Origin of the sequence: Marinihelvus fidelis (genome assembly GCF_008725655.1) — a bacterium.
GTDB classification, from domain to species: Bacteria; Pseudomonadota; Gammaproteobacteria; order Xanthomonadales; family SZUA-36; genus Marinihelvus; species Marinihelvus fidelis.
In genome coordinates this window covers 110,422-166,192 of sequence record NZ_VYXP01000004.1, presented here as the reverse complement: position 1 = coordinate 166,192, position 55,771 = coordinate 110,422, and the positions used below count along the sequence as shown (strand labels likewise).

The 55,771-nt window shown below is 63.9% G+C and carries 58 protein-coding genes and 2 tRNA genes (2 of these 60 running past the window's edge); 23 read left to right on the top strand and 37 right to left on the bottom strand.

From position 1 onward, the window contains the following. The 5 genes from F3N42_RS07150 to F3N42_RS07130 all read right to left on the bottom strand — a co-directional run. Window positions 1–306, bottom strand: the beginning of a protein-coding gene (locus F3N42_RS07150) for a MotA/TolQ/ExbB proton channel family protein (RefSeq protein WP_150863733.1). 327 nt of this gene lie to the left of the window's left edge; only the first 306 of its 633 coding nucleotides appear in the window; the start codon lies at window positions 304–306; the stop codon falls past the left edge of the window. Window positions 307–366: 60 nt separating this feature from the next. Continuing rightward, a complete protein-coding gene (locus F3N42_RS07145) occupies window positions 367–2,673 on the bottom strand; it encodes a DNA internalization-related competence protein ComEC/Rec2 (RefSeq protein WP_150863732.1) in 2,307 nt (768 codons plus the stop codon). A gap of 14 nt (window positions 2,674–2,687) precedes the next feature. Beyond that, complete coding sequence (gene lolD / locus F3N42_RS07140) at window positions 2,688–3,392, bottom strand: lipoprotein-releasing ABC transporter ATP-binding protein LolD (protein WP_150863731.1); 705 nt, start codon at window positions 3,390–3,392, stop codon at window positions 2,688–2,690. Further along, window positions 3,385–4,632, bottom strand: a complete 1,248-nt coding sequence (locus F3N42_RS07135) for a lipoprotein-releasing ABC transporter permease subunit (RefSeq protein ID WP_150863730.1) — start codon at window positions 4,630–4,632, stop codon at window positions 3,385–3,387. Before F3N42_RS07135 ends, lolD begins: the two co-directional genes overlap by 8 nt. A gap of 66 nt (window positions 4,633–4,698) precedes the next feature. After that, the gene (locus F3N42_RS07130; protein ID WP_150863729.1) at window positions 4,699–5,640 is read right to left on the bottom strand and encodes an RluA family pseudouridine synthase; all 942 of its coding nucleotides are present in this window, start codon (window positions 5,638–5,640) and stop codon (window positions 4,699–4,701) included. A gap of 494 nt (window positions 5,641–6,134) precedes the next feature. Between F3N42_RS07130 and F3N42_RS07125 the strand changes: the two genes are divergently transcribed. Next, window positions 6,135–8,972 (top strand): Rne/Rng family ribonuclease, encoded by a 2,838-nt coding sequence (locus F3N42_RS07125; protein WP_224784787.1) that lies wholly within the window; start codon window positions 6,135–6,137, stop codon window positions 8,970–8,972. A gap of 46 nt (window positions 8,973–9,018) precedes the next feature. Here the strand turns inward: F3N42_RS07125 and F3N42_RS07120 are convergent, their stop codons facing one another. Together F3N42_RS07120 and F3N42_RS07115 are read right to left on the bottom strand one after the other, a co-directional pair. Next, window positions 9,019–9,657, bottom strand: coding sequence for a response regulator (locus F3N42_RS07120; protein WP_191621288.1), 639 nt, complete (start codon window positions 9,655–9,657; stop codon window positions 9,019–9,021). A 222-nt stretch (window positions 9,658–9,879) separates the two neighbouring features. Next, a complete protein-coding gene (locus F3N42_RS07115; protein WP_150863727.1) occupies window positions 9,880–11,880 on the bottom strand; it encodes a S9 family peptidase in 2,001 nt (666 codons plus the stop codon). A gap of 75 nt (window positions 11,881–11,955) precedes the next feature. Here F3N42_RS07115 and F3N42_RS07110 point away from each other — a divergent pair, with 75 nt between their 5' ends. The 7 genes from F3N42_RS07110 to F3N42_RS07080 all read left to right on the top strand — a co-directional run bounded on the left by F3N42_RS07110 (window position 11,956) and on the right by F3N42_RS07080 (window position 17,051). Continuing rightward, window positions 11,956–12,570, top strand: a complete 615-nt coding sequence (locus F3N42_RS07110) for a DUF502 domain-containing protein (protein ID WP_150863726.1) — start codon at window positions 11,956–11,958, stop codon at window positions 12,568–12,570. A 64-nt stretch (window positions 12,571–12,634) separates the two neighbouring features. Next, window positions 12,635–12,724: transfer RNA gene (locus tag F3N42_RS07105), tRNA-Ser, on the top strand. A 159-nt stretch (window positions 12,725–12,883) separates the two neighbouring features. Further along, complete coding sequence (locus F3N42_RS07100; protein ID WP_150863725.1) at window positions 12,884–13,555, top strand: Bax inhibitor-1/YccA family protein; 672 nt, start codon at window positions 12,884–12,886, stop codon at window positions 13,553–13,555. After that, window positions 13,545–14,405 (top strand): molybdate ABC transporter substrate-binding protein, encoded by an 861-nt coding sequence (modA, locus tag F3N42_RS07095; RefSeq protein WP_150863724.1) that lies wholly within the window; start codon window positions 13,545–13,547, stop codon window positions 14,403–14,405. The genes F3N42_RS07100 and modA overlap by 11 nt, the downstream gene beginning before the upstream one ends. Then, on the top strand, window positions 14,398–15,069 hold the full coding sequence (modB, locus tag F3N42_RS07090; RefSeq protein ID WP_150863723.1) for a molybdate ABC transporter permease subunit: 672 nt from the start codon (window positions 14,398–14,400) through the stop codon (window positions 15,067–15,069). The genes modA and modB overlap by 8 nt, the downstream gene beginning before the upstream one ends. Further along, window positions 15,066–16,130, top strand: a complete 1,065-nt coding sequence (gene modC, locus F3N42_RS07085; protein ID WP_150863722.1) for a molybdenum ABC transporter ATP-binding protein — start codon at window positions 15,066–15,068, stop codon at window positions 16,128–16,130. Before modB ends, modC begins: the two co-directional genes overlap by 4 nt. A gap of 15 nt (window positions 16,131–16,145) precedes the next feature. Further along, window positions 16,146–17,051 (top strand): aldo/keto reductase, encoded by a 906-nt coding sequence (locus F3N42_RS07080; RefSeq protein ID WP_150863721.1) that lies wholly within the window; start codon window positions 16,146–16,148, stop codon window positions 17,049–17,051. Between the two features lie 7 nt (window positions 17,052–17,058). On the opposite strand, the gene serS is transcribed toward F3N42_RS07080, so the two are convergent. From serS to F3N42_RS07060, 4 genes are read right to left on the bottom strand one after another with little or no spacing between them, the layout of a single operon-like run. Continuing rightward, window positions 17,059–18,339, bottom strand: coding sequence for a serine--tRNA ligase (gene serS, locus F3N42_RS07075; protein ID WP_150863720.1), 1,281 nt, complete (start codon window positions 18,337–18,339; stop codon window positions 17,059–17,061). Between the two features lie 40 nt (window positions 18,340–18,379). Next, window positions 18,380–18,778 carry a fluoride efflux transporter CrcB gene (crcB, locus tag F3N42_RS07070; RefSeq protein WP_150863719.1) on the bottom strand — a complete coding sequence of 133 codons (399 nt, stop codon included), beginning with the start codon at window positions 18,776–18,778 and terminating at the stop codon, window positions 18,380–18,382. Then, on the bottom strand, window positions 18,775–19,446 hold the full coding sequence (gene lolA / locus F3N42_RS07065; protein WP_150863718.1) for an outer membrane lipoprotein chaperone LolA: 672 nt from the start codon (window positions 19,444–19,446) through the stop codon (window positions 18,775–18,777). The genes crcB and lolA overlap by 4 nt, the downstream gene beginning before the upstream one ends. An 11-nt stretch (window positions 19,447–19,457) precedes the next feature. Continuing rightward, window positions 19,458–21,764 carry a DNA translocase FtsK gene (locus F3N42_RS07060; protein WP_224784786.1) on the bottom strand — a complete coding sequence of 769 codons (2,307 nt, stop codon included), beginning with the start codon at window positions 21,762–21,764 and terminating at the stop codon, window positions 19,458–19,460. A 153-nt stretch (window positions 21,765–21,917) separates the two neighbouring features. Between F3N42_RS07060 and trxB the strand changes: the two genes are divergently transcribed. Further along, window positions 21,918–22,865, top strand: a complete 948-nt coding sequence (gene trxB / locus F3N42_RS07055; protein WP_150863717.1) for a thioredoxin-disulfide reductase — start codon at window positions 21,918–21,920, stop codon at window positions 22,863–22,865. Between the two features lie 22 nt (window positions 22,866–22,887). After that, on the top strand, window positions 22,888–23,637 hold the full coding sequence (gene aat, locus F3N42_RS07050; protein ID WP_150863716.1) for a leucyl/phenylalanyl-tRNA--protein transferase: 750 nt from the start codon (window positions 22,888–22,890) through the stop codon (window positions 23,635–23,637). Here the strand turns inward: aat and F3N42_RS07045 are convergent. From F3N42_RS07045 to greB, 5 genes are all read right to left on the bottom strand, one after another. Next, window positions 23,607–24,665: an SRPBCC family protein gene (locus F3N42_RS07045; protein ID WP_191621287.1), complete on the bottom strand. Its 1,059-nt coding sequence runs from the start codon at window positions 24,663–24,665 to the stop codon at window positions 23,607–23,609. The genes aat and F3N42_RS07045 overlap by 31 nt on opposite strands. Before the next feature lie 33 nt (window positions 24,666–24,698). Then, the gene (locus F3N42_RS07040; protein ID WP_150863714.1) at window positions 24,699–25,388 is read right to left on the bottom strand and encodes a rhomboid family intramembrane serine protease; all 690 of its coding nucleotides are present in this window, start codon (window positions 25,386–25,388) and stop codon (window positions 24,699–24,701) included. After that, window positions 25,388–26,170, bottom strand: a complete 783-nt coding sequence (locus F3N42_RS07035; RefSeq protein WP_191621286.1) for a lysophospholipid acyltransferase family protein — start codon at window positions 26,168–26,170, stop codon at window positions 25,388–25,390. Before F3N42_RS07035 ends, F3N42_RS07040 begins: the two co-directional genes overlap by 1 nt. A gap of 2 nt (window positions 26,171–26,172) precedes the next feature. After that, complete coding sequence (locus F3N42_RS07030) at window positions 26,173–26,640, bottom strand: Hsp20 family protein (RefSeq protein ID WP_150863712.1); 468 nt, start codon at window positions 26,638–26,640, stop codon at window positions 26,173–26,175. Window positions 26,641–26,730: 90 nt separating this feature from the next. Further along, the gene (greB, locus tag F3N42_RS07025) at window positions 26,731–27,252 is read right to left on the bottom strand and encodes a transcription elongation factor GreB (protein ID WP_150863711.1); all 522 of its coding nucleotides are present in this window, start codon (window positions 27,250–27,252) and stop codon (window positions 26,731–26,733) included. An 80-nt stretch (window positions 27,253–27,332) separates the two neighbouring features. Between greB and F3N42_RS07020 the strand changes: the two genes are divergently transcribed. The 7 genes from F3N42_RS07020 (at window position 27,333) to F3N42_RS06990 (ending at window position 33,459) form a co-directional block, all read left to right on the top strand. Continuing rightward, window positions 27,333–27,923, top strand: coding sequence for an RNA polymerase sigma factor (locus F3N42_RS07020; RefSeq protein WP_150863710.1), 591 nt, complete (start codon window positions 27,333–27,335; stop codon window positions 27,921–27,923). Continuing rightward, window positions 27,920–28,462: a hypothetical protein gene (locus F3N42_RS07015; RefSeq protein ID WP_150863709.1), complete on the top strand. Its 543-nt coding sequence runs from the start codon at window positions 27,920–27,922 to the stop codon at window positions 28,460–28,462. Before F3N42_RS07020 ends, F3N42_RS07015 begins: the two co-directional genes overlap by 4 nt. Window positions 28,463–28,480: 18 nt before the next feature. Then, window positions 28,481–29,845, top strand: coding sequence for a PDZ domain-containing protein (locus F3N42_RS07010; RefSeq protein ID WP_150863708.1), 1,365 nt, complete (start codon window positions 28,481–28,483; stop codon window positions 29,843–29,845). 96 nt (window positions 29,846–29,941) lie between these two features. Then, window positions 29,942–31,270, top strand: coding sequence for a 30S ribosomal protein S12 methylthiotransferase RimO (rimO, locus tag F3N42_RS07005; protein ID WP_150863707.1), 1,329 nt, complete (start codon window positions 29,942–29,944; stop codon window positions 31,268–31,270). Between the two features lie 4 nt (window positions 31,271–31,274). After that, a complete protein-coding gene (locus F3N42_RS07000; RefSeq protein WP_150863706.1) occupies window positions 31,275–32,321 on the top strand; it encodes a class I SAM-dependent methyltransferase in 1,047 nt (348 codons plus the stop codon). Continuing rightward, window positions 32,318–32,695: a hypothetical protein gene (locus F3N42_RS06995; protein ID WP_150863705.1), complete on the top strand. Its 378-nt coding sequence runs from the start codon at window positions 32,318–32,320 to the stop codon at window positions 32,693–32,695. Before F3N42_RS07000 ends, F3N42_RS06995 begins: the two co-directional genes overlap by 4 nt. Next, window positions 32,695–33,459, top strand: coding sequence for an SOS response-associated peptidase family protein (locus tag F3N42_RS06990; RefSeq protein WP_150863704.1), 765 nt, complete (start codon window positions 32,695–32,697; stop codon window positions 33,457–33,459). Before F3N42_RS06995 ends, F3N42_RS06990 begins: the two co-directional genes overlap by 1 nt. Window positions 33,460–33,465: 6 nt before the next feature. On the opposite strand, the gene F3N42_RS06985 is transcribed toward F3N42_RS06990, so the two are convergent. Together F3N42_RS06985 and F3N42_RS06980 are read right to left on the bottom strand one after the other, a co-directional pair. After that, on the bottom strand, window positions 33,466–34,005 hold the full coding sequence (locus F3N42_RS06985; protein ID WP_191621285.1) for a hypothetical protein: 540 nt from the start codon (window positions 34,003–34,005) through the stop codon (window positions 33,466–33,468). A gap of 177 nt (window positions 34,006–34,182) precedes the next feature. After that, window positions 34,183–35,013 (bottom strand): hypothetical protein, encoded by an 831-nt coding sequence (locus tag F3N42_RS06980; RefSeq protein WP_150863702.1) that lies wholly within the window; start codon window positions 35,011–35,013, stop codon window positions 34,183–34,185. 82 nt (window positions 35,014–35,095) lie between these two features. Here F3N42_RS06980 and F3N42_RS06975 point away from each other — a divergent pair, with 82 nt between their 5' ends. Both F3N42_RS06975 and moaC read left to right on the top strand, forming a co-directional pair. After that, complete coding sequence (locus F3N42_RS06975) at window positions 35,096–35,362, top strand: sulfurtransferase TusA family protein (protein ID WP_150863701.1); 267 nt, start codon at window positions 35,096–35,098, stop codon at window positions 35,360–35,362. After that, on the top strand, window positions 35,359–35,871 hold the full coding sequence (gene moaC, locus F3N42_RS06970; protein WP_224784785.1) for a cyclic pyranopterin monophosphate synthase MoaC: 513 nt from the start codon (window positions 35,359–35,361) through the stop codon (window positions 35,869–35,871). Before F3N42_RS06975 ends, moaC begins: the two co-directional genes overlap by 4 nt. On the opposite strand, the gene F3N42_RS06965 is transcribed toward moaC, so the two are convergent. The 10 genes from F3N42_RS06965 to F3N42_RS06920 form a co-directional block, all read right to left on the bottom strand. Further along, the gene (locus F3N42_RS06965) at window positions 35,861–36,289 is read right to left on the bottom strand and encodes a molybdenum cofactor biosynthesis protein MoaE (RefSeq protein ID WP_150863700.1); all 429 of its coding nucleotides are present in this window, start codon (window positions 36,287–36,289) and stop codon (window positions 35,861–35,863) included. The genes moaC and F3N42_RS06965 overlap by 11 nt on opposite strands. Continuing rightward, window positions 36,286–36,528, bottom strand: coding sequence for a MoaD/ThiS family protein (locus F3N42_RS06960; RefSeq protein ID WP_150863699.1), 243 nt, complete (start codon window positions 36,526–36,528; stop codon window positions 36,286–36,288). Before F3N42_RS06960 ends, F3N42_RS06965 begins: the two co-directional genes overlap by 4 nt. Further along, on the bottom strand, window positions 36,528–37,595 hold the full coding sequence (gene moaA, locus F3N42_RS06955) for a GTP 3',8-cyclase MoaA (protein ID WP_150863698.1): 1,068 nt from the start codon (window positions 37,593–37,595) through the stop codon (window positions 36,528–36,530). Before moaA ends, F3N42_RS06960 begins: the two co-directional genes overlap by 1 nt. A 31-nt stretch (window positions 37,596–37,626) precedes the next feature. Further along, the gene (locus F3N42_RS06950) at window positions 37,627–38,004 is read right to left on the bottom strand and encodes a hypothetical protein (RefSeq protein ID WP_150863697.1); all 378 of its coding nucleotides are present in this window, start codon (window positions 38,002–38,004) and stop codon (window positions 37,627–37,629) included. A gap of 99 nt (window positions 38,005–38,103) precedes the next feature. Beyond that, window positions 38,104–38,196 (bottom strand) — tRNA-Ser (locus tag F3N42_RS06945). An 83-nt stretch (window positions 38,197–38,279) separates the two neighbouring features. Next, window positions 38,280–38,474: a carbon storage regulator CsrA gene (gene csrA, locus F3N42_RS06940; protein WP_150863696.1), complete on the bottom strand. Its 195-nt coding sequence runs from the start codon at window positions 38,472–38,474 to the stop codon at window positions 38,280–38,282. 127 nt (window positions 38,475–38,601) lie between these two features. Continuing rightward, entirely contained in the window at window positions 38,602–41,235 is a 2,634-nt protein-coding gene (gene alaS, locus F3N42_RS06935) for an alanine--tRNA ligase (RefSeq protein WP_150863695.1), read from the bottom strand. A gap of 81 nt (window positions 41,236–41,316) precedes the next feature. After that, entirely contained in the window at window positions 41,317–41,793 is a 477-nt protein-coding gene (locus F3N42_RS06930; RefSeq protein ID WP_191621284.1) for a regulatory protein RecX, read from the bottom strand. After that, window positions 41,762–42,811: a recombinase RecA gene (gene recA / locus F3N42_RS06925; RefSeq protein WP_150863693.1), complete on the bottom strand. Its 1,050-nt coding sequence runs from the start codon at window positions 42,809–42,811 to the stop codon at window positions 41,762–41,764. Before recA ends, F3N42_RS06930 begins: the two co-directional genes overlap by 32 nt. Before the next feature lie 176 nt (window positions 42,812–42,987). Next, window positions 42,988–43,506: a CinA family protein gene (locus F3N42_RS06920; protein ID WP_150863692.1), complete on the bottom strand. Its 519-nt coding sequence runs from the start codon at window positions 43,504–43,506 to the stop codon at window positions 42,988–42,990. A 62-nt stretch (window positions 43,507–43,568) separates the two neighbouring features. On the opposite strand from F3N42_RS06920, the gene mutS reads away from it, so the two are divergent. After that, the gene (mutS, locus tag F3N42_RS06915; RefSeq protein WP_150863691.1) at window positions 43,569–46,172 is read left to right on the top strand and encodes a DNA mismatch repair protein MutS; all 2,604 of its coding nucleotides are present in this window, start codon (window positions 43,569–43,571) and stop codon (window positions 46,170–46,172) included. Next, window positions 46,172–46,861: a hypothetical protein gene (locus F3N42_RS06910; protein ID WP_150863690.1), complete on the top strand. Its 690-nt coding sequence runs from the start codon at window positions 46,172–46,174 to the stop codon at window positions 46,859–46,861. The genes mutS and F3N42_RS06910 overlap by 1 nt, the downstream gene beginning before the upstream one ends. Window positions 46,862–46,874: 13 nt before the next feature. On the opposite strand, the gene F3N42_RS06905 is transcribed toward F3N42_RS06910, so the two are convergent. The 7 genes from F3N42_RS06905 to rpsP all read right to left on the bottom strand — a co-directional run bounded on the left by F3N42_RS06905 (window position 46,875) and on the right by rpsP (window position 52,287). Continuing rightward, entirely contained in the window at window positions 46,875–47,261 is a 387-nt protein-coding gene (locus F3N42_RS06905; protein WP_150863689.1) for an RNA-binding S4 domain-containing protein, read from the bottom strand. Window positions 47,262–47,268: 7 nt separating this feature from the next. Further along, a complete protein-coding gene (gene htpG / locus F3N42_RS06900; protein ID WP_150863688.1) occupies window positions 47,269–49,182 on the bottom strand; it encodes a molecular chaperone HtpG in 1,914 nt (637 codons plus the stop codon). Between the two features lie 80 nt (window positions 49,183–49,262). Then, complete coding sequence (locus tag F3N42_RS06895; RefSeq protein ID WP_150863687.1) at window positions 49,263–50,294, bottom strand: ligand-gated ion channel; 1,032 nt, start codon at window positions 50,292–50,294, stop codon at window positions 49,263–49,265. A gap of 75 nt (window positions 50,295–50,369) precedes the next feature. After that, complete coding sequence (gene rplS, locus F3N42_RS06890) at window positions 50,370–50,729, bottom strand: 50S ribosomal protein L19 (protein WP_150863686.1); 360 nt, start codon at window positions 50,727–50,729, stop codon at window positions 50,370–50,372. A gap of 42 nt (window positions 50,730–50,771) precedes the next feature. After that, window positions 50,772–51,512, bottom strand: a complete 741-nt coding sequence (gene trmD / locus F3N42_RS06885; RefSeq protein WP_150863685.1) for a tRNA (guanosine(37)-N1)-methyltransferase TrmD — start codon at window positions 51,510–51,512, stop codon at window positions 50,772–50,774. An 8-nt stretch (window positions 51,513–51,520) separates the two neighbouring features. Continuing rightward, the gene (gene rimM / locus F3N42_RS06880) at window positions 51,521–52,021 is read right to left on the bottom strand and encodes a ribosome maturation factor RimM (RefSeq protein ID WP_150863684.1); all 501 of its coding nucleotides are present in this window, start codon (window positions 52,019–52,021) and stop codon (window positions 51,521–51,523) included. Window positions 52,022–52,029: 8 nt separating this feature from the next. Continuing rightward, window positions 52,030–52,287: a 30S ribosomal protein S16 gene (rpsP, locus tag F3N42_RS06875; protein WP_150863683.1), complete on the bottom strand. Its 258-nt coding sequence runs from the start codon at window positions 52,285–52,287 to the stop codon at window positions 52,030–52,032. A gap of 253 nt (window positions 52,288–52,540) precedes the next feature. Here rpsP and F3N42_RS06870 point away from each other — a divergent pair, with 253 nt between their 5' ends. Then, complete coding sequence (locus F3N42_RS06870; RefSeq protein ID WP_191621283.1) at window positions 52,541–53,071, top strand: GNAT family N-acetyltransferase; 531 nt, start codon at window positions 52,541–52,543, stop codon at window positions 53,069–53,071. A 1-nt stretch (window position 53,072) separates the two neighbouring features. Here F3N42_RS06870 and ffh read toward each other — a convergent pair whose 3' ends face one another. Next, complete coding sequence (ffh, locus tag F3N42_RS06865) at window positions 53,073–54,452, bottom strand: signal recognition particle protein (protein WP_150863681.1); 1,380 nt, start codon at window positions 54,450–54,452, stop codon at window positions 53,073–53,075. Window positions 54,453–54,518: 66 nt separating this feature from the next. Between ffh and F3N42_RS06860 the strand changes: the two genes are divergently transcribed. Further along, on the top strand, window positions 54,519–55,346 hold the full coding sequence (locus F3N42_RS06860) for a cytochrome C assembly family protein (protein WP_150863680.1): 828 nt from the start codon (window positions 54,519–54,521) through the stop codon (window positions 55,344–55,346). 4 nt (window positions 55,347–55,350) lie between these two features. Here F3N42_RS06860 and radA read toward each other — a convergent pair whose 3' ends face one another. Then, on the bottom strand, window positions 55,351–55,771 hold the 3' portion of the coding sequence (gene radA / locus F3N42_RS06855) for a DNA repair protein RadA (protein ID WP_150863679.1). It continues 941 nt past the right edge of the window; the window shows 421 of its 1,362 coding nt (coding positions 942–1,362); its start codon lies off the right edge, out of view — the gene reads right to left on this strand; it ends in the stop codon at window positions 55,351–55,353.

Genomic DNA, 55,771 nt, shown 5'->3' with positions numbered 1-55,771 from the left:
TTCATGCACCACGTGCCGGCCTGTGTCCTCCACCGCTTCCTTGATGACATCACGGGAGCGATGCCGGTTGGCCAGCGCCACGGCCAGAACCTGGCCCAGCGCGGAGCCCTTGCGCAGGCGATTGAGGTGTTCCAGGTCCAGCTCGTCGTGAGCAGCCCATTCTTCCACCTGTTCGCCGACACCGTCCGGCACAACGCGAGAGCGTCGCAGGGACCAGAAGCGTTCGATGATGATGGCCACCGCCAGTGTCGAGCACAGGAGGATGGGCACCATCAGCCAACCGCCCGCGATGATGATTTCCAGCATGCGTGTCTCACTCCTTCGAGCACATGAATCAGCGCATGATAACCCACTCCCAAGCCAAGGTCAGGGACACGGTTCACCGTTGCGCCAGCGCCAGGCGGCCGGCCGTTTTACCCGTGCCGATTCGAGCTCCAGGCGCCCGCTGTCGTCCAGCCGGGCACGCAAGGCACCGCAGTCACTGGTTGAGTACACAACGGCGCCGGCCTGCTCGGCACGGCGAATGAACTCCGGGTGCGGAAAGCCGAAGCGGTTGCCCTGCCCTGCGGCAACCAACAGCACTTCGGGCCGGGCCCAGTCGATAAAAGTGGTGCTGGATGAATGCCGGCTGCCATGATGCGGTGCAACGGCCAGCCGGTAGCCGCCGCCGGTGCGGTTCGACAACCTTCGCTCGACGTAATGGCTGATATCACCAGGCAACAGCATCCGCCCGCCGGCACCGGAGATCGACAGGACACAGGAACTGTCATTGCCCAGGTAGGGCAGCCAGCGCCCGGGATGCAGCACGTCAAAATGCACGCCGTCCCAGTCCCAGTAGCGTTCATCATGGCAGGTGGACACCTGGGTGCGTGACCCCGTTTCGAAGTTGCCGATGACGTGGGTGCCGCCGTGATGATGTCGGAAGGTGTCCAATGCACCGGCATGATCCAGGTCGCCATGGCTGACCAGCAGCACCTCCGGCTCGCCCGCCCTGGCCCGTAGCGTCGGCGCCAGCACCTGCCGGTACCGATCCCATTGGTCCGGCACGCCAGGCCCGGTGTCGTAAACGAGCAAGTGATCGCGCGTGCGCACCAACGCCGACAGCCCCTGGCCGACGTCCAGCAGCTCAATCGACTGCTCGCCCGTACTGAGCCCCCGCCCTGCAGGCAGGAACAAAGGTGCCACCAGCATGACCCCAGCCCAACGGTCCGGCACACCGCGGGCACAAAGTAGCAGTGACCCGCCCGCCAATGCCAGCAGTAGAGAAAGCCACGCAGGGCGCCGCCATTCCCCACCCACCTGTTCGGCGAATGACGCCAGGCCATCGAGGCCTTGCGCAAGAAGGGATGCGGCATCGGCCGCCATGTACAGCAGGATCTCCGCGCCAGGGGCATAGACCAGCCAGGCCCCGACACCGGCCAGCACCAGCGGCAGGTTCACCAGCGAGACCCAGGGGATCGCCAGCAGGTTGGCGACCCAGCCACCGGCGCCCGCGAAACCGAACAATGCCAGGCCCAGCGGCAGCATGACCACGCCAATGGCCGTTTGCGCCAGTACCAGCGCCGGAAACCCGCGAATGCGCGGCTGGCGCGTCGAGAACACCATCAACAGCACGGCCACGGCGCCAAACGACATCCAGAACCCGGCATCGGCGGGGGAACGTGGATCCATCGCCAGCACCACGGCCAGTGCCAGCCACCAGGGAAACCAGGGTGACGGCCGGCGCCTGGCAAGCGCGAATAGCGCCCAGGCCACCAGCATCACCAGCGCCCGTCGAGTCGACGTACCCCAGCCGGCCAGCATGGCGTAACCGGCCGCTGCGGCCAGGCCCATGAGCAACGCCGCCATGACAACAGGAAAGCGTACCCACCGCGCCGGCCAGAGCCCGGCCAGCAGGCGAAACAGAAGCCAGCCAAACCCCGCGACCAGGCCCACGTGGAGACCCGATATCGCCAGGAGATGGCCGGTGCCGGTGACGGTTAAAGCCCGTCGCAATCCGGGCTCAATCGCATCGCGGTCAGCCACGGCCAACGCCAGCACCAGGCCCACACCGTCATGACCCGAAAGGACATGGTGGATTTCACGCCGAATGCGATCGCGTAGCCGATCGACCCTCGCAGTGACATCATCGTGCCACCCCAGGCGTTGTCCACTCCGCACGGTCGCGAGCGCAGCAATGCCACCGCGGAAATACCATCGCTCGCTATCGGACCCTGCGAAGTTGACCAGCCCGACAGGTGACTTCAGTTGCAGCTCGAGTTGCCAGGCTTCCCCGGCCAAGACGTCCGGTGGGTCGCGGTACCAACGAACACGCACCTGGCTGTCCTGCAGATCCGTCTTCTGCCAGGCCAGTGGCTCGAAAAGGAACTCGATGCTGTCCTCATACCGCGTCGGCAGGCCCCTGATGACACCCACAAGACCTGCGCTATCAACCGTCGTACTGAACCGGTTCTGCCGATAGTCTTCGATCGCCAGCCATGACCAGGCGGCGCCCACCATGCTGATGAGAAGTGCGAGGGCAAGACCAGAAAGTGGTCTGGCTGTCTGCAGCATTCCGGCTCGGAGCCGGGCTGCGAAACCAACAATGAATGCAATGAGCAACAGGCACGACCACCCAAGCGGCCATGCATAAGGCACAAGAGCACCCAGTGACCAGTTGACCAGCGCGCCCATGCGCCCGGCCCGGCTCAGCTGCTGTCGATGAGGGTGCCTTGGCGTAGTTCGAACTGGCGATCCATGTCGGCCGCAAGGCGGCGGTCATGGGTGACCAGCACCAGGCCGGTCTCCAGTTCACGATTGAGTTCCAGCACCATCCCAAAAACCTGGGCCGCGGTGGTTTCGTCCAGGTTCCCGGTCGGCTCATCGCCCAACAGGCAGGCAGGCCCACCCACCAGTGCGCGGGCCACCGCGGCGCGTTGCCGCTCACCACCGGAGAGCTCGCCTGGCTTGTGGTCGAGCCGCTGCTCCAACCCCACCCGCACAAGGATCTCGCTGGCCGCCGCACTGGCTTTGGCCACCGGCTCACCGCGAATCAACAGCGGCATGGCCACGTTTTCCAGCGCGGTGAACTCGGGTAACAGATGGTGGAACTGGTAAACAAACCCCAGGGTGGAGTTTCGCAGCGCGGCGCGGGCATTCTCGCCCAGCGACCAGATGGACTGGCCGCCCACGCGGACCTCGCCGCCATCGGGCTGGTCCAGGCCACCCAGAATGTGAAGTAGCGTGCTCTTGCCCGCACCTGACGCGCCCAGGATGGCCACCGAATCACCCGGCATCACTTCCAGGTCGACACCCTTCAGGACGTCGATCTGCTTGGGCCCCTGGCGGAAGGCCTTGCGAACCCCCGTCGCCTCCAGCACGGGCGCCCTACCCTGGCTCACTGGCTTATTCATAGCGCAATGCCTCTGCGGGATGCGTGCGCGAGGCCCGCCAGGCCGGATACAACGTCGACAGCAGGCCCATGGCCAGTGACATGCCGGCAAACTTGATCACGTCGGCCGAGCGCAGGTCCGACGGCAACTCGGTAATGTAATAGATGTCACCTGGAAACAGGCTGAAGCCAAAAATCCGCTCCAGGAACGGCACCACGCTGCCGATGTTACTTGCCAGCGCGATTCCACCGACAACCCCCAGCACCGTGCCGATCACGCCGATCAGGCTGCCCTGAACGATAAACACGCGCATCACCGTCCCGGCCTTCGCTCCCATGGTTTTCAGGATCGCGATATCGCTTTGCTTGTCCGTCACCACCATCACCAGCATGGAAATGATGTTGAAAGCCGCTACAGCGATGATCAACGAAAGTATGACCCACATGACCGTTTTCTCGGTGCGCACGGCCTGGAACAGGTTGCCGCGCTCCTGGGTCCAGTCGCGGACCCGGTAGGCGCCGGACAGCTCATCGGAAACATCCCGCGCGGTCAGCCAGGCCCGGTCCATGTCCACCAGCTTGAGGCGGATTCCGCCTACACTGCCAGGCGACATCCGCAGCAGCGTCGCTGCGTCCTCAAAATGCATCAGCGCCAGCGACGTGTCGTTCTCGAACTCGCCGAACTCGAAGGCGCCGACAACCGTAAACCGCTTCATCTGCGGATTGGCGCCAAACGGGCTGGCCTTGAGCTTCGGTGCGATCACGGTGACCTTGTCACCCAGCCCCACACGCAAGCGGGTCGCCAGGCCGGCGCCCAGGATAATGCCGTACTCACCAGGCACCAGGTCCTCCAGTTCACCGGCCAGCATGTGCTCGGCCACTTCGGACACGCCCTTCTCGTATGCCGGGTCAACACCGCGAATATAGGCGCCGGTTGAGCCGCGCGCATGAAGCCACACACCCTGCTCGGTATACGGCGCCGCGGCCACGACATCGTCGCGTTGCTCTACCCGGTCGACCAGCGGGGCCCATTCAGTCATCGGCTCGCCCAGCGACTGGATGGTGGCGTGCGAGATCGCGCCCAGGATGCGCGCGCGCAGTTCCTTTTCGAAGCCGTTCATCACCGAGATGACGGTGATCAGCGTGGTCACACCCAGCGCGATCCCCAGCATGGAGATCAGCGAGATGAAGGAAATGAAATGGTTGCTTCGCTTGGCCCGCAGGTAGCGCAGGCCAACGAATACCGACAGCGGTTTATACATGCGCGCATTACATCACAGGGGCGACGTCCTCACCACCGCGAAAACACCCGTCTCGTTGTCGGCAATTCACCCGCGACCCAGTTGCTCGGTGACCGCACGCAAATCGTCCGGCAACGGTGACGAATACATCCGCGGCGAGTCGTCGATCCAGTTGAATGCCAGCGCGTGCGCATGCAGGAACAGGCGCTCCAGGCCCTGTTCTTTCCATGAAGGCTGCCGTTCCCGGTCGCCATAGCGGCTATCACCCGCGCAGGCGCAACCCAGCCAGGCCGCATGCACGCGAATCTGGTGAGTACGGCCGGTCAGCGGCCTCGCCTCCACCAGCGTGGCGTCGCGCCATCGTTCCAGTACGGTGAACTCGGTCTGCGCCGGCTTGCCTTCCTCGTCGACGACCACCAGGCGTTCGCCGGATACTTCGCGGCGCGCGAGCGGCTCGTCGACGAGCGTGCGGTCATCGTTGACACGTCCTTCCAGCAGCGCGAAATAGCGCTTCTCGGCTTCGCGCCCGGCAAACTGCTCCTGCAGGTGCCGCAGTGTTTCGACATCCTTGGCCAGCACCATCACACCGCTGGTCTCGCGGTCCAGGCGGTGTACCAGGTCCAGGGGCTTGCCCGGCCGCGACTGGCGGTAAGCGTCGATGACACCCCAGGCCACGCCACTGCCGCCATGTGCGGCGATGCCCGAGGGCTTGTCGCAGACCAGCAAGCGGTCGTCCTCGAAAATCACGCTGTTCTCGAGCAGTTGCACCACCCGGTCAGGGACCCGCGCGGAACCCTTCGGATCCACGTGAGCCGGCGGCACACGCACCTGGTCCCCGGCGGACAGTTTCTGGAACGGCTTGGCGCGTCCTCCATTCACGCGCACCTGGCCGGTGCGGATGAGCTTGTACACCGCGCTCCGGGGTACGCCCGGCAGCCGCGCCATCAGGAAATTGTCCAGGCGCTGGCCATCGCGGTCACGGCCCACTTCAACGGTTTTGGCCCGGGCCCGAATTTGAGGTTCGTTCATGTCTCCAACTCATTGATTGACGGGAACTTGACTGCTATTATCCGATGCCGCACGGAACACGCCGTGGCCGCGAAGGTCTGACCGACGCGAAAACCGCGCGACACCTCCACCGCACCAGGCCGCCGATAGTATCCGAACCGACACCTGGATGCCCGCTTCACCAAGCTGGAACGTGTGATTGATCTGTGCGCAGCAGTTTCTAAAGAACTGCTTGTAATGAATTGTTTTGATGGCAGTTATTATAGATTACTGCCATCCGGAGCACGGACCCGCTTCGTAAGCGGAATGCTCAAGCGACAATACCAATAACCGGCCACCGAGGTGGCCCATTACGGCCCTGACCCGGGATCGAGTCAGCTGGCCGACAACAGAACATGGCAAGACCGGTGCGTGCCAGTCACCCGCCGGATACGCGAAGCGCAGGCACTAACGGGCATGAAGCCCGTTAATGGCTGCGTGGCTCGCGCGTACGGGTTTTGCCCGAGGAATAGACAATGAAAAGAATGCTGATCAACGCAACTCAGCCGGAAGAGTTGCGGGTCGCGATCGCAGACGGGCAGCAACTGCTTGATCTCGATATCGAAGTTCCGTCACAGGAACAGAAAAAGTCCAATATTTACAAGGGTCGTATCACCCGCGTGGAGCCCTCGCTCGAAGCCTGCTTCGTCGAGTTTGGCTCTACCCGCCACGGCTTCCTCCCGCTGAAGGAAATCTCCCGCGAATACTACAACGCCAACGTCCGCAACAAGGACGGCAAGGTATCCATCAAGGAAGCGGTGAAGGAAGGCCAGGAAATCATCATCCAGGTCGAGAAGGAAGAGCGCGGCAACAAGGGCGCGGCACTGACCACGCACATTTCGCTGGCTGGCCGCTACCTGGTACTGATGCCGAATAACCCGTCCGGTGGTGGCGTGTCCCGCCGCATCACCGGTGACGATCGCCAGAATCTGCGCGAGCAGCTGGCCCAGGTCACCACGCCGGATAACGTCGGCATCATCGTCCGAACCGCGGCGGTTGGCCGAGACGCGGAAGAGCTGCAGTGGGACGTCGATTACCTGCTGAATCTGTGGAGCTCGATCGAAAAGGCCGCTGAAGAACGCAAGGCGCCGTTCCTGATCTACCAGGAAAGCAACCTGTTTATCCGCGCGCTGCGCGACCACCTGCGCAACGACATCGGCGAGATCCTGGTCGACTCCGAGAGCGTTTGCAACGACGCCCGCGAGTTCATGGAATCAGTCATGCCGCACAACCTGCGCAAGCTCAAGCTGTACCAGGACCAGGTGCCGCTGTTTAGCCGCTACCAGATCGAGAGCCAGATCGAGTCGGCCTTTGCCCGCACGGTACACCTGCCCAGCGGTGGTTCCGTGGTGTTCGACCCCACCGAGGCCATGCTGTCCATCGACATCAACTCGGCGCGCGCCACCAAGGGTTCCGATATCGAGGAGACCGCGCACAACACGAACCTGGAAGCGGCCGATGAAATCGCTCGCCAGTTGCGCCTGCGCGACCTGGGCGGCCTGATCGTCATCGATTTCATCGACATGATGAACCGCAAAAACCAGCGCTCCGTGGAAGAGCGCCTGCGCCGCGCCCTGCAGATGGACAAGGCCCGCGTACAGACCGGCAAGATCAGCCGCTTCGGCCTGCTGGAGATGTCCCGCCAGCGCCTGCGCCCGTCGATCGCCGAATCCAGCCAGGTGCTCTGCCCTCGCTGCGAAGGCCAGGGTTATATCCGCAGCGTTGAATCGCTGGCGCTGTCGGTGCTGCGCCTGGCCGAAGAAGAAGCCATGAAGGAATTCACCGGCCAGGTCATCGTTCAGGTGCCCACGAAGGCCGCCAACTTCCTGCTGAACGAAAAGCGCAAGGCGCTGGCCGATATCGAGCGACGTCACCACGTGCCCGTGGTCCTGGTGGCCAACGAGCACATGGTGACCCCTGCCTTCGAAATCCTGCGCGTACGCAAGAGCGACGTGACCAACGATGTCAGCTACGACCGCGTGGAAGCCCCCGCGGCCGAACTGGTTGCCAATGAACAGACCATGGCTGCCGCGCCTGCCGCCCCGGCGGTCAAGGCCCAGCACGCCCGCCCTGCCCCCAAGCGTGCAAGCGCAGAACAGGCGCAGGGTGACGACGCGGCCCCGGCCAGTGAAGAGTCGCCCGGTTTCTTCACCCGCCTGGGACGCATGCTGTTCGCTGGTGATGCCAAGACGGACACGGCTGCCAACAGCGCCCAGGCCACCGCGTCAAAGACTTCTGCTAAGAAGGACAACGCGGACAAGCCCGCCAGCCGCAAATCCGACGCCCAGGACCAGGCCCGGGGTAAGTCATCGCAGGGTGGCAAGAGCAACAGCCGTGGTGGTCGCGGTCGCGGCCGTGGCAAAGCCAACGCTCAGGGCGATAACGCCAGGAACGAGAAATCGTCGGGCGGTCGCAAGAAGGCATCACCGAAAAAGCAGTCCGAGGGCCAGAAGACCGAGGCTGCCGGCGGCGAGCAGCCCAAGGATGCACAGGCCAACGGCGAACAGCCCAAGGGTGAAGGTCGCAAGCGCCGTCGCCGGCGTGGTGGCCGGGGCCGCAAACGCTCCGGACAGTCTGCGCAGAATAACCAGACCAACAGCCCGTCCGACAACCAGGGCAACAAGGCCACGGGTAACGGGGCCGAGCCGAAGGGTGACAAGGTCAAGGCCGACAAGCCGCAACAGGACAAAAAGCCTGAAGAACAGGCTGCGTCAACCGATGACAACAAGCACGGCAATGATTCACAGCCGCGTCGACGTCGTTCACGTTACGGCACCAGCAGCACCAAGTCCGATACGCGCCCGGAAAACGCGGGCAATGCGGATGGCAATGACAAGGTGAGCCAGGCGACCAAGCCGACTGAGTCGACCTCAGATAAAGCAGAGAAACCGGCCAAGAGCGCCGAAGGACCCAAGGCCGACGCAAAGCCGAAGGCCAAGGCCAAGCCCAAGCCGAAGAAGAAGGCCGAGGCCAAGTCGGACGCTGCGGCGGCGCCCGCTACCAAGGCCGAAAGCCGCGCGGAGGCCAAATCCGAGCCTGCGGCAAAGCCCGAGGCAAAAGCCGAGCCAGCCCCTAAGCCCGAGGCCAAGACCGAGGCCAAAGCGAAGCCTGAACCGAAGCCCGAGCCGAAACCCGAGCAAAAAGCGGCTTCAAAGCCAGACTCCAAGCCGGAGCCGAAGCCCGAACCTAAACCGGAGCCGAAGCCTGAGCCGAAGGCCGAGTCAAAGCCAAAGGCCGTGGCCACGCCGGACTCAGCCGCCAAGGGTGTCTACACCCTGAAGAGCGATTCGGGTTCATCCGCCTCGGCGGACTGATCCACCTCAGGCAGGCCGCCCCGGAACCCGGGGCGGCCATGCCGGTTCAGCTGGCTTCCAGCAAGCCGTACCGCATCGCCATGCGCAGCAGGTCAACCTCGCTGCGTGTTCCCAGCTTGTCGTAGATGCGGTACTTATAGGTCGCGATCGTCTTCGGGCTGAGACACAGCTTGGACGCGATGTCCGGCACACGGTCACCCTCCGTCAGCTTCAGCATGACCTCCATTTCCCGCGTGGACAGGCCGTCAAACGGCGACTCCGCGGTGCCCGGAAGGATGGATAGCGCCAATTGCTTGGCAGCCTCTGCCCCAATGTAGGTGGTGTTGGCACAGACCGAGTGAATCGCTTCCATTAACTCGGCGGCGTCACAGTCCTTGGTCAGGTAGCCGCGCGCGCCTTCGTCCAGCATGCGCGTGGGATACGGTGACTTGGCATGAGTGGCCAGGATGATGACCCGAACCGATCTTCGGGCATGAACCAGCCGACGAGTCGCCTCGAAGGCTGACATTCCTGGCAGGCCCAGGTCGAGCAGGATGACATCAGGACGATGCTCCCGGTTGAAGTCGATGGCGTCTTCTCCGCTCGCCACCTCGTAGATATCGCCGATCTCCGGGCTCTCTTCCAGGATACGGCGCAGTCCGGCACGGACCAGTTCGTGGTCGTCCACGATAAGGACTCGGATCATGGTTATTCTCCCCTTGTAATGATCCCGATGGATGCAGTCCATTTTTCAAGGCCTGGCACAAACCCCTTTATGCTGGCCTTCCCTTTTCTAACTCCTTTACTTTGACCCTGAAACAACTATAGGAAAGAACCACTTCCCCGTCGACCCGGCAACGCGATCGACGGGGAAATGACACGTTTTGGAGGGAATTTCCCGCGCGCGGCGCGGGTGATTTCCTACAACTCAGCCCTCGTCATCGCCGACGAGGAACTTCTCGAAGAATACGACCGTCGCCTGCTGGTAGATGTCGCTGTTCTCCTTCTTGCCATAGCCATGGCCCTCGTTGAGCGCGTTCATGTACCAGACCGGCGAGCCATGCGCGCGCATGGCCGCGACGATCTGCTCGGCCTCGGTGACCGGCACGCGCGGGTCGTTCTGGCCCTGGACGACGAACAGCGGCACCGTGATCTTGTCGACATGGCGGTTGGGGCTGATGGCCTCCAGGTGGGCCCGCATGTCGGGGTCACGCTCGTCGCCATATTCGGCACGGCGCAGGTCACGACGGTAGTCCTGGGTGTTTTCCAGGAAGGTCACGAAATTGCTGATGCCGACCACGTCCACCGCGGCTTTCAGCCGGTCGCTGTAGTGCACCGCGCTGGCCAGCACCATGTAACCCCCATAGCTGCCACCGAAGACCGCCACGCGGTCCTGGTCCAGGTCCGGCTGGGTCGCGATCCAGTCCAGCAAGGCGCCAATGTCCTTGACCGAGTCTTCGCGCTTGAAGCCGTTGTCCAGGCCCATGTAGTGCTTGCCGTAGCCATTCGAGCCGCGGACATTGGGCCGGATCACGGCCGCGCCCAGCTTGTTGACCCACATCTGGTAGGTGCTGGAGAACGTGGGCCGCGACTGGCTTTCCGGGCCGCCGTGGATGGCGATGATGACCGGGAACGGCCCCTCGCCCTCGGGCCTGAATACCCAGGCGGGAATGTTTTCCGGACCGCCATCGCTGCTGTCGAAAGTCGGGTAGCGCACCAGGTCGGGCACTGCGAACGAGTCGGTATCCAACCCGCCAACTTCGCTGAATGTCCAGCGCGTCAGCCCGGCGTACGACATCGGATCTTCACCCAGCGCCAGCACGAAGGTATCGCTAGGTGTCTGCGGCGTGTTCAGCGTCATCGCCAGCGAACGACCATCCGGGCTGAACGCCAGGTTGCCGATCACGCCCGTGGGAATGGCGTCCACCGCGCGGAACTCGCGGCTGTCACCATCCATCAGGTACAGCCGGGAAAAGCCATCTTCGTTCACCGTGAACGCGATCTTGCGACGATCATCGCTGATGGCGCCACCCTCGACATGCCAGTTGATATCACCGGTCACAACCTCAGGGTCAGCACCCGGCGCTAGCGACTGCCAGGCCAGCTGGCGGAAGTCACCGCCCTGATCGGTAATGAAATAGAAGCCCTCCCCTTCGCGGTCAAAACCGAACGGGAAGTTGGAACTGGGGTTGTCAGGATCGCCCGCCAGGCGCGACAGCTGCCGCGTCTCCAGGTCCAGCAGGTGGACGCGTGAGTCGGCGTTGCCCACGTAGTTCAGGATCAGCAGCTTCTGGTCATCGGCATAGAAATCGGACGGGCCCCACATGGTGCCATCGGGTGATTCCAGCACCATCTCGGCGGTTTCCGGGTTGTCGACCTGCATCATCCAGACATCGTTCGACGAACCGTTACGACGGGTCGAAAGGTAGGCCACGGACTCCCCGGCGCGATCCCACACCACCATGCCGTTACGTGAACTGCCGTCGGTGAGCATGACGGCATCATCCGAGCTCTGCGGGTCGAGCAGGAAAATCTGCGCGAACTCGCTGCCGCCGGCGTCCATGGTGAACACCATCCGGTCACCGTTGGGCTGGCGCGACACGCCACCGGTGGGCTCGCTGAAGAAGGTCAGCTGGGTCCGCGCGCCACCGGGCTGGGCGACGCGGTGAATTTGCGGCACATCACCGAACCGGGTGCGGACATACAGCGCGCTGCCGTCGGCGTCCCATGCCTGGAAACTGGCCGAACGGACATTCTGGTACCGGTTCAGGTCGGAGACGATCGAGGCCGGGATTTCCGGCACGTCCTCCATCACCAGGTTGCCGTTATTGGCGGTGCGCCGCAGCACCTCTTCATCGGCCAGGGCGGGCGCGGCAGGCGCCATCAATGAAACCGCCAGCAGTGCGGCCAGGGATCTGCGTTCAAACATCCGGAAACTCCTGCGTGAATATGCGGGCAAGCCTACCCGATGCCAGCGTGGGCTGTCAGGGTGTAAAGTCACCCCATGAAAAAGAACCCGGTCGTCAAGTTCCTGCTCACCACGTTGATTGGTGGTGCCGTTTTCCTGGTTCCGGTGGGCGTCATCACCTGGGTGGGCTACCAGGCCGTGCTGGTCATGATGATGGTGGCCAAACCGCTGGCTGCGTGGTTGCCAGTCGACACGGTGGGCGGTATCGCGTTAGCCAACCTGATCGCACTCGTCGTGGTGATCCTGCTCTGCTTCGTGGCCGGCCTGGTCGCGCGCCACACCATCGCCGGCCGCCTGATGAAAAAACTCGACGGCCTGCTGATCAATGTTCCCGGCTACAGCATCATCCGGGGCATCAAAAGCGGCTTTGATGAGACCGAGGCCAACTCGGTCCAGCCGGTACTGGTCCGGTTCGACGACTCCGAGCGCGTCGGGCTGGAAATGCAGCGCCTGGAAGATGGCCGAGTCATTACCTATATCCCGTCCTGCCCGAGCGCCTGGTCAGGTGTCACCCACCTGGTCGAACCCAGTCGGGTGACGGCGCTGGATATCAGCGTCCGTCAGGTCATGGAACTGGTGGAACAGTACGGTTTTGGTGCCAACACCGCGCTCGCCGATCACGCTCAAAGAAACGCAAGAATTTCACCCTGAACCGTGGCCCACGCGGCCATTTTCCGGTATCCTTGCGCGTCCTGACCGACACACCCGGTTACACGGAGGGGTGGCAGAGCGGTTGAATGCACTGGTCTTGAAAACCAGCAAGGGTGAGAGCCCTTCGTGGGTTCGAATCCCACCCCCTCCGCCACTTCCTTTCCCGCCCATGACCACCGACCGGTGAAACCCGCGGCGGAATGCTATAACCTACTGCGCAGAAGCGAATCCGGCGCGCGCGCCAGGCGGGAACTTCGCCTTAAAAAACGTGCCTAAAGCCTTGATCGTTAACGTTTGGGAGCCATTTCCTGACATGAACCAGATTCACTATTCTCCGTCTGTCCAGCGCGTCGACGCGCTGACCATGAACCGTGTGCTGCGCAACACGTATATGTTGCTGGGCATGACGCTGCTGTTCTCGGCCGCCATGGCCGGCGTGTCCATGGCCTTGAACTGGCCGCACCCGGGCATGCTCATTACCCTGGTCGGCTATTTCGGCCTGCTGTTCGCCACCACCAAGTTGCGCAACAGCGGCTGGGGCCTGGTCAGCGTGTTCGCACTGACCGGCTTCATGGGCGCCACGCTGGGGCCCATCATCAACATGTACACCACGGCGTTTTCCAACGGCACCGAACTGGTCATGATGGCCATGGGCGGCACCGCGGTCATTTTCCTGGCCATGTCCGGCCTGGCGCTGACCTCGAAGCGGGACTTTTCCTTCCTGGGCAAGTTCCTGTTCGTCGGTATCCTGGTGGCCTTCCTGGCCGGCCTGGGCGCCGTGTTCTTCCAGTTCCAGCCGCTGATGCTGGCCGTGTCGGCCATGTTCGTCATGCTGATGGCCGGATTGATCCTGTTCGAGACGCAGCAGATCGTGCGCGGTGGTGAGACCAACTACATCATGGCCACGGTGACGCTGTTCGTGTCCATCTTCAACCTGTTCACCAGCCTGCTCCATCTGCTGGGCTTCGCGCTGGGTGAAGACTGAGCCGGCATCGCCCATTACGGCCTTGTCCGACTACACGCACCTTGAGAAGGCCCGCCCCGCGCGGGCCTTTTCTTGGGGCAGACTTGCCGCCCCTGCACTGCTGACGCTGCTGCTGGGCCTGGCAATGGCGCAGGGCCTGTCCGCCGACACCCTGCGCATCGCGGTCGCCAGCAATTTCAGCCCGACGCTGGACCAGCTGGTCGAGGCCTACCCGGGCCGATCAATGCACCGCGTGACCCTCTCCGCGGCGTCAACCGGAAAACATTACGCACAGATCATCAACGGCGCGCCCTATGACCTGTTCCTGGCCGCCGACCGGGCGCGCCCCGAGACACTTGAACGCGACGGCCAGGCCGTAGCCGGTACCCGCCGCACCTATGCCATCGGCCGCCTGGTGCTCTGGGCACCGAGCCTGCCCCAGAACGAAGTCGGTCCTGAATTGCTGGATCCGGGGTATCCAGGCCGCCTGGCGATCGCCAACCCGAAACTCGCGCCTTATGGCCTGGCCGCCCGCCAGGTACTGGAGCACCGCGATGCCTGGGCAGCTTTTGAACCACACCTGGTGATGGGTGAGAACATTGGCCAGGCCTGGCTGTTTGTCGCCAGCGGCAATGCGGACATGGGGCTGGTGGCGGCCTCGCAATGGCAACTGGCGAAACGTCGCTCAATGGCAGGGGGGCCGGGCAGCGCATGGTCGGTGCCTGCCGAATGGCACGAACCCATCGTGCAACAGATGGTCCTGCTCAGGGATACGCCCGCGGCGCGTGACTTTTATGCGTTCCTGGCGTCAGAGGATGCCCGGCGCATCATCACAGATGCGGGCTACGACACAGTGGCCGGGCATGATTGAGACCGGCGCCCTGCTGTTGAGCCTGAAACTCGCCGCGGTCAGCACAGCTGTGTTGCTGTTGCTGGGCATCCCGCTGGCCTGGGGACTGTCGTGCTGGCGCTGGCGCGGCCGGTTCCTGGTGGATGCCATCATTGCCCTGCCCCTGGTGCTGCCCCCCACTGTGCTGGGCTTCTACCTGTTGCTGGCCATGGGGCCGGAGGGCTTCGCCGGCCGCATCACCCAGGCGCTGGGCGGCAGCACGCTGGCATTCAGCTTTACCGGCCTGGTGATCGGCTCGGTGATTTACTCGCTGCCGTTTGTCGTCCAGCCGGTTCAGAACGCCTTCATGGCCATCGGCCGGTCACCGATGGAGGCGGCCGCGACCCTTGGCGCCTCGCCGCTGGACCGCTTCTTCACCGTTGCGCTACCGCTGGCCCGCCCCGGCATCCTGACTGCCGCCGCACTGGGGTTCGCCCATACGCTGGGCGAGTTCGGCGTGGTACTGATGATCGGCGGCAATATCCCGGGCGAGACCCGGGTCGCCTCCATAGCGGTCTATGACCACGTCGAAACCATGCAATGGGGCGAAGCCCACGCGCTCTCACTGGTGTTGCTGCTGATGTCCTTCATCCTGCTCGCCGCCATCTTCGCCTTTAACCGGCGCGCGCGGTGGCTGGGGTCATGAGCATTCGCGGCCACATGGTCCTGGCGCGGGAATCATTCTCGATGGATGCCATGTTCGACTTCCCCGGCCGCGGTGTCACCGGTATCCAGGGCCCCTCCGGCGCGGGCAAGACCACGCTGTTGCGGGCCATTGCCGGCCTGGAAAAGGTGCAGCGTGGACAACTGGTGGTGAACGCGGCGACCTGGCAGGACAACAACACCTGCGTGCCGGTTCACCGCCGGCGCGTGGGTTTCGTCTTCCAGGACGCACGCCTTTTTGACCACCTGGATGTCCAGGGCAACCTCGACTATGCCGGCCGACGCGGCGACGGTGTCGACACACAGCAGCTGTCCCAGGCGATCGACCTGCTGGGTATCGGCCCTCTCCTGAAGCGTCGCACACAGGGCCTGTCCGGCGGAGAGCAGAAGCGTGTCGCCATCGCCCGCGCGCTGGCGCGTGGGCCAGCCCTGCTGCTACTGGATGAACCTATGGCCGGCCTTGACCGCGACCGCCGCGACACGCTGCTGCCATGGCTGGAACGCCTGCAGCGGGAACTCGAGATTCCGGTGCTGATGGTCAGCCACGACACCACCGAGATCGACCGCCTGTGCGACCATCTCGCGCTGATGGACGCGGGAAGGATGACCGCCAGCGGGCCCATCCAGGCGGTACTGACGGACACCGGCCTGGCCACCACGCGCTCACCGGGTGCAGGCTCCATCCTGGCCGCTCGTGTCAGCGGCTACGATGCGCGCTGGAAACTGAACATGCTGGACATCGCCGGCGGGCGACTGGTTTTGCCGGGGCCGGCACTGCAAACGCAGTCAAAAGTACGGATCAGAATCGCGGCCCGCGATGTCAGCATCACCCTGCAACCGCCCGCTGACAGCAGTATTCTCAACTGCCTGCGCGCCACCGTCGAATCGCTGGTCGACGTTGGCCCGGGCCAGGTCATCGCCCGGCTGGCCTGTGGCGCCGACCAGGTGCTGGCACGGGTCACCACACGCTCCGTGGACGCGCTCGGGCTTGAACCCGGCGCCGCCGTCTACATCCAGGTCAAGAGCCTTGCCTTGCTGAACTGAACAACAGGAATTGCAATGAACCCGACACCGTTAGGCCCGAACGGCCCGCATTTTTCACCACTGATCCAGGGCTACTGGCGCCTGGACGAATGGGGATACTCTGCGGCCGAACTGCTCGACTTCATCAAGGGGCATGTCGACCTGGGCATCACCACCGTCGATCATGCTGCGGTCTACGGCGGCTTTACCTGCGAGGAGCAGTTCGGTGATGCCCTGGCGCTGGACCCAGCGCTGCGCGAGCGTCTGCAGGTCGTCACCAAGTTCGGCATCCACATTCCGTCCGCGCGTTTTCCGGATTGCCAGCTGGGGCATTACGATACCGACGCGGAGACGATCATCCATTCCGTGGAGGCGTCGCTTAGCAACCTGCGCACGGACCGAATTGACCTGCTGCTGCTGCACCGCCCCGACCCGCTGTTGAACGCCAGCGACGTCGCAAACGCGTTCGAACAGTTGCACGCGTCCGGCAAGGTCCTGCACTTCGGTGTCTCGAACTTCACGCCACGGCAGTTCGAATTGCTGCAGTCGGCCCTTTCGGTGCCGCTGGTGACCAACCAGGTCGAGATCAACCCGCTCAACGACGCCGTACTATGGGACGGCACGCTGGACCAGGCGCAGCAGCAAGGCGTACGGCCCATGGCGTGGTCCTGCCTGGCCGGCGGACGGATTTTTGATGCCAATGATGAGGACGGTGCCCGCCTGTGGGCGGAACTGAAAACGGTGGGCGAGGAACTGGGCGGCGCCAGCCCCGACCAGGTGGCCTATGCCTGGGCGCTGCGCCTGCCGTCACGTCCCCTGCCGATTATCGGTTCCGGCAACCTGGGCCGCGTGCGCGCCACGGTCGGCGCGCTGTCACTGCAACTCAATCGCGAGCAATGGTTCCGCATCCTGGCCGCCGGCCAGGGCGCGGGTGTGCCCTGAGGCGGTATCAGGGTGCCGGAATGACGTCCATGCCGCCCATGTACGGGCGCAGGACTTCCGGAATCACCACCGAGCCATCGCGCTGCTGGTAGTTCTCCAGCACGGCAATCAGGGTGCGGCCAACGGCCAGGCCAGAGCCGTTCAGCGTATGGGCGAGTTCAGGCTTGCCCGTCTCCGGGTTACGCCAGCGCGCCTGCATGCGGCGCGCCTGGAAGTCACCACAGTCGCTGCAGGACGAAATCTCGCGGTACGCGTCCTGGCCGGGCAGCCAGACCTCGATGTCATGGGTCTTGCGCGCGGCGAAACCCATATCGCCGGTGCACAGCACCACCACGCGGTAGGCCAGGCCCAACTTCTGCAGGATGGTCTCGGCGTGTCCCGTGAGCTGATCCAGCGCGTCGAGTGAGTCTTCGGGCCGGGTCACCTGCACAAGCTCGACCTTTTCGAATTGGTGCTGGCGGATCATGCCGCGGGTATCGCGGCCGTGCGAGCCCGCTTCGCGCCGAAAGCACGGTGTCTGTGACGTCAGCTTCAGCGGCAGGTCATCGGCCTCGATGATCTCGCCGGCCGCCAGGTTGGTCATCGGCACCTCGGCCGTGGGCACCAGGTAGCGCGGCGGCTCATCCGTGGTGGCGAAGGCATCATCTGCGAACTTCGGCAGCTGGCCGGTGCCTTGCATCGCATCACCATTCACCAGGTAAGGCAGGTAGACCTCGGTGTAGCCGTGGTCGCCAGTGTGCGTGTCGAGCATGAACTGCGCCAGCGCACGGTGCAGGCGGGCCATCGGCCCCCGCAGCACGGTAAAGCGGGCGCCGGAGAGCTTGGCGGCCGCTTCGGAATCCAAAAGACCGGTGCCCTGCCCCAGTTCGACGTGGTCACGGGGCTGGAAATCAAACGCCGGCGGTTCACCCCAGCGGCGGACTTCCAGGTTGTCGTTATCGTCGTTGCCCGCGGGCACGCCGTCGGCGGCCATGTTGGGCATCTCCAGTAGCCACGCGGTCTGTTCCTCGCGAACGGCGCGAAACTCGCCCTCGAGCTGCTCCAGTTCCTGTCCCAGGCGAGCGACGGCGTCCAGCAGCGGCTGGATGTCCTCGCCACGGGCCTTGGCCTGGCCAATCGACTTGGCGCTCTGGTTGCGCTCGGCTTTAAGCGACTCCAGCCGCTCCTGGGTCGCCTTGCGGCGCTCTTCCAGGGCCTGGTAACGATCCACGTCCAGCGTGTATCCACGGGCCTGCAGGCGGGCCGCAACGGCCGCCGGGTCTTTTCTCAGCAATACGGGGTCAAGCATGATCTGGGTTCAGGGTGTCGGCAAAGGCGGCATTGTACCGTCAGGCCGCCCCGTGCAACCACCGCGCCAGTGCGTGACCGACCCAGACGGCGGCCAGGCAACAGGCCACGGTCACCAGTACGTTCAGCATCGCACGCTGTAACTGCCCGGCATGAAACAGTTGCAGGGTCTCGACGGAGAACGCGCTGTAGGTCGTGAAGCCGCCCAGCACACCGGTAATCAGAAGCAAACGGGGCAGCGGTGATGCGCCCTGCTGCTCGGGAAGGATGACCAGGCAGTAACCGATCAGGGCGGAGCCGATGATGTTCACGGCCAGTGTTCCCCACGGAAACCCTTTGCCCATCCAGTGGTGGACGCCCATGCCCACCAGGAACCGCAGCCCGGCACCGACGGCACCTCCGAAAGCCACCGCCAGCAACTGGACCCCCAGCGCGTTCATTGCGAGGCGTCGTCGAGCCCGAACGCTTCGGCGTCGTCTGCCAATTCGCCGACGACGTCGACGCCGTCAGGCGGCGTGAAGGCAAACTGGCCCGGCTCCAGCTCCGGGTTGCGCTGCACCTCGCCGAAGCGAATCTCCGTGCGCATGCCGAAAGCATCTTCCATCACCATCGACACGGGCCGGTTTTCAGCGAACCCGATCAGGACGCGGTCGAACTCCGCATCGCCGCCGCGCGTCGAGAGCTCCAGCAACATGGCACCGTCGATGGTGCCGAGCTCCGTGACCGTGAACTGCGCGTCGATATCATCGGGGTTGGTCAGCAACATCAGCGGCGAATCAGCCGCCAGCGCCGACTGCGGCCGCACCGTGACCTGCTCCAGCGCTTCGTCATAAAGCCAGACGTTTTCGCCATCGGCGATGATCAGCTCGGGAAATTCGCCTTCGTAAGACCATCGAAACAGGTCAGGTCGGCGCACGGATACCGTGCCTGAACCGTGGTCCACCAGCTCGCCGTCCGGGCCGGTCACGGCCTGCTCAAAGCGGGCCGTCAGGGCGTCCAGGCCGTCGCCAAACACACGCAACTGGTCGCGCGCGCCTTGGGGGGCATCCTGCGCCGGGGCCAGCACCGGAAGGCCGAGCATCAGGCCAATCAGGAGCATTCGCTTCATCGGGTGACCTCTCAGGGTTTGGGGGGTGGCGGCGCGAGCACTTCGCGCTGGCCGTTGTGTTCCGGCGGGCTGACGATACCCGCGGCTTCCATGTCTTCAATCAGGCGCGCGGCGCGGTTGTAGCCGATGCGCAACTGGCGCTGAACGCTGGAAATCGACGCCCGGCGCGATTCCGTCACCCAGGCCACGGCCTGGTCGTACAACGCGTCCTGCTCGCCACCGGCCGCGGTATTGTCTTCCGGCAGGCCAGCCGCATTGATGGTCATGCCGTCCGCCGTCATCTGCGTGTCGCTGAGGATCTCCTCAACGTAATCCGGTTCGCCGAATTTCTGCAGGTACTCGACAATGGCGTGCACCTCGTGGTCGTCGACGAACGCGCCGTGAACACGGTCGGGTATCGCGGTGCCCGGCGGCAGGTACAGCATGTCACCATGGCCCAGCAGCTGCTCCGCGCCCATCTGGTCGAGGATGGTCCGCGAATCGACGCGCGACGACACCTGGAACGCGATTCGGCTGGGCACGTTGGCCTTGATCAGGCCGGTAATCACGTCCACCGACGGCCGCTGCGTCGCCAGGATCAGGTGAATGCCCGACGCCCTGGCCTTCTGCGCCAGGCGCGCGATCAGCTCGTCGACCTTCTTGCCGACAATCATCATCATGTCGGCCAGCTCATCAATAATGACAACGATATACGGCAGGGGTTTCAGGTCCGGCGCTTCCTCGCCTTCCTCGCCGTTGAACAGCGGGTCCGGAATCGGCTCGCCGGCGCTTTCCGCTTCCTTGACCTTCTTGTTGAAACCGGCCAGGTTGCGCACGCCCATGGCCGCCATCAGGCGGTAGCGGCGCTCCATCTCGGCCACACACCAGCGCAGCGCGTTGGCGGCCTCTTTCATATCGGTCACGACCGGCGCCAGCAGATGCGGAATGCCTTCGTAAATCGACAGCTCCAGCATCTTCGGGTCGACCATGACCAGCCTGACCTCGTCCGGCGTGGCCTTGTAGACCAGGCTCAGGATCATGGCGTTCAGGGCCACGGACTTGCCGGAGCCGGTGGTGCCGGCAACCAGCAGGTGAGGCATCTTGGCCAGGTCGGCCACCTGCGGGCGGCCGGCAATGGACTTGCCCAGCGCCATGGTCAACGGCGAACGGGACTTCTCGTAAACCTCGGAGCGGAGAATCTCCGACAAGTAGACGATCTGCTTGTTGGTGTTGGGAATTTCCAGGCCGATGGTCGGCTTGCCGGGAATGACCTCCACCACGCGCACCGAGATCACGCTCAGGCCACGGGCCAGGTCCTTGGCCAGGTTGGAAATCTGTGCCGATTTCACCCCGGCGGCCGGTTGCAGTTCGAAGCGGGTAATGACGGGGCCCGGGTGGACCTCGACCACGTCAACCTGCACGCCGAAATCGGCCAGCTTGATCTCGACCTGGCGTGACAGGGCCTCCAGGGCCTCCTTGCTGTAGCCCGCCACCTGTTCCGGTGGATCGTCCAGCAGGTCCAGCGGCGGCAGTGAGCCGTCCGGCAGGTTTTCGAACAGCACGCGTTGCTGCTCACGCGCGACCCGCTTGCTCTTCTTCGGCTCAACCGGTGCGCTGGGCGGTTCGATCCTGGGCGCGACCTTGGTCGCGCGCCGCACGGTATCGGCCTTGCGCACCTCTTCGCGCCGGGCACGGGCCCTTCGCCCCGCGAACCAGTCGCGCAGGCCCACCACGAAGGCGACCAGCCAACTGGCAGCGGCCAGGGTGTACTTGCCAATGCCATCCATGACCCGGAACCACGAGATACCGGTAAACAGTGTCACGCCCAGCAACATCATCGACAGCAGGAACAGTGTCGCACCCAGCATGCCGGCCATGTCCAGCATCGGTGCCGCCACCTGTTGCCCGAACACGCCGCCCCCACCGGCGGGCATTCGACCCACGGGCGGTTGCGCATGCAGGTAAGCCAGCCCGGTCGAGGCCAGCAGGAACAGGACGAACCCGGCGATGCGGATGACCCACTCCATCAGCAGGTTCTCGGCCACGTCATCATTGTCGGCATAGATGCGCCAGCCGGCATAGACCACGGCCACCGGCAGCAGGTAGCCGATATAGCCGGTCAGGAACAGGAAGAAATTGGCCAGCCAGGCGCCCAGGACACGGCCGATATTGCTGACCTGGTCGGATGCCGTGGTCGCGAACGGGCCCGGGTCCATCGGGTCATAGCTGACCAGGCAGGCGAACAGGTAGAACGCGAGCAGCACCGACAGCAGGAAAGCCGTTTCTCGGAGGCGGCGGGTAATCTGGCCCGGGAGGGCTGTTTGCTTCGACTTGGGCAATTGCTGAATCTTGTTAGATTAGTTTTCTATATATTTGTATTAGCTGGATTTTAAACCAAGCGGCATTTGTGAACAACGCGCACCTTGCATGCCCCGGAATTGACCGCACATAAAGGTTAGAATCACGACTTACGAACCGGAGCGATTATACACATGAGCGAAACCCGACACCGCCGCCTGCTGATCCTTGGATCGGGCCCTGCCGGCTATACCGCGGCCATCTACGCGGCACGCGCGAACCTGGACCCGGCCATCGTTACGGGCATCCAACCCGGCGGCCAGCTGACTATCACCACCGATGTCGACAACTGGCCCGGTGATGTCGAGGGATTGCAGGGTCCTGACCTGATGGACCGCATGCTGCGGCATGCCGAGCGCTTCGATACCGAGATGATCTACGACCACATTCACACGGCCGACCTGGGGCAGCGCCCGTTCCGGTTGGAAGGTGATTCGGGCGTCTACACCTGTGACGCGCTGATCATCGCCACCGGCGCCAGCGCCCGGTACCTTGGTCTGCCGTCCGAAGAGGCCTTCATGGGCAAGGGCGTGTCGGCCTGCGCGACCTGTGACGGGTTCTTCTATCGCGGCAAGAAAGTGGCCGTGGTGGGCGGTGGCAATACCGCCGTGGAAGAAGCGCTGTACCTGTCCAACCTGGCCGAGGAGGTCACGGTGGTGCATCGCCGCGACAGCCTGCGCGCCGAGAAGATCCTGCAGGACAAGCTTTTCGACCGTGAAAAGAACGGCAACGTCAATATCGTCTGGGACCACGTTGTCGACGAAGTCCTGGGTGACGACGGTGGCGTGACCGGCCTTCGTATCAAGCACGCCAGCACCGGCGAGCCGCAGGACCTGGACGTCGCCGGCGTGTTCATCGCCATCGGCCACACGCCCAATACCGGCATCTTCGATGACCAGCTGGACATGCGCGACGGCTACATCCAGATTCGCAGCGGCCTGGAAGGCCTGGCCACCATGACCAGCATCGACGGCGTGTTCGCGGCCGGCGACGTGGCCGACCACGTCTACCGCCAGGCCGTGACTTCGGCCGGTTTCGGCTGCATGGCCGCGCTCGACGCGGAAAAGTGGCTGGACGAGTAAACAGCCCAAGGCGGTACAGGCGATGATCCCCAGGCTGGGATCTCGCCCCGACGCCCCCTTCCCTCCCGTCGACCGCGCGCTGTCCGAACCGGACGGCCTGCTCGCCTGGGGTGGCGACCTGTCACCCCGGCGCCTGGAAACGGCCTATCGCTCGGGCATTTTTCCCTGGTACTCCGATGACCAGCCCATTCTCTGGTGGAGTCCTGGCACCCGTTGCGTGTTTGACACCGCCCGCCCTTACGTTTCGAGCCGGCTGGCGAGAACCCTGCGCTCAGGCCGCTTTCGCGTCACCGCGGACACGGCCTTCGACGCCGTTGTCGAAGCCTGTGCCCATTCGCGCGGAGAAACCTGGATCACCACCGAGATGCGCGCCGCCTATGGCCGCATGCATGAACTTGGCCATGCCCATAGCCTGGAGGCGTGGGTGAATGATGAGCTGGTCGGCGGGATTTACGGCCTGTCCTTCGGCCGGCTGTTCTTTGGTGAGTCCATGTTCAGCGCGGTCAGCGACGCCAGCAAGGTCGCGCTGGTTTCGTTATGCCGTGTGCTGCATGACTGGGATTTTCCGTGGCTCGATGCCCAGGTGCCCAGCGGGCACCTGCTGCGCATGGGTGCGGTGAACATGCCTCGCGCCGAGTTCCTGGAGCGCCAGGCCAGCCTGCTGGAAGCGACAAGCCGGACCGGCCGATGGACCGCCGACGTGGCGGACACACTGGCGCGACAGGCCAGGCTAGCCGGGAATCAGTCCGTCGCCGGCGCCAACTGCACGTAAAGGTGGGTGACGAGTTCACTCTCCGGGGTCATGCCGGGGTCTGAAACGTACTGCTCCCAACTCAGGCCACCCTGCTCCAGCCCGTGGATCATCATCCACGCGGCCAGGCGTTCGTAGCTCTCCGCCAGGGTATCGTACGGCCCGACATGAACCATGCGCACCGATGGTCCCGACGGCGACCACTTGGCCACGATCGGCGCGGCGTCTTCCAGCACTTGCGGGTCAAGCAGGTCGAGTTCGGCGGGGTCCACCGGGATCGCCGCCTCGAAACGATACCGGTCTTCAGGGCCGGCCAGGGTCACGGCCAGCGGCTGCCCACCCAGCGGAATACCCTGGTTGGCCATCCAGGCGGTAAGGCTGCCGTAAGCCTGTCCCAGCGCCGCGGAAATGGCGTCGGCATCCAGGCTGCTTTCGCCGTTCACAGCGAGCACCCGGAACGGCTCGACGTCCACGCGTTCGATGCTGGCATCGACGGCATCAATACGCGGTAGCGATTCGGCGAAAGCCTGGAAGGCCGCCAGGCCCTTGTCGAAGTCGGAACCAATCCAGTCATCCAGGAAAAGTCCGAAGTAGCGGCCAAGCAGGCCTCCGACCATGCCCTGCCCTTCGGTCACGTCGGTGTCGAACGTCCAGGTCACGCGACTGCCGATGCGGTCACCATGAATGATGAAGGCGCTGTCGGCCACGCCCTGGGTACCGAAATCAAGCCGCATGTCGATGCGCTCATACGGTTGGCTGGCGACAATCTCCTGCCAGCCTTCGCCAACCAGCGCCGGGTCGCCGCTCCAGTCCAGCCGCGCCCCGACTCCGGTCGCGGGGCCACTGAAACGATAGACCGCGTCAGGATCCGCTTCCGCCCACGGCGACCAGCGATTGAAGTGACGGTAACCGTTGAGCAGCGCAAATACCGTTTCCGGGGGGCGCTCAATCGCGATGCTGCGCTCAACATGAACACGGGTCGGTAAAAGGAATGCGCCGCCAATAAAGGCGGCCAGCAGGAGCAGCAGAATGAACAGCAGTTTCTTCATGGGCGACATCCTAGGCCAGCGCCGCTCAGGCGTTCAAGGGCGCGGATCATTGTCGCCGGAATCGTGCTCGTCGGGAAACCAGTCCGGCACGCTGTCATCGTCTTCCCACTCGTAGCGCTTGATCGGCACGCGGTCCCGGTCGGTGTACAGGAACGCCATGATGACGCCCAGCAAGGCGCCGGAGAAATGCATCTCCCAGGACATGTCCGGTCGAATGGGCAGCAGGCCCCAGACCATCGAGCCGTACAGGAACCAGACCGCCAGCGACACGCCCACCGAGCGCATGTCGCGCCGGAACAGTCCGCTGAGGAACACGAAAGCCAGCAGGCCGTAAACGAAGCCGCTGGCGCCAATATGCAGTGACGGGCGGCCAATGGCCCAGGCGAGTATTCCGGTGCCGATCCAGGTCATCGGGATCACGCGCATCGCCGCGTTCGGATACAGGTACAGCACCGCCGTCAGGCTGACCAACAGGGGCAGCGTATTCGCGAACAGGTGCTCGAAATTGGCGTGGAGTAACGGCGCTGTAAAGAGGCCCAACAAACCCTCAAGGTCGCGTGGCCGCAGGCCGAAACGCCCCAGGTCCAGCCCCAGGTAGGCATCGGCAATCCACACGAACCAGATGACCGCGGTGGTGATCACCGCGATGCGGGCCGCGAGCAGGAAATTGTGCCTGGCTTTCGCCGAGGTGACGAACTCCGGATCCGGCGTATCGAGTTGCATTAGCCCTGCCGGGGAAGCGCTTCGAGACCCGAGGCGACGGCGTCGCGACTGAGCGATTTCAGCTCGGTCGCAGACCGATCGCCAGGCGCAATCGGCGGGTGGACGACCAGCCGGACCTTGCCGGGCAACAGCTTGAACGTCTTGGCCGGCAGTACTTCACGGGTGCCGACGATGCTGACCGGAAGGATGGGCAGGCCCTGCTCCTCCGCCAGGCGGAACGCACCGGACTTGAACGGCCGCAGGCGGCCATCCAGGCTGCGCGTACCCTCGGGGAAAAACAGGATGCCAACGCCGTCGCCGATACGCTCCAGCGCGTCGGTGATGCTGCGCTTGGCAGCCTCGGGATTGCTACGGTCGACAATGATATGGCCGACTTTCTCACAGGCAATGCCGATACCGGGCAGTTTGCGCAGTTCCTGTTTCATCACCCAGCGCAGGTCCAGCGGCAACCAGCCATAGACGGAAATGATGTCGTACTGGCTGACATGGTTGCAGACCACGACGTAGGTCTGGTCCGGGTCGATATGTTCACGCCCTTCAACGCGGACACGTATGGGCGTCAGCCAGCCAATCACGCGCGCCCAGGTGCCGCCGACGACGCGGCTGCCAAACGAGGGGCTGATGACCACCGCGGCGAGCACCGCCATCCAGCCGCACAGGAATGACCAGATGGCAACGACGGGGAAAAAGATCAGCCAGGCGTAGACCCGGTAAATGAAGACCAGCAAAAAAGGGGCGCCACCGGGCGCCCCTTTCGCGGCCGTATCCTGGCCGTGGGTCAAGGTCAGGCCGCCTTCTCTTCCTGCTGCTTGACGTCAAGCAGCCGGCGGGCAGAACTGATCTCGATCTTGCGTGGCTTCATGGCCTCGGGAATTTCCCGTTCCAGGTAGATGTGCAACAGGCCATTCTCCATGTCGGCGCCGGTCACGCGAACATGGTCAGCCAGGTTGAAGCGACGCTCGAACGAACGCGTGGCAATGCCGCGGTGCAGGTACTTGGCTTCATCCGCGCCTTCTTCATTGCGCTGACCAGCCACGCGGAGCACGTTCTGTTCGGTGGTGATTTCGATGTCATCGTCGGAAAACCCGGCCACGGCCATGGTGACCTGGTACTGGTTTTCATCGACGGCGACGATGTTGTACGGCGGATAGCCGTTACCCTGCTCCGGGCGCGACGCCGTTGCCAGCATGGATGCCAGGCGATCGAAACCAACGGACGTGCGGAACAGCGGTGAGAGATCAAACGTAGTCATAACCATATCCTCCAATAGAAGCAATATCGTGTTGTGCCCGCCGGACATCGGCCGGGCGTTGAATGTGGCCCCTTACGGCGACCACGTACACTAGGTGGGTTCGTCAGTTCCGGGTTTCAAGTAGTCGATCGCGGCAATTTCGATCTCCACCGAGCCATCGGGGCGCTCGATCATCACCGTGTCGCCCACGCCACGGCCCAGCAGCCCGCGCGCCATGGGTGAATCAATTGATATCCAACCGTCGTCCGCGCGCGTCTCGTCCGCGCCGACGATCCGGTAGACCGACTCGGTGCCCGTTTCATCGGCGACGGTGACCCAGGCCCCAAAACGGACACTGTCACGGTTGTCCGGCAGCCGGTCGACCACCTTGATGACATCCAGCCGCCGGGTCAGGTAGCGAATCCTGCGGTCGATGCCGCCCAGCTGCTTCTTGCGATAGATGTATTCCGCGTTCTCTGAGCGGTCGCCCTCGGCGGCCGCGGCCGACAGCGCGCGCACCACCTCCGGCCGCTCGACCCGCCAGAGCTGCTTCAATTCCTGCTCCAGTGCCTGGGCACCCTCGGCGGTGATGTAGGGACTGGAAGGTTTTGCGGGGGGACGCCAACGACCCATGGACGGTTCTGCCTGCTGGATTTGGGGCGATTCTACATTCATTGCGACCCTTTTCGGTGTGCTTGCGTCATAGTAAGCAGATGACAGGGCCCGGCTTTGACATGGATATCGATGAGATCACGCTGGCGGCGGCGCGGCAGGGCGACCTTGGTGCCTGCGAGCGCATTTACCGCCAGTTCCACGCACCGGCGTTCAACGTCGCCGCGCGCGTACTGAACTGCCGGGAACTGGCACGCGATGTCGTGCAGGAGGCCTTCATCACGGCGTTCCGGCGCATTGGCCAGTTCCGGGGCGATGCCCCGTTCTGGGGTTGGCTGAAGCGGGTGGTCGTCAACCATGCGATCAGCGCCCTGCGACGCCAGCCCAGTGCGGAAGTCGTGACCTTTGAGGACTACCGCGCGTCTGATGAGGGCGACCAGGAACGAATGGGCCAGGCCATGGACCTGGAACAGGCACTGGCGAAACTGGGCCCTGAAGACCGCACCATCGTCTGGCTATACGACGTCGAAGGTTTCAGGCACGAGGAAATCGCCGAGCAATTTGGAATGACAGTGAGTTTTTCGAAAACCCGGTTGGCCCGCGCACGCAAGACCTTGCGGCAGTTGATCGGAAAACAGGACACCGGCGCGAGCGCCGGACTCACCCAGGCAAGCACGGGAATCAGTCAATGAACAACCATGAACAGGACCACGGAACGGATATACCGCGTGACCCGTTAGGGCTGTCCGGGCTGCCAATGCTGCAACCCGGGCACGATGACTGGGCGCAGATCCGGGCAGCACTGGCCGATGACACGCCCGCCACGGTGGGCCAACGTCGACGCCCCGCAATGGTATGGGCGATCGCGGCGTCGGTGGTGGTCGCCGTCGGCCTGCTGGTGACCCGGATGCCGAATGCGCCGACACCGGTTGTCGACGAAGCGGCGATCGCAGCATCCCCGGACGCCCCCCAAACCCAGGACCTGGTGGCAATGTCGCAATTGCTGGAACTGCGGTTGCGTCAGCTGCGGGCCAACAGCGGCGCCCTGCCCGCGCAGTCGGTCCTGTGGGTAACCGAGTTGGAAGACATGATCGCGCGGGTCGATGGCGAATTGACCATGGCGCCGGAGTCGGTGGAACTCTGGGGCCAGCGCGTCAACCTGCTGCTGGACCTGGAGTCCATTTACGTCCACCAGTTTGAACGCGAATACGGACGCATGGCGTCCCTTTAGACCTTCGAGGTGAAGAGCATGAGACACCCTGAACAACACACCGCGCTGAAGGCCGTCACGGCCACCGCCTGCCTGGCACTGGGCACCCTGGCGCCGGCCTTCGCCGACACGCCGCCGGCAGCGCCCGTGGCGCCTGAACCGCCCGTTGCCCCTGTCGAGCCGGTCGCGCCGGCCCCGGAGGTCCTGCACCGCTACGAGGCCGCACTGGAAGCGGCCGAGGCCGAGCAGCGCGCCGCGCTCGAGGCCATGGAGGCTGCGCGGGCCGAACTGGTTGTCAGGGCTCGCGAGCGGGAACGAATGGCGGAAAAGGCCCGCGAGCACCGCCTCAGCGAGGCCGAAGTGCACCGCGCCGCTGCCGAAGCCCGGGCCGTTGAACGCAGGGAACTGTCCCAGGTGCAACGTGAACTCGAGCGCGCGCACGAGAACCTCCGGCGCGCCTCGCGGGAGGTGTCCCGGGTTCACCGCGAGATCAATCGCCCGACCAACCGCGTCGTCGAGTACCGCTTCAGCAGTGACGACGACACCGACCGCGCCGTGATCGGCGTCATCCTGGGTGGAAATACGACCGACGGCGTCAAGATATTGGGCGTTTCACCCGACGGCCCGGCCGAGCGGGCCGGCATTCAGCCCGGCGATGTCATCACCGCGGTTATGGGCCAGCGCCTGGCGGGCGGTTCCGAGCCGCCCCAGGCCGTGCTTTCCGACGCGGTCAAGGACATCGAGGTGGGTGACAGCATTGATGTGACCGTCCTCAGGGATGGCAACCCCGAGTCGCTGACCGTGGTGGCCTCCAAGCGGGAACCGTTCACCTGGCACAGCTGGTCTTCCCTGGCGGCGGCCCCGGTCGACGGTGAGCGCCAGCAGATCCTGGTCGAGCGCATCAACATGCCGGAGATCGACCAGCAGGCCCTGGAAGCCCAGGTCGACGCCCTGCGGGAGCGCATGGAACAGGGTGAACTCACCTATGCCGGACCCAACGCCTGGGCGTTCAGTGAATCCGGTGGTGACTGGGAATTCGAGTTCCAGGAATTTTCCGACTTCGGCGATGCCGTCATCGCGGGCACCAACATCTGGTTCGGCATGCCCCTGACCCGGGGTCTGAAAATGGCGGAGCTGGACCCCGGCCTTGGGCGCTACTTCGACGCCGACAAGGGTGTGCTGGTGCTGGAAGCTTCTCCGGACAACGGCCTGCAGTTGCAGCCCGGCGATGTCATCCTGAAGGTCGCGGACCAGGCCGTGTCGACACCGGCCGACGTGATGCGCGCGCTGCGGGACGTCGAGTCCGGTTCCGTACTCAACATCGAAATCAAGCGCGACCAGGCGAACCACATCCTGGAAGTCCCCTTGCCCGAAGAACGACTCGGTCTCCTCTGGCACGACTGAACACCGTGCCGGCACCGGCCGGCCGCGCTTGAGGCGCGGCCGGCCACACCGGATAATGGCGCTCCCGCGATGTTTCGGCTGGAGACCGGCAACCGGATGGACAACACTCAACGCAAGGTCGGTTTCGTCAGCCTCGGTTGCCCGAAGGCCCTGGTCGACTCCGAACGCATCATTACCCAGCTCAAAATGGACGGCTACGGCATTTCCCCCAGCTACGAGGATGCCGATATCGTCGTGGTCAACACCTGTGGGTTCATTGACGCCGCCCGCGCGGAATCGCTCGAGGCGATCGGCGAGGCGCTGGACGCTAATGGCCGGGTGCTTGTCACCGGTTGCCTGGGCGCCGAGGCCGGCACCATCCGCGACATTCACCCCAAGGTGCTGGATGTCAGCGGACCGCAGCAGTATGAACAGGTGGTCGACGCCGTACACCGCCACGTACCCATCCCCAGACACCACGACCCGTTCCAGGACCTGGTGCCGCCACAGGGCATTCGCCTGACGCCACGGCACTATGCATATCTAAAGATATCAGAAGGATGCAACCACCATTGCACCTTTTGCATTATCCCGTCAATGCGCGGGCGCCTGGCCAGCCGGCCGGCCGGTGACGTCATGGGAGAAGCCGAGCGGCTGGTCGAGTCGGGCGTACGCGAGCTCCTGGTCATCTCCCAGGACACCTCGGCCTATGGCTCGGACCTGAAGTACCGCACCGACTTCTGGAACGGTCGCCCGGTCCGGTCGCGGCTGACCGAGCTGTGCACGGCCCTGGGGTCGCTGGGTGCCTGGGTCAGGCTGCATTATGTCTACCCCTACCCGCACGTTGATGAACTGATTCCATTGATGGCTGACGGCGTGATCCTGCCGTACCTGGACATTCCCTTGCAGCATGGCAGTCCGTCCGTGCTCAAGGCCATGCGACGCCCAGCCGCCGCCGACCGCACGCTCGATCGTATCCACCGCTGGCGCCAGGCCTGCCCCGACATCGCGCTGCGCAGCACGTTTATCGTCGGCTTCCCCGGTGAAACGGACGAGGATTTTGAACTGCTGCTGGATTTCATCGACGAGGCCCAGCTCGACCGTGTCGGCTGCTTCCGCTATTCCCCGGTCGAAGGCGCCACCGCTAACGGCCTGGCCGACCCGGTTCCGGATGCGGTCATGCATGAGCGCGAGGCCGTCTTCATGGCCCGCCAGGCCGAGATCAGTGCACAACGCCTGAAGGCCCGCGTGGGCAAGACCCTGCAGGTGCTGGTTGACGAGGCCGACGGCGCTACCGCCATCGCCCGCAGCCACGCCGATGCGCCGGAGATCGACGGGCTGGTTCACATCAACGGCGCGAGCGGCATCAGCGCCGGCGACATGCTGGACGTGCACGTGACCGACGCCGACCAGCACGACCTGTTCGCGGTGCCCACCGGCGGCTGAGCGGGTGAGCCCGGTCGCCCAGTTGCTGGCACGCCAGCAGGCGCGGTTCAGCGAACTGGCGCCGATGTGGATCAATCCACCGGGCGACCTTTTCGATGCGCTGCCCGGCTGCGTCGGGCACCCGGTGTTCAGCCAGGACCGCGTCAACCATGACCGCCTGGCCCGGCAAACATCCTCCGCCACTTTCGGTGATTTCCCAACACGGCCACCGGCCCCACCTCGGGACATCGTCCTTACACTGCCACGCGGCAAGGCCTGCCTGGAGATGATGATTGCCTGCTGCGCCAACATGCTCGCACCCTCTGGGCGGCTATGGCTGGCGGGCGAAAACCGTGATGGCATCAAGTCGGCCGGCAAATCGCTTCAGACCGCGTTCAGAACCGTCAACAAGGTCGACAGCGCACGCCATTGCGCCCTGTTCTGCGCCACGGACGCGGCGCTCACGGGTGCATTCGATCCGGCGCAATGGCGAGACAGCTGGGTACTGGAACGGCAGGGGGCTACCCTGGAGATTCACAGCTGGCCCGGCGTGTTCAACCACGGCGCGCTGGATGATGGCACCGCTTTGCTCCTGGATGTCCTGGAAGCGCTTGATCCTGGCCCGGCCATGCGCGTCCTTGACCTGGGTTGTGGCGCGGGCGTACTGGGCGCAAGCCTGCTGGCCAGGCAGCCCGGGCTCAAGGTCGTGCTCTCGGATACCAGCGCGCTGGCCTGTCATGCCGCACGCAGTACGTTGGTGGCCAATGGCCTGAACGCGGAGGTGGTCCCGTCGGACGGGTTTGCTGAACTTGCGGGAACATTCGACCTAGTCGTCACCAACCCGCCTTTCCACCGGGGGCACAAGGGCGACCCGGAGATGACACCGCGCCTGCTGGCGCCCATTCGGAACTTTTTGACAGCCCGTGGTCAGTTAATCATGGTGGCCAATCGCCACCTGCCTTACACACAGCAACTCAGGCCATGGTTCGCCACCGTCAACACGCTGGCCGCCAATCGCCGCTTCCAGGTACTGCACTGCCTGGCCCCCAATCGCATGGAGACTTCGCCTTGACCACATTTTCCGCAACCAGACCGTACGCCGCTTTCCTGGCCACCCTGATCGCCGTTGTCGCGCTGGCCGCCTGCGGTAAGACCACGGACCCTGACCCCACGGCATCAGAAACCACGGCAAGCTCGGCCGCGGACGCGCCACCGCCCAACCCCGCCATCATGGACGAGCCGATGGACGGTAGCAGCGTGGAGGCCTTCGAAGAAAACCTGCAGGCGGTCCGGGAGCAAGCCGGACAGGCCGCCTACGACCAGTTAAAGCGGGTCATCCAGTACTCGATGACCTATGACCTCAGTATCAGGGGCAACAAGGCCAAGCTCTACAAGCGCTACGACGGCAAGACGCCGAACGAGATCCTGCAGATGCCGATGCGCTGATGTGCGGCAAGGCATCCGTCTCTGCGCTGTCATGGAAGGACATTTACGCCTGGGCCAACCTGTTGTCGCCGTCCGGCGGGCTGCCGGCGGACCCTGAATCCCGTATCAATGTGTCGCCTTCACGGCAACGCAGAGTGGCCGACCCCGGCACCACGGTCTGGGAATCCCTGCCCGCAACGCTGTCACCCACGATCACAGGCGAGTACAGCGCGGTAGAGGCCACCTGGCCGTTCATGCCGCCCTGGTCCCGCGGACGCCTGCCGCGACTAAAGAGCGGTCAATGGCTTTCGACAGCCAATGCCCGGTTGCGACGAGAAGGTGACCCCTTTGCGCGGACGTTCATGACGCCATGGCGGGGCGGTTTTCGAGCGGTTGCTTGGGTGTCGTGGTTTTATGAATTTGACAGCCGGGTCAAACCCCAGGTGCCGTACGCGGTGTTTAACCTGGAGCAGCCGTTCTGGCCCATGGCCGCACTCGTCGGGCGCACAGAGACCACAACCGGCGAGTCTGCATGGTCAATCTCGATCATCACCGTCGAACCCAACGCAGTTCTACGGTCTGTCGGACATCACCGAAGCCCCGCATTGCTTCGCAACGGTGACGAGGTCAGACAATGGCTGGAGGCACCTGGGGACCAGGCACTTGGGCTACTGAGGCCCTACCCCGAAGAGCAGATGGGCGTTGAAGCCGTGCCCATGGACATCAAGATTCCTGGCAACCAGGACGTTGTGCTACCCGAAGCCCTGCTGAGACACGCGGACTAAGACGACTTACCAGCCCCAGGGCTTTTTGCCATCTGAACCCGGACGCTCATCCAGGTCACGGTCACGCCGGTCGAGCCCGCTCCGCGTCAGGTCCTGCGCGCGCTTGTAGCCGGATGCACTGGAACTGTAGAACGAGTCATCGCGGTAGGGCCAACTGGTGGTATCGGTTTCCGTGGTCTTCGGCCTCGCCCGGGTCAGGTCATAGCCCGTCAGGACATTGCGCTCGAGTCGCTTTTCGGCCGCATCACCGCTCGTACCCGGAACAACACCGCCCTTGCGAACGGTCGTCAGCGTAGCGTGATGGGCGCCCTTGCCGGCCGCATAGGCCTGCGAAACCGCCCGGTTTGAACGCTTTGGAGACCAGCCCCACGGGCTGGGCGCATCGGAAATGGAAGCGTTGATGTGCGCCATACGGGCACGGGACGCATGACGGGCACTGGAGAAACTACCGACGCCTTCAGGATGCCCGCTGAGCCCGCGAAGCGCCCAAATGATCAGCACTGCGACGGACAGGCATATCAACGCAAGAAAAACGTAAATCAACATGACACGAGCCCCCCTGGCCCGTTCCATATCCCTTGGAACCCAATAAGTTGACGCCGCTCCACTGGCTCTGTAAATCGTAGCATAGAAACTTCGCTCCCAAATGCCGGCGACCACCCGCCTGTCATATAAAACCTACCGCTGACGGCGTAAAAAGTTGGCCAGCATGGCGTGACCTGGCTAGCGCACCGCGCTGGCAGCCAGTTGCAACATCGCCTGAAGCACCTCGCCATCGACACCACGGGACGTATTCGCCGACCAGGCAGGATCCCAGTTTGCCTGGCTGTTGGCTGCAGCGCCGGGTTCCCCAAGGCGCCAGTGTGCGCCGGTACGAATGGCCAGCAATGAAAGGTACTCGCCGTCCTTCCACAGCAACCCGCCACCCGATGAACCCGGCCGGCCGTCACCGCAATTGTCCAGCCACTGCCCCGGCCACAACCCGCCACCGATATCGGCCGGCGTTGATGGCAAGCCTTCGCACGGACCGCTTGTGACCACACGTTGGCTATCCGGATCCCAGGCCAGCAGGTAAAACTCCTGTGAGCGTGAAACGGGCCATTCATCCGGACCAGCCAGCTGAATGGGCTGATGGCGCTTTGCGGCCCTGGGCGGCTCAGGAAGATATGCGACCGCCCAGTCGCCATGACCGTTTCGGGCCTGGGATGGATCCTCGCGCGGGTCAAAGTCGCCCAGCTGCAGCCATTGGGTCGAGAGCGTCGCACGGTACCCAGGCAAATGCTCGAGACCACGGTAATCGAAATAGCAATCCTGGTAGCGCTGCCCGGAATGCAGGTCATAGAACACATGCGCCGCGCTGACGATGAATACGCCTGCAAGCTGACTCGAGCCCTCGGGGCCATCAACCATGACCGCAGAGCCGCGCCGGGCACCGTCACAGTAAATCGTCCCCCCGGCCAGCGGTGCGTCGAAAAGGGATACTTCCGAGCCCTGTGAGGCGGGCAAGTCAGCCAGGGAGAGAACAATAACGAGCAGGGCCAGGCGCGTTTTCATCGCGGCAGACTAGGTGCGGATCTGCTGGCGGTCAAGGCTTCCCGGTCTTGGCCCAGCCGCCGGGCTCAACGATAATGCGTCCATGACGAGCGAGCGCCAGGCCAGCACCCCTCTACGAATCGACGCCCGTGACCTGCTGTGCCCCGAACCGGTGCGCCAGGCGGAACTGGCCGCGCGCCAGGTCGGGCCCGGCACCCTGTTGCTCATCGAGGTCACCGACCCGGCCGCGCCACTGGATCTCGAGGCCTGGTGCCTGCGCCGCGGGCATACCTGGGTCGAGGCCCGCGGCCAGGCCAACGGCAGCACGACCCTATCCATACGAACCGGAAGCAAGGACAGCACGCCATGAAGCAGCCCCATTCAGCGCACAAAACCGCCATGGCCGATGTCCATGAGAAAGCCGTGACCCGCCGGCGCGCGCTGGCGTACGGGCGCATCATCGTGGGGGAGGCCGCCTTCGCCGCGGTTCGCGATGGCAAGCTGCCCAAGGGGGATGCACTGCCCATGGCCGAGCTCGCGGGCATCCTGGGGGCCAAGGCGACGCCGACCCTGATTCCATTGTGTCACCCGATTTCTCTCAGCCGCGCCTCCGTCCACACCCGCCTGGATGAGTGCGCTCACGCGATCGACGTCTATGCCCTTGCGGAGATATCCGAGCGCACCGGCGTGGAAATGGAGGCCCTCACGGGCGCGACAGTGGCCCTGCTGACCCTGTGGGACCTGGTCAAACCGGTGAACCCGGCATTGCTTATTGATGCTGTCCGGCTGTTGTATAAATCAGGCGGCAAGCACGGCGAGTGGCGTCACCCTGACGGTGTCGGCGCTGTCGCCGAGGAGATACTCGGCTTCAACCCCTGACCGGTTTCTGGCAATTGACCCATTCTGTCTCGCCGCTGGCGTAGCGCTCCCGCTTCCAGATGGGCAGCCGTGCCTTGATTTCGTCGATCACGTATCGGCAGGCGGCAAAGCCCGCATCGCGATGGGCGCTGGCAACGGCCACGACGACCGCGATATCGCCGATGTCCAGCTTGCCACTGGCATGAACGCAGGCGATTCCACCCACCGGCCAGCGTTGCCGGGCTTCGTCGATGATGACCTGCCCTTCCTTCACCGCCAGTGGCACGTAGACCTCGTATTCCAGGCCCAACACGTCACGCCCTTCATTGTGATTGCGTACCCTGCCCTCGAAGACCAGCAAGGCGCCACAACGATCATTGTCCAGCGGCGCGATGATATCGGCCGTCACCAGCGGCCCCTGGTCCACCCGCATGCTCATCCGCCGGCCACCGGAGGGAAAAACAGCACCGTGTCACCGTCGCTGACCGCGGTCGACCAACTGGCCATGGCGTCGTTGACCGCCACCAGCGTGGCCTCCGGCCGGAACAGGCCGGGGAACCGTGACAGGCAACCCTGAAAAATGTCTTCGACCGTTTCCGCGGCGGTTTCAAGACTGACCGATTCCGTCCCGGTCATTTCCCTGAACGCGGCGAAAAAACGCACATCAACGGTCTTCATTACCCCCCCATCCGGTACATTTCAACGCGCGGGTCCACCGTGGCCTGGGTGCCACGAATCTCACTGTAGCGGTCTTCGCGCCCGGACCACAGGCCCGACAGGTAGTCGACCAGGCGTTGAGTGTCGGTTTCACCACGAACGATGGGACGCAGCAATGTGCCATGAGACGCGAAGAGACAACTGTAGAACGTACCATCGGCGGCGAGGCGAGCCCGGGTACAGGTGCCACAGAACGGTTCGGACACGGACGAGATAAAGCCGACCTCACCCTGCCCGTCCAGAAAGCGCCAGCGCCTTGCCGGTGCACTGGCCGATTGGCGCTGTACCGGCTCAAGCGGCCAGCGCTGATGGATGCGTGCACGCAACTCGTCGCTCGGGACGACCTGTGACGCGGCCCAGTTGTTACTGTGGCCGACATCCATGAACTCGATCATTCGCACCACGTGGCCGCTGCCACGGAAATGCCCAACCAGGTCGAGCACCTGGTCTTCGTTTACCCCGCGCTGCACGACCGTGTTGATCTTCAGTGATCCAAACCCGGCCTGCCTGGCGGCCTCGATGCCGGCCATCACCTCTGCTGCACTGCCTCGCCCGCCGGACATCTGCGCGAAAACCGCCTCGTCGAGGCTGTCCAGGCTGACCGTTAACCGGTGCAGACCCGCTTCCTTCAGCGCCGCGGCATGGCGGGGAAGCAGGATACCGTTGGTGGTCAATGCCAGGTCATCGATGCCGTCAATGCACGCGAGTCGCTTTACCAGGCTGACCAACCCGGGGCGCAACAACGGTTCGCCACCGGTCAGGCGCAGCTTGTGAACTCCGAGTCGCGTAAAAGCCCGGACCAGGTGAACGATCTCAGCATCCGTCAAGAGCGACTCTTTCGGCAAGAAAATACCCTGACCCTGCAGCGAGTCGGCCGGCATGCAATAGCCGCAGCGCAGATTGCAGCGGTCCAGCACGGAGATACGCAGGTCGTGCAGCGGCCGTCCAAGGCGATCACGTACGGCATCGGTGGGGGTCGTGGGCGTTGGCTGCCGGGGGACCAGGGGCTGGGGTTGTGTCGATTTCATCATCACTGCCCGATTCTAGCGCTTTCCAGGGCTAGAATTCCTGCCGAAGCATCCTGCGGTCCAGGTGGCGCCACATGTACTCATGAAACTCGCGCTCCTTGCCCCTCAGCGCCAGTTCGAACGTCCGGGCCAGCAGTCGGGCCTCTCGGCGCCGCTGCCAGCCAACGAGCAACCACGATGCAGTCACAAGGGTCACGGCGACCACGAAGTGCAACCAACCGGCAAGCCAACTGGTGGCACAGGCCATGACGACGACCCAGAACAGGGTAACGCCGACTCGATGCTTGTGCATGGCCTCGAACTGGGCCTCGCGAAACGCGCTGACATAGGCGTGCGGCGTGTCTTCACACGTCACAAAGTATTTCTCGTAATACGGTGTGCTCCTGCGAGCATCAATGGGGTACTTCATTCCTTGCGCACCTGCCAAGCCGCGGTAACGTGCCCCCTTCCCTGTTTTCACCCTATTCTAGACAAGAAAAAACCCGCCGGGGGCGGGTTCATTCAAATTTGGCGGAGAGGGAGGGATTCGAACCCTCGATACGGCTATAAACCGTATACTCCCTTAGCAGGGGAGCGCCTTCAGCCACTCGGCCACCTCTCCTGGATTGGACGCACCGACCCGCCGGGCCGAGCGAGGCGCAAGGATACCGTCAGATGGGTTGTGCGTAAAGCGCGAAAGTGTAATCAGCCGGTTGCTGATTCGTCTCCACTGTCGCGTTCGGCCAGAATGCGTTTGAAAATCTCTTCCCGGTGCACCTGAACATCAGGTGGTGCATCGATGCCGATTCGAATCTGGTTACCTTTAACACCCAGAACAGTAACCGTTACGTTTTCACCGATCACGAGTTTTTCACCGACACGTCTTGTAAGTATGAGCATGAGTACCTTCCTTTGGCCTCAGGCCGTTTGGTCCTTTATGCAAAGTCGAAACGACTCAATTGTCCTTTGCGCCAACCAAAGGGTCCGCTCTACCTTTGTTTGCGACACGTTTACATGCAACAGCCTGTTATTGTTTTTCTGCCACCCAGTGACTGACAGAAGCCAACGCGGATTCAAGTGCTTCCGGTTGATTTCCGCCCGCCTGGGCGAAATCGGGGCGGCCACCGCCTTTGCCTCCGACCTGTTGCGCCACAAAGTTTACCAGATCACCGGCTTTTATCCGAGTCGTCAAATCCTTGGAGATTCCTGCGGCCAGGCGCACCTTGTCATCGTCGACCGCACCCAGCACGACGACCGCACTTCCCAGGCTATCCTTCAGATGATCAACGGCGTCCCGGAGGTTGCGCGAGTCGGCGCCGTCAAGCCGCGTCGAAAGCACCTTGATGCCACCGATTTCGACCGCCTGCGCCAGCAATGCATCGCTGCCTGAAGTCACCATTGAAGCTTTCAACGCTTCGAGTTCCTTTTCCAGTTCACGGTTGCGATCCAGCAACTGGCCCAGCCGCTGCTCGACGCCATCGGTGCCCACCTTGAGCACCCCGGCTACGTCCTGCAGCGTGGATTCCTGGGACTGGATCGCCTTGACCGCCTGTTCACCGGCAACCGCGATGATGCGGCGGATGCCTGCACCGACGGCCCCTTCGGACACAATCTTGAACTGGCCGATATCGCCGACGCGGGAAACGTGTGTGCCGCCACACAGCTCCGTGGACAGTTCGCCGAACTTCAGCACCCTGACCCGGTCACCGTATTTCTCCCCGAACAGCGCCATTGCGCCGGTTTTCAGCGCGTCGTCAAAGTCCATGACTTCTGCCGTCGCGGCCGGGTTGGCGCGAATGTCCGCGTTGACACGCGCCTCGATCCTGCGCAGCTCTTCGGGCGTGACCTGGCGCGGATGGGAAAAGTCGAAACGCAGGTGATCCGGCGCCACCAACGAGCCGCGTTGCTCAACATGGTCACCCAGCAGGTCCTGCAGCGCCTTGTGCATCAGGTGCGTGGCTGAATGATGCAGGACGATATTCTGTCGGCGATCCATGTCGATGGCCGCCGTGACCGTATCACCCACGCGCAGCTCACCCTGCTCCAGCGTACCGACATGGCCGTGGAAGACGCCGCCCAGCTTCTGCGTGTCATCAACGCGGAAACGACCATCGCCGGATTCCAGCGTGCCGGTATCACCCACCTGGCCGCCCGATTCCGCGTAGAACGGCGTCCGGTCCAGCACCACCACGGCATCGTCGCCGCCATCGATGGCTTCAACGGCCTTGCCGTCCACCAGGATACCCGTCACGCGCGCATCCGACGTGCCCGTGTCGTAGCCCACGAACTCACCCGGCTGTAGCCGGCTCAGCGCATCGGCACTGATGGTCGCGGCCTTGAACTGGCGCGCATCACGGCCGCGCTTGCGCTGCTCGGCCATCGCCTGGTCGAAGCCTTCGGTATCAACGGACAGGCCTTCCTCGCGGGCGATGTCCTGGGTCAGGTCCAGGGGAAAACCGTAGGTGTCGTAGAGCAGGAACGCGGTATCCCCGTCGATGGCCTTGCCGGCCGCCGTCTCGTCCATGACCTTCCTGAGGATGCCAAGGCCCGTGTCCAGCGTGCGCGCAAAGCGCTTTTCTTCTTCGGCGAGCACGGTCGCGATGCGTTCGCCGTCACTCAGCAGCACCGGGTAGGCCTCGCCCATGACGGCGGCCAGCGGTGCGACCATCTCCGAGAAGAACGGTGTCTTGCGCCCCAACATGAAACCGTGACGTACGGCGCGGCGGATGATGCGGCGCAGCACATAACCACGGCCATCATTCGACGGCAACACGCCATCGGCTACCAGGAACGCGCAGGCGCGGATATGGTCGGCGATGACGCGCAGCGACTTGTTGTCACGGTCCGCGCAGCCCACCAGTTCGGCCGCGGCGGAAACCAGTGCCTGGAACTGGTCAGTCAGGTAGTTGTCATGCGTCCCCTGCAGCACGGCCGCGACACGCTCCAGCCCCATGCCGGTATCGACACAGGGCGCCGGCAACGGTGTCAGTTCACCGTCCGCGCCGCGGTCAAATTGCATGAAGACCAGGTTCCAGATCTCGACATAGCGATCGCCGTCTTCGTTCTCGGTGCCCGGCAACCCGCCTTCGATGTGGTCGCCGTGGTCAAAGAAGATCTCGCTGCAGGGGCCGCAGGGGCCGGTATCGCCCATGGCCCAGAAATTGTCACTCTCATACTCGGCGCCACCCGGCTTGTCGCCGATTCGAAGCACCCGGTCTTCCGCCAGGCCGATATCATTGCGCCAAATGTCATGGGCCTCGTTATCGGTGTGATAGACGGTCACGTACAGGCGGTCCGCCGGAATTCCCCACGTCTCGGTCAGAAGAGACCAGGCGAAACGGATGGCATCGTGCTTGAAGTAGTCGCCGAAACTGAAGTTGCCCAGCATCTCGAAGAACGTGTGGTGGCGGGCGGTATAGCCGACCTGGTCAAGGTCGTTGTGCTTGCCGCCGGCGCGGACGCACTTCTGCGATGTGACCGCCCGCGTGTACTGGCGCTTCTCCGCACCCAGGAACACGTCCTTGAACTGGTTCATTCCCGCGTTGGTAAATAGCAGGGTCGGGTCATCTGCCGGCACCAGCGAACTGGACGTCACCGCCCGGTGACCGTTGCTTTCGAAGAACTTCAGGAAGTCGGAACGAATTTCGTTGCTGGTTTTCACGTGATTCCGGTCAAAATGCTCAGGTGCAGAGAAAGGTATAGGCGCGTGGCGCAATAATCCAGCGGAAAACGGGAAAAAACCTCAGGGTGTGTCGCGGTGTCGGTCCATGGCCCGCATGACCTGGTCGTGGGTGAAGCCACGGCGCATGCCACCACGGTACAGTCGGGCCCTTTCCTTCTGGTCAGGCTCACCCCGTGCCGAACGGCTGACCCAGTCCTCGGCGCGCCGGTACCACTGCTCGTCGTATTCGGCCAGCACGGCCGCGGCCAGGTCATCGGCCACGCCCTTGCGGCGCAGTTCCATTCGTATGCGTACCGGCCCATACAGCCGCTCAACACGCTGGCGGGTAAAGACTTCGGCGAAACGTTCGTCACTGACCAGCCCGTCGCTGGCCAGCGCTTCGACGGCCGAATGCGCGGCGACATCATCGATGCCCCGCGCTTCGAGTTTGCGTATGAGTTCAGTCTCCGTGTATTCGCGACGCGCCAGGTAGCGCATCGCAACCTCACGGACCTCGGCGGCGGTTTCAGCCAGCGGTGACGGCCTCGCTGTCAGCACCCGCGGCATCACCCGCGGCGGCCTTCGAACTTGGCAGCAGTGCCGCACGGATCTTCGCCTCAACGTCGGCCGCAAGACCGTCATTCTCGCGGAAGAACTCCCGCGCATTCTCCTTGCCCTGCCCTACGCGGTCGCCGTCATAGCTATACCAGGCGCCGGATTTCTGGATGATGCCATTGGCCACGCCCAGGTCGATGAGCTCTCCCTCGTGCGAGATACCCTCGCCATAGATGATCTCGAATTCGACCTGCTTGAAGGGTGGCGCCATCTTGTTCTTGACCACCTTGACCCGGGTCTGGTTGCCGATCACCTCGTCGCCCTTCTTCAACGCGCCGATGCGACGGATATCCAGGCGCACCGATGAGTAGAACTTCAGCGCGTTACCGCCGGTGGTCGTCTCTGGGCTGCCGAACATCACGCCGATCTTCATGCGGATCTGGTTGATGAAGACGACGATGCAGTTGGATCGCTTGATATTGCCGGTGAGCTTGCGCAGCGCCTGTGACATCAGCCGGGCGTGCAGGCCGACGTGCGAGTCGCCCATCTCACCCTCGATTTCCGCCTTCGGCGTCAGCGCCGCGACCGAGTCGACGACGACGATATCCACGGCGCCGGAACGGACCAGCATGTCGGTAATTTCCAGCGCCTGTTCGCCCGTATCGGGCTGCGAAACCAGCAGGTCTTCCACGTTAACGCCCAGTTTCTCGGCGTACTGCGGGTCGAGCGCGTGCTCGGCGTCGACAAACGCGGCCGTGCCGCCGGCCTTCTGGGCCTCGGCCACCATGTGCAGCGTCAGGGTTGTCTTACCGCTGGATTCCGGGCCGTAGATCTCGACCACGCGCCCCTTGGGAATGCCGCCGATACCCAGGGCGACATCCAGCCCCAGCGAACCGGTGGAGACAACATCCACGTCCTTCGCCTGGGAGCCGTCACCCATGCGCATGATCGCGCCCTTGCCAAACTGCCGTTCAATCTGCCCGAGCGCCGCTGTCAGGGCCTGTTTCCTGTTGTCGTCCACGTTGTCCTCTCCTGTTCCGTCGTAACGATTCATTTGACCGCTTTGCGCGGCATTATGACATAGCGATTCCGGCCAAAGTCGCCTGCCTACACGGGTCGCGGCGATTACCTACCGGATTTTCAGACATGTTCGCAAAACCCGTTCTCAAACCGCGAGAACGCGCCAAAACCGATGGGTCAGGCGCCCTCTTCCAGCGCCTCGATCGTGCCCTCAAGGGCCGCGCAGACCGTCTTCAGGCGCACCGCGGCGCGATCGCCGTCGAAATGCCGGGTTGCGGTGATGATATTGCCGCCCTTGATGGACCAGCCCAGGCAGACCAGCCCGACCGGCTTCGACGGCAGGCCGCCCCCGGGGCCGGCGATCCCGGTCATCGACACGACGATATCGGCGCCACTGCCACGCCGCGCGCCCAGGGCCATCTGCGAGGCGATGGCTTCGCTGACGGCGCCGTGTTCGACCAGGTCATCATGGATCACGCCCAGCTGCTGTTCCTTGGCGCGGTAGGCGTACGACACGTAGCCGCCATGGAACCAGTCGGAACTGCCCGGCAGGTCGGTACAGACCTTGGCCAGCCAGCCGCCGGTGCAGGATTCGGCCGTGCACAACGTCCAGCCACGCGCACGGAGGGCATCGGCCACGGCGGCCGCGCCGCGGGCCGCGCGTTGTTCAAGTTCCGCGAGGGCGGTGTCATTCATAGGGGGGTGGGCCTTGTTCGAACATCTTCATCAGACAAGGGGGGTACGTTACACTTCCGCCGATGTCAGTTCCAGCCACCGATGCCTTCAAGGGCCATACCCCGCTGATGCAGCAGTACCTGCGCATCAAGGCGGACTTTCCAGACACCCTGCTGCTGTTCCGGATGGGTGATTTCTACGAACTGTTCTATGACGATGCCCGGCGGGCCGCGGCACTGCTCGACATTACCCTGACCACGCGCGGCGAATCCAACGGCCAGCCCATCCCGATGGCCGGTGTGCCCCATCACGCCGCCGAGAGCTACCTGTCGCGCCTGCTGAAGAAGGGCGAAGCCGTGGCCGTGTGCGAGCAGGTGGGCGACGTGACCGCCGGCAAGGGACCAGTGGAGCGCGAGGTCGTGCGCATCGTCACCCCGGGCACCGCGACGGACGAAGCCCTGCTCGATGATCGCCGGGACAACCTGCTGGCCACGGTGGCCTGCCACAAGGACGAATGGGCGCTGGCCTGGCTGGACCTGTCCGCTGGGCGCTGCCATGCCCGCCGTGTGGCGGACGGCGATGAACTCGATGCGCAACTGGAGCGGCTCCAGCCGGCGGAGCTCCTGGTCGCGGAAGACAACCCCCGCCTGGCGGAATTGCAACGTCGCACCGGCGTGCGCCAGCGTGCGCCGTGGCATTTCGATACGCCGTCCGCAGCGCGCCTGCTGGCCGAGCAGTTTGGTACCCGGGACCTCTCCGGCTTCGGCATCGAGGGCCAGCCCGCCGTCATCGCCGCCGCCGGGGCGCTGATCCAGTACGCGCAGGAAACCCAGCGTGGCGCCCTGCCCCACCTGACCGGCCTGTCACTGGAATCCGCGGACGAGTCCCTGCACCTGGATGCCGCCACGCGCCGCCACCTGGAGATCCTGACCCACCCCGACGGTCGTGACGACCTGACCCTGGCCGGCGTCATGGACACCAGCATCACGCCCATGGGCGGCCGACTGTTGCGTCGCTGGCTGGTCAACCCCATCCGCGATCGCGAACGGCTGGGCGCCCGCCACCGGGCTATCCGCGCGCTGACGGAATCGGCGCTCGTCGACAGCCTGCGCGAGACCCTGCGCGGCGTCGGCGATGCCGAACGAATCCTCGCCCGCGTGGCACTGGGCTCGGCGCGACCGCGTGACCTGGCGACGCTGCGCGACACGCTGGCGGCGCTGCCTTCGATCCGTGACACCCTGTCCACACCCGGCCATGGCGACCTCGACGGCCTGGCGAACACCCTGCAGCCCCATCCCGATGTGCACGAGTGGCTGAGCGGTGCGCTGGTGGACGAACCACCGGCCTTGCTGCGCAACGGCGGCGTCATCGCCACGGGTCATGACCCGGAGCTCGACGAACTGCGTTCGCTGTCGGAAAACGCCAACGATTTCCTGCTCGAGTTCGAAGTCCGGGAGAAGGCCGCCACCGGCATCCCGACCCTGAAGGTCGGCTACAACCGCGTGCATGGCTACTTCATCGAAGTCACCCACGCCCATGCCGACAAGGTGCCAACCCACTACACCCGCCGGCAGACGCTGAAGGCGGCCGAGCGCTACATCACCGAGGAACTGAAGGCCTTCGAGGACAAGGTGCTGTCCGCGCGGGAACGAGCGCAGGCGCGCGAGGAATACTGCTACGAGGCCCTGCTGGGACGGCTCCAGGGGCCGCTGGACGCACTGCGCCGCACCGCCACGGGGCTGGCGCGGCTGGATGTCCTGTGTGCCTTTTCCGAACGCGCGCAGACCCTGCAGTTCTGCCAGCCCGAGATGGTCACCGAGGACGGCATCGATATCCGCGCCGGGCGTCACCCGGTGATCGAACATGTGCAGGAGCAGCCGTTCACGCCCAACGACCTGCTGCTGGACCCCGAGCGACGCATGCTGGTAATCACCGGCCCGAACATGGGCGGCAAATCCACGTACATGCGCCAGGCCGCCCTGGCCGTGCTGCTCGCCCACGCCGGCTCCTGGGTGCCCGCCAGCGCCGCCAGGATCGGCCCGGTGGATCGCATTTTCACGCGCATTGGCGCCGGCGATGACCTGTCGCGCGGACGTTCGACCTTCATGCTGGAAATGAGCGAAACCGCCAATATCCTGCACAACGCCACTTCACGCTCTCTGGTGCTGATGGATGAAATCGGCCGCGGCACCAGCACCTATGACGGCCTGGCGCTGGCCTGGGCCTGCGCCGATGACCTGGCACGGCGCGTACAGGCCTACACCTTGTTCGCGACCCACTATTTCGAGCTGACCCAGCTGCAGGGCACGCACCCGGGCGTGTTCAACGTGCACCTGAACGCGGTGGAGCACGGTGAGCGCATCGTGTTCCTGCATACCGTGGAAGACGGCCCGGCCTCACAGAGCTACGGCCTGCAGGTCGCCGCCCTCGCCGGCATTCCCGCCCCAGTGCTGCGTGCCGCGCGCCTGCAGCTACAGGCGCTGGAGTCGAAGGGGGATGAGGCCGGCCCACAGATGTCGCTGTTCACGCCGGCCGAAGTCGATGCCAAGACGGAACACCTTCCGGAAGCGCCCGACCCGGCCGTGGCCGCCGTGCTCGAACTGCTCCAAACCATCGACCCCGACGCACTGAGTCCGCGCGATGCACTGGACCTGGTTTACACATTGAAGTCGACTTCGGAACGCTGATGCGCAGGGCCTGGCTGCTGGTCACCATCAGCCTGCTCTGTGGCTGCAAACCCTTTTCAGTCCAGCTGTTTGTCCGGGATGTTCCCGCCGATGAGGCCGCGCGGGTCGAAAGCGCTCTGGTCGAGGGCGGCTACACCGTTGTCCGCAACGACAGCGTGACACCGGAGCTGTATCAGCCCACCGTGGTCTACTTTCCCGGTCGCAAGAGCAGCGAAGCCGCCGAGGTTTCAGCCGATATCCTCCAGCAACTCGGCTATTCCACTGTTCGTGTCGAGCCGTTTTTTATCGACAACCATGAGTACTCACCCCGGACCATTGGCATTTACCTGCGGGCCTCTACGACACCGGGACCCGGCCAGGCCTTGCCAGGTGTACAACGGGCCAGTTTCAGCACCGGTTGCGACGACCTGGACATCTTCCTGACCCTGGTCGACGACGGCGCTTTCCACCTGGCGCTGGAGTCCGGTCTTGAGGCCGTCGAAGTGATCGTCCACGAAGGCCGTTGGCAGATTGAAAACGACCGGGTTGAACTCCTGGCGCCGGGTCTCAACCTTGACCTCGCCGTCACGACGGGTGCCGCAGATGATTTGTTCTCCCCGGGTCGGGTGCGTGGCTTGCAGGTCGTCGATGACCCGCGGAATGCGACTCAGGGATGCCAGAAACCCCTTCGACGCCTGATGGAGCGCTAGCCCGCGGCGACGCTCAGGTCTCGTCCGAGCCCTTCCTGAACTTGATGATCTGGCGGCGCTGGCGCTTGTCCGGGCGCCGCTCGCGCCCGGCGTGCGCTTCGCGCTGGAGTTTGCGTTCCGTGGCCAGGGCTTCGCGGCGCTGAAGGCTTTCCGGGGTTTCCTGGTACAACGCCTGGGCGACACTCGCCGGGCCGCGGCGATCAGACAGTTCGAGCACGTGCAGGGTCAGTGACTCCTCGCCACGCTGGACGCGAAGTTCGTCACCAGCAGACAGCGTCCGCGCCGGTTTGACGCGGGCGCCGTTGAGATGGACCTTGCCACCCTGGACGGCGGCCCGGGCCAGCGCGCGGGTCTTGAAGAAGCGCGCGGCCCAGAGCCACTTGTCCAGGCGGACCGACAAGGTGATATCAGGCGGCTTCTGAAGTCGCCAGGATCAGCCGGTTCAGGCGCGCCACGAAGCTTGCCGGGTCGTCCAGCTGGCCACCTTCGGCCAGCACGGCCTGCTCGTGAACCAGGTGGGTCCAGTCCTCGAAGTCGCTGTCGCCAGCATCCGCCAGGCGGCGCACCAGCGGGTGGCCGGTGTTGACCTCGAGCACCGGCTTGCTGTCCGGCAGGGCCTGGCCGGCCTGCTCCAGCATCCGGCGCAGGTGCGGGGCCATGTCATGCTCGCCCAGCACCAGGCAGGCGGCGGAATCGGTCAGTCGCTGGCTGGCGCGGACGTCCTGCACGGACTCGCCCAGCGCCGCCTTCATCCGCTCCAGCAGTGCCGAATCGGCTTCCGAGACCTCTGGCTTGTCGTCACCCTCTGCGGATTCCGTATCGTTGGCCAGGTTGACATCACCCTTCGCCACCGAACGCAGCTTCTTGCCCTCGAATTCGTGGAAGTAGCCCATCATCCATTCGTCGATGCGATCGTGCATCAACAGCACCTCGATACCCTTCTTGCGGAAGATTTCCAGGTGCGGGCTGTGTTTCGCGGCCGCCAGTGATTCAGCGGTGATGTACCAGATGGTGTCCTGGTCATCGCCGGCACGCCCGATGTAATCGGCCAGCGACACCACGTCGCCTGCTTCCGGGTCCTGCGTGGAGGTGAAGCGCAGCAGCCCGGCGATACGCTCGCGGTTGCCGTTGTCTTCGACGATACCTTCCTTCAGCACGGTACCGAAATCGCCCCAGAAGGCCTGGTAGCCCTCGGCGTCGTCATTGGCCAGCTTGCCCAGCAGGTCCAGGCTGCGGCGCACCACGGCGGCGTGAATCTTGCGCACCGTCGGGTTGTCCTGCAGCAGCTCGCGCGAGACATTCAGCGGCAGGTCGTCGGAATCCACCACGCCGCGCATGAAGCGCAGGTAGTTGGGCAGCAGGTGCTCGGCGGCATCCATGATGAACACGCGCTTGACGTACAGTTTCAGGCCGCGCGGTTCGTCACGCTGCATCATGAAGTCCATGGGCGCGTGCGACGGCAGGTACAGCAGCGAGGTGTAGTTCTGGCTGCCTTCCACCTGGTTGTGGGCCCAGCAGCGCGGGTCCTCGAAATCGTGACTGACGTGCTTGTAGAACGACCTGTAATCATCGTCGCTGATCTCGCCCTTGGGCAGCGTCCACAGCGCCGAGGCCTGGTTGACCTTCTTCCACTCGGGCGCGGGCGTCTCCGCATCCTCACCGTCGTCATCGGCCGCCGGCGGCGTTTCCAGCATTCGGATCGGGAAGCCGATGTGATCGCTGTAGCGGTTGACCAGTGAGCGTAGCGTCCAGTCCTGCAGGAACTCGTCTTCGTCCTCTTTCAGGTGCAGGATCACCTCGGTGCCGTGATGCGGCCGGTCGATCTGGCCGATGCTGTACTCCCCGCTACCGTCGGATGACCAGTGAACACCCTCGCCAGGTTCCGCGTCGGCGCGGCGCGTCAGCACGGTCACGTGGTCGGCGACGATAAATGCGGAATAGAAGCCAACGCCGAACTGGCCGATTAGCTGGTTACCGTCGTCCTTGCCCTGCTTGACCTGCTCAAGGAACCGCTTGGTGCCGGAGCGCGCGATGGTGCCGATGTTTTCCATCACCTCGTCGCGCGACATGCCGATACCGTTGTCGCGGATGGTCAGCAGGCGCTTTTCCTTGTCGACGGCAATATCGATATGCAGTTCGGCGTCGCCCTCGAGCAGCGCGTCATCCTGCAGGGAAAGGAATCGCAGCTTGTCACAGGCATCCGATGCGTTGGACACCAGCTCCCGCAGGAAAATCTCCTTGTTGGAATACAGGGAGTGAATCATGAGGTTCAGGACTTCCTGTACCTCGGCCTGGAAAGCGTGTTGGGTGGTTTGGGTCATGGCAGATCAAAGTGTTGTTGAACTGCCAACAAACATGCGGACAACTGCGCGGCTTTCAAGCGCCGCCCTGCCCGCGGTGGTCAATTCAGGCGGGTCAGCAACATGGCTGCAATGAAGGTCAGCGGGAATGCCCAGCGCATGAAACGCGAAACGGACAGCGCCCGGTCAAGCCTGTCGATATCAACCAGGCGCGCCACCAGCACCGCCACCGCCAGCGAAATCCCCACCATGATGATGGAAAAAATCACGAATTTGTCCGCCACGGTCAGGTAACCCACCTGCGGCAGGCTCAGGCGCAGGCTGACGCCAAAAGCGATGACGGAGAACACCGCGGCGCTCGCGGTGCCCAGCCTTGGTGGTGATAGCTGCGGTGGGAGCCAGTGAACCATCCATGTCATCAACATGATCAGGGTCATGGGCATCAGCAGGGTGAAGACGTAAAAACCGGAGTCCCGGGTAGCCATTAACCGAAAACTGATCTCTGGTGCTCCCCGGGCGCCCTCGCGAACACGAAATTCAGAGCGTTCAGGGGGCAACACCTCGAAGCCCCACCCGTCCGCGCTGAATGTATCCGGGTTTGAGACCAGCTCACTGTCTTGCGCGTACTGAACCTCGTCCGGCCCGTGCAGGTAAGACAGGACATCCACGGTCAGGACCTGGCGGTCATAAGGAAAATCATGCAGCTTGAGATCTACGGCCAACGGCCCGGCGAGCCTGCGCCGAACGACAACCTGGCCACCTTCCGAAACGCGCGCGACTTCCGGTAGCAGGGGCTCCAGCCCCCGATCATTGAGAATGGCCAGCCCCGGTGTCCAGATTTCGTCCAGCGTCATCAAGCGGACATGCTCACCCGAACCCGGCAGGGCCAGGCGCGGATCCTGCCAGCGAAGCTCAACATAGGCATCGATTTCGAATCGCTGGGCCTTGTCATCGATATCAACGATGTCGAGCAGGGTGAAGTGGACGCTGACGACATCGGCGGCACCGCCAGCCGAAGGCCTTTCAAGCAGGTCTACCCCGGCAGCCGGCTGGGCGTAAGTCGCGGACGTGAGCAGCATCGCCATCACAACCAGGGCGCTGCGCCAAGCTGCAAACATTCTGCTAACGGTCACTGGCAAAGAATCTCCACGCGGGCCGGGTAACAAAAAGCCCGCGTGTAGCGGGCTTTTTGAATAACTCGTCTGGCCTTAGCTGGCCGGTGCGTTGAGCTTTTCCTTGATACGGGCGCTCTTGCCTTCGCGGCCACGCAGGTAGTACAGCTTGGCGCGACGGACGTCGCCGCGACGCTTGACCGTGATCGAATCGATCATCGGGCTGTAGGTCTGGAAGACACGCTCCACACCGGTGCCATGGGAAATCTTGCGCACGGTGAATGCGGAGTTCAGGCCGCGGTTACGCAGCGCGATGACAACGCCTTCAAACGCCTGCAGGCGCTCACGGTTGCCTTCTTTCACCTTGACGCTCACGACCACCGTGTCGCCCGGGGCGAACGCGGGGATGTCGCGGCTCATCTGTTCCTGGTTGATCTCGTCGATGATCGTGCTCATTGCTCTGTTTCCTTTGCCGTCCGGCGCATCCGCCGGCATTAATCAATGTTCGTGTTCGTCGATGTAGGACTGAAGCAATGCCTTAGATTCTTCGTCCAACACCTTGTTTTCTAACAAATCCGGTCGCCGCTTCCACGTTCGACCCAGGGCCTGCTTCAAACGCCAGCGAGCGATTGCGCCGTGGTCACCCGACAACAGCACAGGCGGCACATCCAAGCCCTCTACACTCTCGGGACGCGAGTAGTGCGGATGATCCAGCAGGTCTCCGGTAAACGAATCCTGCTCCGCCGACTGCGCATCACCAAGCACACCGGGCAACAAGCGCAACAGCGCGTCGATCATGACCGCAGCGGCCAGTTCTCCGCCGCTCAGCACGTAGTCACCGATGGACCACTCTTCGTCGACTTCCAGTCGCACCAGGCGTTCATCAATGCCTTCGTAGCGCCCGCAGACCAGCAGGATCCGCTCACGCCCAGCAAGTTCCCGCACTGCCGCCTGGTCCAACTGTCGCCCCTGGGGGCTCAGCAAGCCAACGCTCACAGGCCGGTGGTCCGCCTGTCGAGCCGCGCGAATCGTACTGCGCAACGGTTCGACCGTCATCACCATGCCTGGCCCGCCACCGTAGGGACGGTCATCCACCGTGTTATGCCGGTCTTCGGCATAGTCACGCGGGTTCCACGTGTCCAGGCTGACTCTGCCCTGGGACATGGCCCTGCCGGTCACCCCGACGCCGACCATGGATCGAAACTCGTCGGGAAACAGGGTAACGACGTCAATACGCATCGTATTGCCTAGTCTTCCGGGTCCCACTCGACCTCGAGGACGCCCGCGGCAAGATCAACCCGGGTGACAAAGTGCCCGACGACGAACGGCACCAGCCGCTCCCTGCCATCAGGCTCACCTCGCACCACCATGACATCATTTGCCCCGGTAGCCACCATCCGCGCGATGCGCCCAAGGGGCACGCCCGCGGTGGTCAGTACTTCAAGGCCAACCAGGTCGGCCCAGTAGTAACTATCATCGCCTGCTTCGGGCAACTGCGCCCTGGCGACGGCAATCTCGGCCTGCAGAAACTCGCGGGCCTGTTCGGGGGTTTCCACCCCGGGCAAGGACGCGATCAACGTCTTGCCCTGCCGGCGTCCGCCGGTCACTTCTACCGCCTTCATTTCCGAACCCAGCAACCACGGCTGGTACTCGAAAATGGCTTCGCGCGGGTCGGTGAAGCTGAAAATCTTCACCTGCCCCTTGACCCCGTAAACACCGGAGACATACCCCAGCGCCACGGTGTCCATGCGCGCGCTCAGGAAGCGGTAGCGGCCGTACGCGCTTCGCCGACCAGCTTGTTGACGCGCTCTGACATCTGCGCGCCCACACCGGTCCAGTACTCGACGCGGTCGAGGTCGAGACGCAGGCGCTCTTCCTGGCCGCGGGCGACCGGGTTGAAGAAGCCGATGCGCTCGATGCGACGACCGTCACGCTTGTTGCGGCTGTCCGTCACGACAATGCTGTAGAACGGACGCTTCTTGGCGCCGGAGCGCGACAAACGAATCTTAACCATCCTGATATTGACCTTCTGTTCTCGTTGAATCGAGCCCTGTTTACGGGCACCCCCTTCAGGGGATTCACATTTTCGGGCCGCACACGACAACCCGTCCCGTTCCGGACTCAGGAAACCGCGCATTGTAACCGCATTGCGCCTAAAAGAAAACAACGGGTTGCGCTTTTTTTACTGTCCCAACCCTGGGGCTTGTCGTGACCGGCCGCGCTGGCTAATCTCTCCGTTTCGCGCGCGCACCCGGGAGCGGTCACTTTTGTCGGCAACAGCCTTTGAACTGCACACATCGAGACTCGTGTTGCGCGAGTTTCGCGAGGCGGATGCGGACGACCTCTACCAGCTCAACGCGGATTCCGATGTGATGCGCTATACCGGTGACGCGCCCTTTCCCAGCCCCGCCGCGGCACGCAAGTTCATCCGGGATTATGACCACTACGCGCGACACGGCTTCGGGCGTTGGGCCGTTATCCGCAAGGCGGATGAGCAATTCATGGGGTTTTGCGGTTTGCGTCGGCATCCGGAATTTGGCGACGTCGACCTGGCTTACCGGATTGCCCATCGATTCTGGGACAGTGGTTACGCGACCGAGGCGGCCCGTGCAGCGCTCGGCGCCGGTTTCGACCAGTTCGGCCTGGACACCATTACCGGCTGGGCCATGCGCGAAAACCTGCCTTCCATTACCGTCCTGCAGAAGCTTGGCATGCGCTTCCGAGAAATGGCCGAAGACAACGGCGTATTCTGGCTGGTCTACGCGATCAGCCGGGAACGCTACGCCAGCGGAGGCTGACTCACCGCATCCTGGGGTTGAAACCGCCGGGGCCGCCCATTTTCTGCAACTGGCCAAGGCGCTTCATCATCTTGCCCATGCCGCCCTTGCCAAACTTTTTCATCATCTTCTGCATCTGGCCAAACTGCTTCAGCAGCTTGTTGACGTCCTGGATGGTGGTGCCGGAACCGTTGGCGATGCGACGCTTGCGCGACCCCTTGATCACGTCAGGAAACTCCCGCTCCTTGGGTGTCATCGAATTGATGATGGCCACCATGCGCCGTGTTTCGCCGTCGTTGACCTTGTTCTTGACCTGGTCGGGAATCTGGCCCATGCCCGGCAGCTTGTCCATGAGGCCGGAGACCCCGCCCATCTGGTCCATCTGCTCGATCTGTGACTTGAAATCTTCCAGGCTGAATCCGGCGCCCCGGCGAATCTTCTTCGCCAGTTTCTCGGCCTTGGCCTTGTCGACGGAACGCTCGGCCTCTTCGACCAGCGACAGCACATCACCCATGCCCAGGATGCGTGAGGCGATACGGTCCGGGTAGAACGGCTGCAGTGCGTCGGGCTTCTCGCCCGCGCCGATGAACTTGATCGGCTTACCGGTGACCTGGCGCACCGATAGCGCCGCACCGCCGCGCGCGTCACCATCCGTCTTGGTCAGCACCACGCCCGTCAGCGCCAGTGCCTCGTCAAAGGCGCGCGCGGTGTTGGCGGCGTCCTGGCCGGTCATGGAATCGACGACAAACAGGATCTCGTGCGGATTGACGGCCGCGGCAATCGCCTTCGCCTCGTCCATCAACTCGGCGTCGACATGCAACCGGCCCGCGGTGTCGACCAGCAGCACGTCGGCGAACTGGCGCCGCGCCTCGGCGAGCGCGCCGCTGGCGATATCCACAGGTGACTGGCTGACATCCGAGGGCTGGAAGATTGCCCCAACCTGCCCCGCAAGGGTTTCCAGCTGGGCAATGGCGGCCGGCCGGTAGACATCGGCACTGACCACCATGACCTTCTTTCCATGCGCCTCGGCAAGGTGTTTCGCCAGCTTGGCCGTCGTCGTGGTCTTGCCCGAGCCCTGCAGGCCGGCGAGCATGACCACCACGGGCGCCGCGGCATTCAGGTCCAGCGACTCGTTCTGCTCGCCCATGACCCGGATCAGTTCGTCGTTGACGATCTTCACCAGCGCCTGGCCCGGCGTCAGGCTCTTGGTTACTTCCTGGCCAAGCGCGCGCATGCGCACCTGGGCAATGAAGTCCTTGACCACCGGCAGCGCGACATCCGCCTCGAGCAGTGCAACACGCACTTCTCGCAGGGCATCGCGTATGGAGTCTTCGGTCAGGCGGCCTTTGCCGCGCAGACCCTGCATCGCGCCGGACAGGCGTTCGGTGAGGCTGTTAAACATTCGGGGCTCCGTTTGCCGGGGTCGGTTATTATAGCGACCGTCACCTGGTCGTGAGCGACGAATTCAATGCACCAAGCCTGGCTGCTGGGCGCCGTAGTCTGTTACCTGGGCGCGGTGTTCATGCTCTACAAGTCCCTGCTGGCGGAAACCGCCATCGAAAGCAACGGCGCCCGTCGAACGCCGGCCATCGTGCTGACGAGCCTGGGCGCGCTGTGCCACGCGCTGGCGCAGTCATCGCACTGGTTGCCGACGGACCAGGCGGCGGTCAGCCTGCTCAACGTCATGTCATTGTGTGCGCTGGTAGGCGTGGTGTTGTTGCTGCTGTCCCTGCTGACCCGGTCACCGCTGTTTGATGCCGGACTGGTAGTCCTGCCGCTGGCCGTGATCGTGCTTGGGGTTGAACTCACGGTACCGGCACCGGCGAACCTGCTGAACGCCTCGTCGCCGGCACTCGCGGCGCACGTGTTCAGTTCCGTCATGGCCTTTGGACTGCTGGGCCTGGCCGGCGTTTACGCCGGCTTTATCGCCATCATCGACCATTTCCTGCGCCACCATCACCTGAACCGGCTGGTCCGGGCCCTGCCCCCGCTGCAGACCCTGGAAGCCTTGCTGTTTAGGCTGATCGCGATCGGCTTCGTACTGCTCACCGTATCGCTGGCAACCGGCCTGTTGTTTGTTGATGACCTGCTGGCCCAGCACCTGGCGCACAAGACCATACTGGCGGTCGTGGCGTGGATTATCTTTGGCCTGTTGCTTGTGGGGCGCCGAGCCTGGGGCTGGCGCGGTCGCATGGCCGTGCGCCTGACGCTGGCCGGGGTTGCCGTACTTTTGCTGGCCTATTTCGGCAGCAAACTGGTCCTGGAAGTGCTGCTGGGTGAGCACTGGGCCGCCTGACCTTTCAGTCGAACGCGCGCTCCAGCGCCTCGCCCAGTGTCTTGACCGCCACCACCTCCATGCCTTCGGGCACCTGCCGGGGCGCGTTCGCCGCGGGTAGCAACACGCGGCTGAAGCCATGCGTCTGCGCCTCTTTCAGGCGTTCCTCGCCGTTGTAGACGGGGCGGATTTCACCGCCAAGCCCCACTTCTCCGAAGCAGACCTGGCGCTGCGGCAATGGTCGGTCGCGAAAACTGGACATGACCGCCAGCGCCACCGGCAGGTCACAACTGGTTTCCGACAGGCGAATGCCGCCCACCACGTTGATAAAGACATCCTGGTCCGACATCGAGATGCCGGCGTGCCGGTGCAGCACGGCCAGCAACATCGCCAGCCGGTTGTGATCGAGCCCCAGGGCCACGCGCCTGGGGTTGGCCAGGTGGCTG

Excerpts from the sequence above, each read along its gene's own strand:
- F3N42_RS07110 (WP_150863726.1), top strand. The coding sequence starts at position 11,956 with ATGAAAAAGAACCCGGTCGTCAAGTTCCTGCTCACCACGTTGATTGGT.
- csrA (WP_150863696.1), bottom strand. The coding sequence starts at position 38,474 with ATGCTCATACTTACAAGACGTGTCGGTGAAAAACTCGTGATCGGTGAA.
- F3N42_RS07040 (WP_150863714.1), bottom strand. The coding sequence starts at position 25,388 with ATGCAACTCGATACGCCGGATCCGGAGTTCGTCACCTCGGCGAAAGCC.
- F3N42_RS07080 (WP_150863721.1), top strand. The coding sequence starts at position 16,146 with ATGAACCCGACACCGTTAGGCCCGAACGGCCCGCATTTTTCACCACTG.
- F3N42_RS07125 (WP_224784787.1), top strand. The coding sequence starts at position 6,135 with ATGAAAAGAATGCTGATCAACGCAACTCAGCCGGAAGAGTTGCGGGTC.
- F3N42_RS07015 (WP_150863709.1), top strand. The coding sequence starts at position 27,920 with ATGAACAACCATGAACAGGACCACGGAACGGATATACCGCGTGACCCG.
- moaC (WP_224784785.1), top strand. The coding sequence starts at position 35,359 with ATGAAGCAGCCCCATTCAGCGCACAAAACCGCCATGGCCGATGTCCAT.
- greB (WP_150863711.1), bottom strand. The coding sequence starts at position 27,252 with ATGGGTCGTTGGCGTCCCCCCGCAAAACCTTCCAGTCCCTACATCACC.
- crcB (WP_150863719.1), bottom strand. The coding sequence starts at position 18,778 with ATGAACGCGCTGGGGGTCCAGTTGCTGGCGGTGGCTTTCGGAGGTGCC.
- F3N42_RS07100 (WP_150863725.1), top strand. The coding sequence starts at position 12,884 with ATGAACCAGATTCACTATTCTCCGTCTGTCCAGCGCGTCGACGCGCTG.
- F3N42_RS07130 (WP_150863729.1), bottom strand. The coding sequence starts at position 5,640 with ATGAACGAACCTCAAATTCGGGCCCGGGCCAAAACCGTTGAAGTGGGC.
- lolA (WP_150863718.1), bottom strand. The coding sequence starts at position 19,446 with ATGAAGCGAATGCTCCTGATTGGCCTGATGCTCGGCCTTCCGGTGCTG.
- modB (WP_150863723.1), top strand. The coding sequence starts at position 14,398 with ATGATTGAGACCGGCGCCCTGCTGTTGAGCCTGAAACTCGCCGCGGTC.
- F3N42_RS06990 (WP_150863704.1), top strand. The coding sequence starts at position 32,695 with ATGTGCGGCAAGGCATCCGTCTCTGCGCTGTCATGGAAGGACATTTAC.
- F3N42_RS07135 (WP_150863730.1), bottom strand. The coding sequence starts at position 4,632 with ATGTATAAACCGCTGTCGGTATTCGTTGGCCTGCGCTACCTGCGGGCC.
- F3N42_RS06960 (WP_150863699.1), bottom strand. The coding sequence starts at position 36,528 with ATGAAGACCGTTGATGTGCGTTTTTTCGCCGCGTTCAGGGAAATGACC.
- F3N42_RS06980 (WP_150863702.1), bottom strand. The coding sequence starts at position 35,013 with ATGAAAACGCGCCTGGCCCTGCTCGTTATTGTTCTCTCCCTGGCTGAC.
- lolD (WP_150863731.1), bottom strand. The coding sequence starts at position 3,392 with ATGAATAAGCCAGTGAGCCAGGGTAGGGCGCCCGTGCTGGAGGCGACG.
- trxB (WP_150863717.1), top strand. The coding sequence starts at position 21,918 with ATGAGCGAAACCCGACACCGCCGCCTGCTGATCCTTGGATCGGGCCCT.
- rimO (WP_150863707.1), top strand. The coding sequence starts at position 29,942 with ATGGACAACACTCAACGCAAGGTCGGTTTCGTCAGCCTCGGTTGCCCG.
- rimM (WP_150863684.1), bottom strand. The coding sequence starts at position 52,021 with ATGGACACCGTGGCGCTGGGGTATGTCTCCGGTGTTTACGGGGTCAAG.
- serS (WP_150863720.1), bottom strand. The coding sequence starts at position 18,339 with ATGCTTGACCCCGTATTGCTGAGAAAAGACCCGGCGGCCGTTGCGGCC.
- htpG (WP_150863688.1), bottom strand. The coding sequence starts at position 49,182 with ATGACCCAAACCACCCAACACGCTTTCCAGGCCGAGGTACAGGAAGTC.
- F3N42_RS07145 (WP_150863732.1), bottom strand. The coding sequence starts at position 2,673 with ATGGGCGCGCTGGTCAACTGGTCACTGGGTGCTCTTGTGCCTTATGCA.
- rpsP (WP_150863683.1), bottom strand. The coding sequence starts at position 52,287 with ATGGTTAAGATTCGTTTGTCGCGCTCCGGCGCCAAGAAGCGTCCGTTC.
- F3N42_RS06965 (WP_150863700.1), bottom strand. The coding sequence starts at position 36,289 with ATGAGCATGCGGGTGGACCAGGGGCCGCTGGTGACGGCCGATATCATC.
- F3N42_RS06920 (WP_150863692.1), bottom strand. The coding sequence starts at position 43,506 with ATGAATGACACCGCCCTCGCGGAACTTGAACAACGCGCGGCCCGCGGC.
- aat (WP_150863716.1), top strand. The coding sequence starts at position 22,888 with ATGATCCCCAGGCTGGGATCTCGCCCCGACGCCCCCTTCCCTCCCGTC.
- F3N42_RS07020 (WP_150863710.1), top strand. The coding sequence starts at position 27,333 with ATGACAGGGCCCGGCTTTGACATGGATATCGATGAGATCACGCTGGCG.
- F3N42_RS06985 (WP_191621285.1), bottom strand. The coding sequence starts at position 34,005 with ATGTTGATTTACGTTTTTCTTGCGTTGATATGCCTGTCCGTCGCAGTG.
- mutS (WP_150863691.1), top strand. The coding sequence starts at position 43,569 with ATGTCAGTTCCAGCCACCGATGCCTTCAAGGGCCATACCCCGCTGATG.
- F3N42_RS06950 (WP_150863697.1), bottom strand. The coding sequence starts at position 38,004 with ATGAAGTACCCCATTGATGCTCGCAGGAGCACACCGTATTACGAGAAA.
- F3N42_RS07115 (WP_150863727.1), bottom strand. The coding sequence starts at position 11,880 with ATGTTTGAACGCAGATCCCTGGCCGCACTGCTGGCGGTTTCATTGATG.
- ffh (WP_150863681.1), bottom strand. The coding sequence starts at position 54,452 with ATGTTTAACAGCCTCACCGAACGCCTGTCCGGCGCGATGCAGGGTCTG.
- F3N42_RS07010 (WP_150863708.1), top strand. The coding sequence starts at position 28,481 with ATGAGACACCCTGAACAACACACCGCGCTGAAGGCCGTCACGGCCACC.
- moaA (WP_150863698.1), bottom strand. The coding sequence starts at position 37,595 with ATGAAATCGACACAACCCCAGCCCCTGGTCCCCCGGCAGCCAACGCCC.
- F3N42_RS06910 (WP_150863690.1), top strand. The coding sequence starts at position 46,172 with ATGCGCAGGGCCTGGCTGCTGGTCACCATCAGCCTGCTCTGTGGCTGC.
- rplS (WP_150863686.1), bottom strand. The coding sequence starts at position 50,729 with ATGAGCACGATCATCGACGAGATCAACCAGGAACAGATGAGCCGCGAC.
- trmD (WP_150863685.1), bottom strand. The coding sequence starts at position 51,512 with ATGCGTATTGACGTCGTTACCCTGTTTCCCGACGAGTTTCGATCCATG.
- F3N42_RS07030 (WP_150863712.1), bottom strand. The coding sequence starts at position 26,640 with ATGACTACGTTTGATCTCTCACCGCTGTTCCGCACGTCCGTTGGTTTC.
- F3N42_RS07120 (WP_191621288.1), bottom strand. The coding sequence starts at position 9,657 with ATGATCCGAGTCCTTATCGTGGACGACCACGAACTGGTCCGTGCCGGA.
- F3N42_RS06975 (WP_150863701.1), top strand. The coding sequence starts at position 35,096 with ATGACGAGCGAGCGCCAGGCCAGCACCCCTCTACGAATCGACGCCCGT.
- F3N42_RS06860 (WP_150863680.1), top strand. The coding sequence starts at position 54,519 with ATGCACCAAGCCTGGCTGCTGGGCGCCGTAGTCTGTTACCTGGGCGCG.
- F3N42_RS07045 (WP_191621287.1), bottom strand. The coding sequence starts at position 24,665 with ATGAAGAAACTGCTGTTCATTCTGCTGCTCCTGCTGGCCGCCTTTATT.
- modC (WP_150863722.1), top strand. The coding sequence starts at position 15,066 with ATGAGCATTCGCGGCCACATGGTCCTGGCGCGGGAATCATTCTCGATG.